Source organism: Brevibacterium iodinum ATCC 49514, from assembly GCF_900169265.1.
GTDB classification, from domain to species: Bacteria; Actinomycetota; Actinomycetes; order Actinomycetales; family Brevibacteriaceae; genus Brevibacterium; species Brevibacterium iodinum.
The window spans coordinates 56688-112964 of the sequence record NZ_FXYX01000002.1; the positions used below are offsets into that span (position 1 = coordinate 56688).

The 56277-nt window shown below is 65.2% G+C and carries 54 protein-coding genes and 1 tRNA gene (2 of these 55 running past the window's edge); 18 read left to right on the plus strand and 37 right to left on the minus strand.

The features are described from left to right. Both BI49514_RS03045 and secA2 read left to right on the plus strand, forming a co-directional pair. Positions 1–1413 carry the 3' portion of a 5'-3' exonuclease H3TH domain-containing protein gene (locus BI49514_RS03045; protein WP_244195102.1) on the plus strand. The gene continues 291 nt to the left of window position 1, outside the view, so only the last 1413 of its 1704 coding nucleotides appear in the window; the start codon falls outside the window, past its left edge; it ends in the stop codon at positions 1411–1413. Positions 1414–1455: 42 nt separating this feature from the next. Continuing rightward, positions 1456–3717, plus strand: a complete 2262-nt coding sequence (gene secA2 / locus BI49514_RS03050; protein ID WP_101544191.1) for an accessory Sec system translocase SecA2 — start codon at positions 1456–1458, stop codon at positions 3715–3717. Between the two features lie 54 nt (positions 3718–3771). Here the strand turns inward: secA2 and BI49514_RS03055 are convergent, their stop codons facing one another. From BI49514_RS03055 to BI49514_RS03075, 5 genes are all read right to left on the minus strand, one after another. After that, positions 3772–6492 (minus strand): DEAD/DEAH box helicase, encoded by a 2721-nt coding sequence (locus tag BI49514_RS03055; protein WP_101544193.1) that lies wholly within the window; start codon positions 6490–6492, stop codon positions 3772–3774. Continuing rightward, the gene (gene tatC, locus BI49514_RS03060; RefSeq protein WP_338063760.1) at positions 6485–7327 is read right to left on the minus strand and encodes a twin-arginine translocase subunit TatC; all 843 of its coding nucleotides are present in this window, start codon (positions 7325–7327) and stop codon (positions 6485–6487) included. The genes BI49514_RS03055 and tatC overlap by 8 nt, the downstream gene beginning before the upstream one ends. After that, on the minus strand, positions 7324–7605 hold the full coding sequence (gene tatA / locus BI49514_RS03065) for a Sec-independent protein translocase subunit TatA (protein WP_101544196.1): 282 nt from the start codon (positions 7603–7605) through the stop codon (positions 7324–7326). Before tatA ends, tatC begins: the two co-directional genes overlap by 4 nt. Positions 7606–7691: 86 nt before the next feature. Then, a complete protein-coding gene (locus BI49514_RS03070; RefSeq protein ID WP_101544197.1) occupies positions 7692–8579 on the minus strand; it encodes a WYL domain-containing transcriptional regulator in 888 nt (295 codons plus the stop codon). After that, entirely contained in the window at positions 8563–9585 is a 1023-nt protein-coding gene (locus tag BI49514_RS03075; RefSeq protein WP_244195103.1) for a helix-turn-helix transcriptional regulator, read from the minus strand. The genes BI49514_RS03070 and BI49514_RS03075 overlap by 17 nt, the downstream gene beginning before the upstream one ends. Before the next feature lie 40 nt (positions 9586–9625). Between BI49514_RS03075 and BI49514_RS03080 the strand changes: the two genes are divergently transcribed. Continuing rightward, on the plus strand, positions 9626–10759 hold the full coding sequence (locus BI49514_RS03080; protein ID WP_101544201.1) for a DUF3866 family protein: 1134 nt from the start codon (positions 9626–9628) through the stop codon (positions 10757–10759). Positions 10760–10905: 146 nt separating this feature from the next. Here the strand turns inward: BI49514_RS03080 and BI49514_RS03085 are convergent, their stop codons facing one another. From BI49514_RS03085 to dop, 7 genes are all read right to left on the minus strand, one after another. Then, positions 10906–11280, minus strand: a complete 375-nt coding sequence (locus BI49514_RS03085; RefSeq protein WP_025778366.1) for an FKBP-type peptidyl-prolyl cis-trans isomerase — start codon at positions 11278–11280, stop codon at positions 10906–10908. A gap of 42 nt (positions 11281–11322) precedes the next feature. Then, positions 11323–12276 (minus strand): FKBP-type peptidyl-prolyl cis-trans isomerase, encoded by a 954-nt coding sequence (locus BI49514_RS03090; protein ID WP_244195104.1) that lies wholly within the window; start codon positions 12274–12276, stop codon positions 11323–11325. A 64-nt stretch (positions 12277–12340) separates the two neighbouring features. Next, positions 12341–13744 carry a Pup--protein ligase gene (gene pafA / locus BI49514_RS03095; protein WP_101544202.1) on the minus strand — a complete coding sequence of 468 codons (1404 nt, stop codon included), beginning with the start codon at positions 13742–13744 and terminating at the stop codon, positions 12341–12343. Next, positions 13745–14434, minus strand: coding sequence for a proteasome subunit alpha (gene prcA, locus BI49514_RS03100; RefSeq protein WP_101544204.1), 690 nt, complete (start codon positions 14432–14434; stop codon positions 13745–13747). It lies immediately after the preceding gene. Positions 14435–14468: 34 nt separating this feature from the next. After that, a complete protein-coding gene (gene prcB / locus BI49514_RS03105; protein WP_101544206.1) occupies positions 14469–15266 on the minus strand; it encodes a proteasome subunit beta in 798 nt (265 codons plus the stop codon). Between the two features lies 1 nt (position 15267). After that, positions 15268–15459, minus strand: a complete 192-nt coding sequence (locus tag BI49514_RS03110; RefSeq protein WP_025778371.1) for a ubiquitin-like protein Pup — start codon at positions 15457–15459, stop codon at positions 15268–15270. A gap of 11 nt (positions 15460–15470) precedes the next feature. Continuing rightward, on the minus strand, positions 15471–17000 hold the full coding sequence (gene dop, locus BI49514_RS03115) for a depupylase/deamidase Dop (RefSeq protein WP_101544207.1): 1530 nt from the start codon (positions 16998–17000) through the stop codon (positions 15471–15473). A 32-nt stretch (positions 17001–17032) separates the two neighbouring features. On the opposite strand from dop, the gene BI49514_RS03120 reads away from it, so the two are divergent. Continuing rightward, positions 17033–17437 carry a DUF3054 domain-containing protein gene (locus BI49514_RS03120; protein ID WP_101544209.1) on the plus strand — a complete coding sequence of 135 codons (405 nt, stop codon included), beginning with the start codon at positions 17033–17035 and terminating at the stop codon, positions 17435–17437. A 102-nt stretch (positions 17438–17539) separates the two neighbouring features. On the opposite strand, the gene arc is transcribed toward BI49514_RS03120, so the two are convergent. From arc to BI49514_RS03135, 3 genes are read right to left on the minus strand one after another with little or no spacing between them, the layout of a single operon-like run. Then, on the minus strand, positions 17540–19192 hold the full coding sequence (gene arc, locus BI49514_RS03125) for a proteasome ATPase (protein WP_101544211.1): 1653 nt from the start codon (positions 19190–19192) through the stop codon (positions 17540–17542). After that, positions 19189–20262, minus strand: coding sequence for a tRNA (adenine-N1)-methyltransferase (locus BI49514_RS03130; protein WP_101544213.1), 1074 nt, complete (start codon positions 20260–20262; stop codon positions 19189–19191). Before BI49514_RS03130 ends, arc begins: the two co-directional genes overlap by 4 nt. Positions 20263–20307: 45 nt before the next feature. Then, complete coding sequence (locus tag BI49514_RS03135; protein ID WP_101544215.1) at positions 20308–21468, minus strand: site-2 protease family protein; 1161 nt, start codon at positions 21466–21468, stop codon at positions 20308–20310. Positions 21469–21595: 127 nt separating this feature from the next. On the opposite strand from BI49514_RS03135, the gene BI49514_RS03140 reads away from it, so the two are divergent. Next, the gene (locus BI49514_RS03140) at positions 21596–22405 is read left to right on the plus strand and encodes a RecB family exonuclease (protein WP_101544217.1); all 810 of its coding nucleotides are present in this window, start codon (positions 21596–21598) and stop codon (positions 22403–22405) included. 3 nt (positions 22406–22408) lie between these two features. Here BI49514_RS03140 and BI49514_RS03145 read toward each other — a convergent pair whose 3' ends face one another. Beyond that, positions 22409–23083: an HAD family hydrolase gene (locus BI49514_RS03145; RefSeq protein WP_101544219.1), complete on the minus strand. Its 675-nt coding sequence runs from the start codon at positions 23081–23083 to the stop codon at positions 22409–22411. 22 nt (positions 23084–23105) lie between these two features. Between BI49514_RS03145 and BI49514_RS03150 the strand changes: the two genes are divergently transcribed. After that, positions 23106–23936, plus strand: coding sequence for a proteasome assembly chaperone family protein (locus BI49514_RS03150; protein WP_101544220.1), 831 nt, complete (start codon positions 23106–23108; stop codon positions 23934–23936). Between the two features lie 56 nt (positions 23937–23992). Here the strand turns inward: BI49514_RS03150 and mshC are convergent, their stop codons facing one another. The 3 genes from mshC to BI49514_RS03165 are packed head-to-tail and all read right to left on the minus strand — an operon-like array spanning position 23993 to position 26695. Further along, complete coding sequence (mshC, locus tag BI49514_RS03155; protein ID WP_101544222.1) at positions 23993–25252, minus strand: cysteine--1-D-myo-inosityl 2-amino-2-deoxy-alpha-D-glucopyranoside ligase; 1260 nt, start codon at positions 25250–25252, stop codon at positions 23993–23995. Between the two features lie 60 nt (positions 25253–25312). Next, positions 25313–26125 (minus strand): SCO1664 family protein, encoded by an 813-nt coding sequence (locus BI49514_RS03160; protein ID WP_101544224.1) that lies wholly within the window; start codon positions 26123–26125, stop codon positions 25313–25315. A gap of 6 nt (positions 26126–26131) precedes the next feature. Further along, positions 26132–26695 carry a DUF3090 family protein gene (locus BI49514_RS03165; protein WP_115614059.1) on the minus strand — a complete coding sequence of 188 codons (564 nt, stop codon included), beginning with the start codon at positions 26693–26695 and terminating at the stop codon, positions 26132–26134. 57 nt (positions 26696–26752) lie between these two features. Between BI49514_RS03165 and BI49514_RS03170 the strand changes: the two genes are divergently transcribed. Beyond that, positions 26753–27013: a hypothetical protein gene (locus BI49514_RS03170; protein ID WP_025778383.1), complete on the plus strand. Its 261-nt coding sequence runs from the start codon at positions 26753–26755 to the stop codon at positions 27011–27013. Positions 27014–27042: 29 nt separating this feature from the next. On the opposite strand, the gene BI49514_RS03175 is transcribed toward BI49514_RS03170, so the two are convergent. Further along, on the minus strand, positions 27043–27957 hold the full coding sequence (locus BI49514_RS03175) for an aldo/keto reductase (protein ID WP_101544226.1): 915 nt from the start codon (positions 27955–27957) through the stop codon (positions 27043–27045). A 69-nt stretch (positions 27958–28026) separates the two neighbouring features. On the opposite strand from BI49514_RS03175, the gene BI49514_RS03180 reads away from it, so the two are divergent. Next, on the plus strand, positions 28027–28863 hold the full coding sequence (locus BI49514_RS03180) for an undecaprenyl-diphosphate phosphatase (protein WP_101544228.1): 837 nt from the start codon (positions 28027–28029) through the stop codon (positions 28861–28863). Between the two features lie 78 nt (positions 28864–28941). On the opposite strand, the gene BI49514_RS03185 is transcribed toward BI49514_RS03180, so the two are convergent. Further along, entirely contained in the window at positions 28942–29655 is a 714-nt protein-coding gene (locus BI49514_RS03185) for a histidine phosphatase family protein (RefSeq protein WP_101544229.1), read from the minus strand. A 58-nt stretch (positions 29656–29713) separates the two neighbouring features. Between BI49514_RS03185 and BI49514_RS03190 the strand changes: the two genes are divergently transcribed. Both BI49514_RS03190 and BI49514_RS03195 read left to right on the plus strand, forming a co-directional pair. Then, positions 29714–29896, plus strand: a complete 183-nt coding sequence (locus BI49514_RS03190; RefSeq protein ID WP_101544231.1) for a DUF5703 family protein — start codon at positions 29714–29716, stop codon at positions 29894–29896. A gap of 4 nt (positions 29897–29900) precedes the next feature. Then, positions 29901–30908, plus strand: a complete 1008-nt coding sequence (locus BI49514_RS03195) for a DMT family transporter (RefSeq protein ID WP_101544233.1) — start codon at positions 29901–29903, stop codon at positions 30906–30908. Here BI49514_RS03195 and BI49514_RS03200 read toward each other — a convergent pair. The 5 genes from BI49514_RS03200 to BI49514_RS03220 form a co-directional block, all read right to left on the minus strand. Further along, positions 30862–32169 carry a M20/M25/M40 family metallo-hydrolase gene (locus tag BI49514_RS03200; RefSeq protein ID WP_244195105.1) on the minus strand — a complete coding sequence of 436 codons (1308 nt, stop codon included), beginning with the start codon at positions 32167–32169 and terminating at the stop codon, positions 30862–30864. The genes BI49514_RS03195 and BI49514_RS03200 overlap by 47 nt on opposite strands. A 146-nt stretch (positions 32170–32315) precedes the next feature. Next, positions 32316–32403: transfer RNA gene (locus BI49514_RS03205), tRNA-Leu, on the minus strand. A gap of 84 nt (positions 32404–32487) precedes the next feature. Beyond that, positions 32488–33324 (minus strand): MaoC family dehydratase, encoded by an 837-nt coding sequence (locus BI49514_RS03210; protein ID WP_244195106.1) that lies wholly within the window; start codon positions 33322–33324, stop codon positions 32488–32490. Between the two features lie 11 nt (positions 33325–33335). Beyond that, positions 33336–34688: a 3-oxoacyl-ACP reductase gene (locus tag BI49514_RS03215; protein ID WP_101544238.1), complete on the minus strand. Its 1353-nt coding sequence runs from the start codon at positions 34686–34688 to the stop codon at positions 33336–33338. Beyond that, entirely contained in the window at positions 34685–35974 is a 1290-nt protein-coding gene (locus tag BI49514_RS03220) for an acetyl-CoA C-acetyltransferase (protein WP_101544239.1), read from the minus strand. Before BI49514_RS03220 ends, BI49514_RS03215 begins: the two co-directional genes overlap by 4 nt. Before the next feature lie 58 nt (positions 35975–36032). On the opposite strand from BI49514_RS03220, the gene BI49514_RS03225 reads away from it, so the two are divergent. Further along, positions 36033–36644: a TetR/AcrR family transcriptional regulator gene (locus BI49514_RS03225; RefSeq protein ID WP_101544241.1), complete on the plus strand. Its 612-nt coding sequence runs from the start codon at positions 36033–36035 to the stop codon at positions 36642–36644. After that, positions 36641–38680, plus strand: coding sequence for an acyl-CoA dehydrogenase family protein (locus BI49514_RS03230; protein WP_101544242.1), 2040 nt, complete (start codon positions 36641–36643; stop codon positions 38678–38680). The genes BI49514_RS03225 and BI49514_RS03230 overlap by 4 nt, the downstream gene beginning before the upstream one ends. Before the next feature lie 129 nt (positions 38681–38809). On the opposite strand, the gene metX is transcribed toward BI49514_RS03230, so the two are convergent. From metX to BI49514_RS03255, 5 genes are all read right to left on the minus strand, one after another. Then, positions 38810–39844 carry a homoserine O-acetyltransferase MetX gene (gene metX, locus BI49514_RS03235; RefSeq protein ID WP_101544244.1) on the minus strand — a complete coding sequence of 345 codons (1035 nt, stop codon included), beginning with the start codon at positions 39842–39844 and terminating at the stop codon, positions 38810–38812. A gap of 1 nt (position 39845) precedes the next feature. Beyond that, positions 39846–41168 (minus strand): O-acetylhomoserine aminocarboxypropyltransferase/cysteine synthase family protein, encoded by a 1323-nt coding sequence (locus BI49514_RS03240; protein WP_101544246.1) that lies wholly within the window; start codon positions 41166–41168, stop codon positions 39846–39848. A gap of 263 nt (positions 41169–41431) precedes the next feature. Further along, entirely contained in the window at positions 41432–44878 is a 3447-nt protein-coding gene (locus BI49514_RS03245) for an error-prone DNA polymerase (protein ID WP_101544247.1), read from the minus strand. Between the two features lie 65 nt (positions 44879–44943). Continuing rightward, on the minus strand, positions 44944–46569 hold the full coding sequence (locus BI49514_RS03250; RefSeq protein ID WP_101544249.1) for a Y-family DNA polymerase: 1626 nt from the start codon (positions 46567–46569) through the stop codon (positions 44944–44946). Continuing rightward, entirely contained in the window at positions 46559–47329 is a 771-nt protein-coding gene (locus BI49514_RS03255) for a DNA recombination/repair protein RecA (RefSeq protein ID WP_244195107.1), read from the minus strand. The genes BI49514_RS03250 and BI49514_RS03255 overlap by 11 nt, the downstream gene beginning before the upstream one ends. Before the next feature lie 428 nt (positions 47330–47757). On the opposite strand from BI49514_RS03255, the gene BI49514_RS03260 reads away from it, so the two are divergent. Genes BI49514_RS03260 through thiD form a run of 3 tightly spaced genes read left to right on the plus strand, consistent with a single transcriptional unit; the run spans position 47758 to position 49781 of the window. Then, complete coding sequence (locus BI49514_RS03260) at positions 47758–48426, plus strand: class I SAM-dependent methyltransferase (RefSeq protein ID WP_101544250.1); 669 nt, start codon at positions 47758–47760, stop codon at positions 48424–48426. 20 nt (positions 48427–48446) lie between these two features. After that, positions 48447–48911 (plus strand): tRNA (cytidine(34)-2'-O)-methyltransferase, encoded by a 465-nt coding sequence (locus BI49514_RS03265; protein ID WP_101544252.1) that lies wholly within the window; start codon positions 48447–48449, stop codon positions 48909–48911. Positions 48912–48956: 45 nt separating this feature from the next. Next, entirely contained in the window at positions 48957–49781 is an 825-nt protein-coding gene (gene thiD, locus BI49514_RS03270) for a bifunctional hydroxymethylpyrimidine kinase/phosphomethylpyrimidine kinase (RefSeq protein WP_101544253.1), read from the plus strand. A gap of 152 nt (positions 49782–49933) precedes the next feature. On the opposite strand, the gene BI49514_RS03275 is transcribed toward thiD, so the two are convergent. Beyond that, positions 49934–50188, minus strand: coding sequence for a type B 50S ribosomal protein L31 (locus tag BI49514_RS03275; RefSeq protein ID WP_101544255.1), 255 nt, complete (start codon positions 50186–50188; stop codon positions 49934–49936). Between the two features lie 177 nt (positions 50189–50365). On the opposite strand from BI49514_RS03275, the gene BI49514_RS03280 reads away from it, so the two are divergent. Continuing rightward, positions 50366–50917, plus strand: coding sequence for a YbaK/EbsC family protein (locus BI49514_RS03280; RefSeq protein WP_101544256.1), 552 nt, complete (start codon positions 50366–50368; stop codon positions 50915–50917). A 45-nt stretch (positions 50918–50962) separates the two neighbouring features. Here BI49514_RS03280 and BI49514_RS03285 read toward each other — a convergent pair whose 3' ends face one another. Genes BI49514_RS03285 through BI49514_RS03300 form a run of 4 tightly spaced genes read right to left on the minus strand, consistent with a single transcriptional unit; the run spans position 50963 to position 54363 of the window. After that, a complete protein-coding gene (locus BI49514_RS03285) occupies positions 50963–51733 on the minus strand; it encodes a phosphatase (protein ID WP_101544258.1) in 771 nt (256 codons plus the stop codon). A 45-nt stretch (positions 51734–51778) separates the two neighbouring features. Further along, a complete protein-coding gene (locus BI49514_RS03290) occupies positions 51779–52708 on the minus strand; it encodes a TrmH family RNA methyltransferase (protein WP_244195108.1) in 930 nt (309 codons plus the stop codon). Between the two features lie 30 nt (positions 52709–52738). Beyond that, positions 52739–53575: a sulfite exporter TauE/SafE family protein gene (locus BI49514_RS03295; RefSeq protein WP_101544259.1), complete on the minus strand. Its 837-nt coding sequence runs from the start codon at positions 53573–53575 to the stop codon at positions 52739–52741. A gap of 2 nt (positions 53576–53577) precedes the next feature. Then, a complete protein-coding gene (locus BI49514_RS03300) occupies positions 53578–54363 on the minus strand; it encodes an ABC transporter ATP-binding protein (RefSeq protein ID WP_101544261.1) in 786 nt (261 codons plus the stop codon). Between the two features lie 44 nt (positions 54364–54407). On the opposite strand from BI49514_RS03300, the gene BI49514_RS03305 reads away from it, so the two are divergent. Next, entirely contained in the window at positions 54408–55142 is a 735-nt protein-coding gene (locus BI49514_RS03305) for a hypothetical protein (RefSeq protein WP_101544262.1), read from the plus strand. Beyond that, on the plus strand, positions 55139–55816 hold the full coding sequence (gene serB / locus BI49514_RS03310) for a phosphoserine phosphatase SerB (RefSeq protein WP_244195109.1): 678 nt from the start codon (positions 55139–55141) through the stop codon (positions 55814–55816). The genes BI49514_RS03305 and serB overlap by 4 nt, the downstream gene beginning before the upstream one ends. A 130-nt stretch (positions 55817–55946) precedes the next feature. Here serB and BI49514_RS03315 read toward each other — a convergent pair whose 3' ends face one another. After that, positions 55947–56277, minus strand: partial view of a SixA phosphatase family protein gene (locus BI49514_RS03315; protein ID WP_101544264.1) — the 3' portion only. Its footprint extends 176 nt past the window's final position; the window shows 331 of its 507 coding nt (coding positions 177–507); its start codon lies beyond the right edge, outside the window; its stop codon occupies positions 55947–55949.

Genomic DNA, 56277 nt, shown 5'->3' on the forward strand with positions numbered 1-56277 from the left:
ATCATGAACCGCGTCCTCACGGCCGCGGGGATTCCCATCGCCGAGGTGGCCGGAACCGAAGCCGATGACGTCATCGCCACGATGGCCGCCCAGTCGAGGACCCCTGTGGTCATCGTCTCCCCCGACCGCGATCTGTTGGCTCTGCTCGACTCGTCCGCCGAAGTCAGCGTACTGCGCCCTCGGAAAGGCGGCGAGTGGGAAGCCCTGGCGCAGACCGACCTGCCGACGGCCTACGGAGTGCCCGACGGCGCCCGCTATCGCGAGCTCGCCGCTCTGCGCGGCGATCCTTCCGACGGGCTTCCCGGCGCACCTGGCATCGGGGAGAAGACCGCCGCGACCCTGCTGGAGAACTTCGGCTCCCTCGAATCGATCGTGAAGGCCGCCAAGGCCGGGGTGAAGACCGGGGGGCTCAGTCCCAGGCGAGCCGCAACGATCATCGAGGTCGAGGAGAGTCTGTACAAGACTCTGGAGGTTATGCGCTGCCTGACCGATGTCGATCACGGCATCGACCTCGACACCGTCCCGCACAGCTTCGACCGCGACGCGGTCGAAGCTGCGGCCGAGGGGCAGAACATCCGCCGCTCCGTCGACAATCTCATTGGTGCTCTCGAATCCGTGTCGGGGACCGCCGGTGCGGCATCTGCACACTCCGCGGCACCTGGGCGCACCGCAACGGCGTCCGCGTCACCCGAGTCTGCCGAGTCAGCTGAGTCGACACCCCGGAGCGGGAACGCCGGTTCGTGGGCTCAGTCTCGGCTCGTCGGCTTCGACCTCGAGACCACCGGAGTCGAACCGGCCACTGCCCGCATCGTCACCGCCGCCTTCGTCGACGCTGCGGATCATGTGCGCACGTGGCTGGCCGATCCGGGCATCGAGATTCCCGAATCGGCGCGGGCGGTCCACGGCATCACCACCGAATTCGCTCAGGCCAACGGAGCGGCCGCCACCCAGGTCATCAGCGAGCTGTGCGCAGAATTCGCCGCGCTGAGAGAAGAGGGCGCCATCATCGTGGGGCACAACGTCGTCTACGACCTCAGTGTGATGGCCACCGAGGTGGCCCGCCACCGCCCGGACATCGATTTCCCCTCGATCATCCCAACGATCGTCGACACCTTCGTCGTCGACAAGCACATCGATCCCTACCGCAAGGGCAAACGGACGCTCATCGAGACGGCGAAGACCTACCGAGTCGAACTCCTCGACGCCCATGATGCTGCCGCCGACGCTCTGGCCGCTCTGGACATTTCCCGAGCATTGGCCGAAAAGTCGACGGAAATCTCCGCGATGAGCAACGATGAGATCATGGCCGCACAGGCCGATTGGAAGCGGTCACAGGCGGCAGGGCTGCAGGCCTGGCTGCGGAAGAAGGGCAACGCCGAAGCCGTCGTCGACGGTTCGTGGCCCATGTCCTGAACGCTAGACTCGACACCGACGTACAAACGACGAAGGACGACAATGGGATTCTTTTCTCGCCTGCTCAACCGACCCGGCTCTCATGCGGAGAAGACGACAGGTTGGTTCGAGCGCGCCGTCGACGATCTGGACGCGGCCGGGCGCGAATTCTCCGAGCTCAGCGATGCCGAACTCACGGAGGCTGCCGGCGAGGTCTTCGCTTCGGGCACCCAGCAGCAGACGCTCATCCGCTACTGCGCTCTGGCGCGCGAAGCCGGTGAGCGGGTTCTGGACGAACGCGCCTATGACACACAGCTTCGCGGACTCATCGGCCTGCTCCAGGGCAGCATCGTGCAGATGGCCACCGGTGAGGGCAAGACCCTCGTCGGTGCGCTGGCCGCAGCCGGCTACGCACTGCAGGGGCGACGCGTGCACGTCGTCAGCGTCAACGACTACCTCGCCGTCCGTGACCGCAACTGGATGAAGCCCCTGTTCGACCTCCTCGGAGTGAAGTCAGCCGCGATCTCCGGTGCGCAGGGCGACGGCGAACGCCGTGAAGCCTATCGCTCCGAGGTCGTCTACGCCTCCGTCACCGAGGTCGGCTTCGATGTCCTCCGTGACCGGTTCCTGACAGAGGATGCCGATCAGCGGGTTCCCGAACGCGATGTCGTCATCGTCGATGAAGCCGACTCCGTGCTCATCGACGAAGCGCGTGTGCCGCTCGTCCTCGCCGGTTCTTCCAGTGTCCAGGACACCGACGCCGCGATCGCAGCGCTCGTGTCCCGGCTCAGCCCGGACACCGACTATGAGGTCAGCGCCGACAGGCATGCCGTCTCACTCACCGACGCCGGGGTCGACCGGGTCGAGGAGGAACTCGACGTCGAACTCTTCGGAGAGGACTCCGAGACTCTGGCCGCCGTCAACTTGGCACTCCACGCCCGGGCGCTGGTCAGACGCGATGTCGACTATCTCGTCGTCGATGGACGGATCAAACTCATCTCCTCGTCGCGAGGCCGCGTCGCCGAACTCCAGCGCTGGCCGGACGGGCTCCAAGCCGCGGTCGAAGCCAAGGAGAGCCTCGACGCCACCGACAGCGGTGAGATCCTCGATCAGATGACGGTCGAAGAGCTCATCCACGGCTATCGGACCGTCTGCGGAATGACCGGCACCGCCCTGGCCGTCGGGGACGATCTGCGCGAATTCTATGGGCTGGAGATCGTGCCCATCGACACGCACCTGCCCGTGATCCGAGTCGACGAACCCGACCGCCTGTTCACCTATCAGGAGTCGAAGGAACGAGCGATCGTCGAAGAGGTCGCCGACCATCATGCCCGCAGCCGTCCCGTTCTCATCGGAACCTCCTCGGTGGCCGAGAGCGAGTCGCTGGCCGAACGGCTGACCGAACGCGGAATCGACGTCGCCGTCCTCAACGCCAAGGACGATTCCCGGGAAGCAGAGATCATCGCGAAAGCCGGTGCACCCGGTGCGGTGACGGTGTCGACACAGATGGCCGGACGCGGAACGGACATCCGACTGGCCGACGACGAGGTCGCTGACGCCGGGGGCCTCCTCGTCATCGGTGCCGGTCGCTATCCGTCATCGCGACTCGATGACCAGCTGCGCGGTCGCGCAGGTCGTCAAGGCGATCCCGGCACGTCCGTGTTCTTCACCAGCCTCGAAGACGAACTGGTCACCAGGGTTCCCGAAATCCAACGCTTCGTCTCCGAAGGTGATGAGACGGGCCTCATCGAATCCAAGCGCGCGCTCGGCCTCGTCGAACACGCTCAGCGCATCGCTGAGGGACAGAACACCGCACTGCATCGTGACACCTGGCGCTTCAATGAGCTCATGGCTAAACAGCGCGAGCTCGTCCTTGAGCGCCGAGCCGAGATCCGCAAAGACGACGAGCCCGTCGAACAGCTGCGCAAGGAGCTCGGCGACCGTGCCGATGAGATCGCGCAGGACCACTCCGAGGAGCTGCTGGACTCGGTGCTGCGAGAGGTCATGCTCTTCCACCTCGACGCGCGTTGGGTCGATCACCTCGCCTTCCTCAACGATTTGCGTGAGGGCATTCACCTGCGCACATTCGCCAGGGAGAAGCCGCACGAGGCGTTCAACACCGAGTCGATTCGCGTCTTCTCATCGTTCTGGTCCGATGTCATCGACGATTCGAAGTCGACGGTCGAGGAAGCGACGATCACCGATGAGGGAATCGACCTCGAGTCGCACGGACTCAAACGCCCGTCGTCGACGTGGACCTATCTCACGACGGAGAACGCGTTCGGCTCCGACATCGAGAACATCGTCAAGAAGGTCCGTCGCTGAGACGATGACGCTGCGACTGCGCTCCCCCTGCGGAGAGCGCAGTCGCGGTGACGGTCAGGAGTCGGCGACGACTCCGCGACGAATGGCTTCGATGGTGCGACGCACACGCACTGCGGTCTCCGCATCGATGACCTCCGCGACCTGACCGAGCAGATCGAGACTCTGCTTGGCCCATCTGACGAAGTCACCGGCGGCGATATCGCTGCCCCGCAGTGATTCCGACAGTGTTTTGCCTTCCGTCCACCGGTACATCGGTCTGATCAGCCCACGGTCCGGTTCGTCAGTCGTGGTCAGAGCATGCTGTTCTTCGAGGTGGAAGAGCCGACGCCAGATCGTCTCCGATTCATCGCAGACAGCCTTGAGGTCGGCGCTCGGAGCCCGATGTGCGGTCAGGGTGTCCCTGCGCGACTGGAAGACGAAGATCGATGCGAAGGCGGCAAGTTCCGGCTCATTGAGTCGGTCCCACAATCCGGCGCGGATCGTCAGTGCCACCAGGAGATCCCGTTCGCCGTAGATCCGACGCAGCATCGTCGAGTGCTCGGGATCGAACCCGAGCCCGCGCAGCACATCCTGGACTCGGTCGAACACCAGAGCGATCGAGGTGGTGCGGCCTTCGATCCGGGCGATGAGCGAATCGTTCTCCCGGATGAGCTTGTCCGCACGGTTGGCCCATCGGGCGTGGAGTTCCCGGTCCGGGCAGTCGTGACAGGGATGTGCCCGCATCTGCGCTTGGAGTTCGGCGACAGTGGTGCTCTCCCCCTGATGCTCTCGGGTTGATTCCCAATGGGCTTCCGCATCGACCCTGCCGTCGGCAACGGCGGCTTCGAGGATGGACAGCAGCTGCCTGCGGTCGCCTGCCTGCCGGTGGTTGAACTTCTTCGGTACTCGGACGCGCCCTTGAGAGGCGACGGGTTCGGTCACCTCGTGGGGTCGCAGATGCCACACCTTGCCCTGCTCTGTGAGGACGGTGGGCAGTCGTGAGACTCCGTCCTTGCTGCTCATCGGAGAGATGATGACTGCGCGTCCGCCGACGCGTTTGGCCGGCATCGTGACGACATCGCCGATCTTGAGAGCGGTGAGGGATTCGACGATGTCGCGCTGCCTGTTCCGCGACTTCGTCCGGGTCTCCTGCTTCTGGGTGTCCGAGATCGCCCGGCGCAGTCCGGCGTATTCGGAGAAGTCACCGCGGTCGCAGTGCATGGACTTCTCGTACGCCTCGATCGTGGCTTCGTTCTTGCGCACCTTCCGCGCCAGGCCGACGACGGCCTTATCGGCCTGGAACTGGGCGAAGGAGGTCTCGAGCACCTTGGCTGCCTCGTCCGAACTCATTCGCGACAGCAGATTCGCCGTCATGTTGTAGGTCGGCCCGAACGCCGAATTCAGTGCGTAGGAGCGGTTCGAGGCCAAGGCTGCCAGCTCGCTGACCTCGATGGTCGGGTGCCAGACCACAACCGAATGGCCGATGCGGTCGATTCCGCGGCGACCGGCTCGTCCGGTCAGCTGGGTGTACTCCCCCGGGGTGATCATCACATGTGCTTCGCCGTTGAACTTCACGAGCTTTTCGAGCACGACGGTGCGCGCAGGCATGTTGATGCCCAGCGCCAGCGTCTCCGTGGCGAAGACGACCTTGATGATTCCCTGCGAGAACAGTTCTTCGACGAGCTGTTTGAACTGCGGGATCATCCCCGCATGGTGCGCGGCAACTCCGAGCAGCAGACCCTCTCGGAAGGTGTGGTACCCGAGGATGCCGAGGTCTTCGTCGGCGAGATCGTCGCGCAGCGACTCGAGAGCGGCATTGACGATCGTCTTCTCCTCCCGAGAGTTCAGATCGGTGCCCGTGCTCAGATACTGTTCGACGGCTTCATCGCAGCCGTTGCGGGAGAAGATGAACATGATTGCCGGAAGCATGGCCGCCTCGGCGAGAGATGCCACCACCTGAGTGCGGCTGGGACGGCGGAACCGGGCACGGGTGGCACGTGCGCGCTTCGACCGCGGTCCCCCGTGTGTGCGAGTGGCGTGGTTGAGTGCCGGATCGATGCGGTCGGAATCGCTGTGCGTGAACAGGTCGTACATCCGGTGGCCGACCAGGACGTGGTTGACCAGCGGCACCGGCCGGTGAGTCGTGGATACGATCGTCGTCGGTCCCCGGACTTCCCGCAGCCAGGCCCCGAACTCCTCCACATTCGACACCGTCGCCGACAGAGACACCATCTGCACACGGTCCGGCAGGTGGATGATGACCTCTTCCCACACCGGTCCGCGGAACCGGTCGGCGAGGTAGTGGACTTCGTCGAGGACGACGAATCCGAGGTCCGAGAGACCGGACACGTCGTTGTAGAGCATATTGCGCAGCACTTCGGTGGTCATCACAATAATCGGCGCATCGCGGCGGATCGACGTGTCGCCGGTGAGCAGCCCGACGTTCTCCGACCCATGGACCTCTGCGAGGTCATTGAACTTCTGATTGCTCAGCGCCTTGATCGGGGTCGTGTAGAAGACCCGTTTGCCCTCGCCGCGGGCCAACTCCACTGCGAACTCCGCGATGAGCGTCTTGCCGGCTCCCGTCGGCGCTGTGACCAGCACGTCCTCGCCGTCCTGCAGATGACTGCAGGCTTCGATCTGGAAGTCATCAAGGGCGAACTCGGTGCGCTCCATGAACTGTCCCAAGGGAGTGCGGGCGAATTCCGCGCGCGCCTTGAAATCGGCATAGGCGGCCGAGGGGCTCAGCGGTTCTTCGGCGGAAGTGTCGGTCGAAAGCGGCGTAGGGTCAGTCATTCTTCTCTTCGTCGGTCAGTTCGTCCTCGTCGACCCACAGGCCCTGCGCGATGAGGCGCTTCTTACGTCGGCGATCATTGAAGACGCAGATCACCCACGCCAGACAGAACAAGGTCATCATGGGGATGACGAGGAAGAACATGGACATTGCGTCCGGAGTCGGGGTGGCGATCGCGGCGAACAGGAAGACGAGCATGACGATGATGCGCCACGACTTCTTAATCCTCTCCGCCGACAGGATTCCGAGCATGTTGAGTCCCACCATGAGCACGGGAAGGACGAATGCGAGTCCGAAGACGACGATGATGATCATCACGAAGCTCAGGTAGTCCTGTGCCGGGATGATGTTCGTGCCGCCCTCGGGGGTGAACGAGGTCAGTGCCTTCACCGCATTGGGCAGAGCGAAGAATGCCATGGTCGACCCGGCCAGGAACAGCGGAATCGCTGCCCCGAGGAATCCGAGTGAGTACAGCTTCTCCTTGCGCTTCAGTCCCGGGACGATGAAGGCCCAGACCTGATAGAGCCAGATGGGGCAGGAGAGGAAGAGACCGATGAAGAAAGAGAGCTTGATCTTCAGGTCGAAGGGAGAGGCGACTCCGGCAAAGTTGATCTCGGCCATCCGTCCCCCGTTGTCACGGATCGTCCGGATCGGCTCTTGGAGGATGTCGAGGACAGGGTCGTAGAGGAACCAGCCTGCCACCGCGCCCAGAGCGATGGCGATGGCGGAGATGATGACGCGATTGCGCAACTCGACGAGGTGCCCGACGACGGGCATCTTCTTCTCAGGATTGCTCTTCCGTGATCGAGATGGCTTCCGCTGGCTGTTCTCTTTCACTTCTCGTGAGACTGCGGGTCCTGCTTCTCTCGCCGCGACTCCTCGGTACCAGTGGTTTCACCGGTGGCCGTGGTGGAATCGGTCGAGGAGTTCTGGTTGAGCGCTCCCGGCTCGGTGGTCTTGCCGGATTCGTCGTCGTCGCGCAGGTCCTTGACTTCGGACTTGAAGATCTTCATCGACTGTCCCAGGCTTCGGGCCAGCTGCGGCAGTTTGGGTGCGCCGAAGATGATCACGATGATGAGGATCACGATCGCGATCTGCACGAAACTTGGTTTCATGGGGAGCTCCTTGGATTGTTGATGCTGTGGATGATTCTACGCGCTGCGGCTGAGCCTTTCATCCACATCCGGGCGCAGTCTTCGTCTCAGCCGAGCCTGCGCAGGGCGGCCGCAACGGCTTCGGTGTCGTCGATCTCGGTGATGACATCGGCATGGCAGAGCAGGAACCGGCTGAGCCAATCCACCGAATGCACGAGCAGGCGGATGCGTACGCTCGTGTCACCGCCGTCGAGGTACTCGCGATTCGTCACGTCGAGTTCATCTGCCAGCCATGCTCCCGCGGCCGAGAGACCGAGGGTGACTTCGTAAGAGCTCGTCGTCGACTCACTGACCGACATCGGCGGATGCGCTGCCGGTTCCCAGGAACGGATGCGACCCAAGGCGAAGCGGCGGGGCGCTCCGGCCGAGTAGCACCAGGCATCGACGTACCAGTCAGCACCGGGTACGAGCCGGGTCGGGGCGATGGTCCGGGTCGTGAGTTCGTCGCGGGAGCCGACGTAGTAGTCGATGCTCATCGCCGTGCCTTCTTCGACAGCCTGCCGCAGTGCGGTCAGCAGCTCTTCGTCGGCATCGATGGGGCTGACATCGACGGCGGTGCGCAGGTTCTCTCCTGCCGCTGCACGCAGTTTGGATGCTGCAGTGGCCACGGCGTCGGAATCGAGTCCGGGCAGGGAAGAGAGCATGTCGAGCGCGAGCACGAGGACGCCGGCTTCCTCGGCGCTGAGCCGCACGGGCACGGAGACCTCTTCGGCGTTGGAGATGAAGATCTGCCCGCCTTCCCAGGACGCGTCGATGAGATCATCGGGCATATGTCCGGGTCGACCTGTGACGAACAGCAGCTGCAGATCATCGATGAGGGTGTCGGAGTCGATGCCGAAATAGGCGGCGGTCTCTTCGAGGTCCGCCCCGGGATGCGCATCGAGGTAGGGCACGAGACTGAGCAGCCGGGTGAGGCGTTCACGCGCTGAGGACACAGGTGCCTCCCAAGCGGTTGAGCGAGTCCCGAATCGTTTCGCGTCGGCGGTCGACGGCACGCACGAGGTCGGGCGGATCGACCACGTCGACGGCGTCCCCGAAGCCGACGATCTCAGCGGCGAGGCCCTCGACATCGGAATATCCGATGATCACGGCGTCTCCGTCGCTGCGGATCTGTCGACGGCGCAGCGGATCGGCCCGGTGGGCACGGATGCGCAGTGTCGCCTCGGCGACGACGGCCATCTCGGAACTCGACTGCAGGGCCAGCTGCGGGGAGAAGTCCTCGGGAATCTCATAGTCGCCGGGTTCACGGCCGCTGAGCTTCGCGATCCCTCCCTCCACACGGGAGAGCCGGAAGGTGCGCCGCGCCTGCCGGTCGAGGTCGAAGCCGAAGAGGTAGACGCGGTCACCGCGGCTGAGCAGAGCATAGGGTTCCAGACGCACTTTCCTCGCGCTCTGGCCGGGTTTGTGGTAGCGGAAGCCGACGGCTTCCCGGGCGTTGATGTGGTGAAGGGCTGTGGCGAAGTTCGCGCTCGCCAGTCGGTGCGCGGCGGTGCCTGGGTCGACGCCTCCCGGTCCGGCGGCGGACTGGCCGAGGTCGATGCCGAGAGCACGCAGCTTCGTCAGCGCCTGAGCCGAGGACTCCCCCAGTTCGGTCTCCGACCAGAACGCGGCGGCCACGGTCACGGCAGCCACCTCGGCGGGGGTCAGATCGACGTCGCCCATCGCATAGTCGGCGGTCGAGATCCGATACCCCGTCTCTCCCACATCACCGTAGGCATCGTGTTCGGCCCGGGTGGCGATGGTGATGCCCATGTGCCGCAGCAGCTCTTTGTCGCGAGAGAATTTGCGGTCGAAGGCGACCTCGTCGAGTCCGGAATAGCCGTCGATGGCGCTCATCAGCGTTTTGCGCGACACCCAGCCGCGGGAAGCGCGCAGAGCGATCAGCAGATTCATCAGACGTTCGGTCTGCTGTCTCTGTCTGCTGGTGCGGGGTGTATTCACGATTCCACCGTAACCTAAGCCGGGCGATAGTCTTGGGACCATGATTCATTGGCGCAAAGGAATCGTCGCAGCGATTCGCTCCACCCGGCCAGGATACACAGAGGTCGAGGTCGAACTGGACGAGGCCGTGCCCGGCACCGATGTGAGATCCATCCGAGCGGTCGCCTATACCGATGCTGTCGGGCATCCGCAGAACCAGGACACCGTCATCGTCAATGTCTCGGCTCTTGCGAAGCGCCTGGGCACCGGAGGCTTCGGTCTCATCGTGGCCCTACCCGATGCGTTGCCTGCCGATCCCCCGGACGGCCCCGGTCATCTGGTCAAGGACCGCTATTCGCCGTTGCAGACGATGGTCCTCGGCGTCGACGATCAGGAGTCGCAGCACCATTCGACCCTCGCCGAGGCGGACAGCCTCGGTGGCATGCCGGTGGTCGTGGCCGATCTGCATTCGGCTCTGCCCGCGGTGCTTGCCGGCATCCGCGCCGTCGACCCGTCGTTGTCGGTGGCCTATGTGCTCAGTGATGGTGCGGCTCTGCCGGCCCCGTTCTCTCAGGCCGTCGCCGGGCTCAAGGACGCCGGCTGGCTTAAGGGCGTGATCAGCACAGGCCAGGCTTGGGGCGGAGATCTCGAAGCGGTGACCATCCACACGGGGCTGCTCGCGGCCAAGCACGTGATGGGTGCCGATATCACCATCGTCGCTCAGGGCCCTGGGAATCTGGGCACCGGCACGAAGTACGGCTATTCGGGGCTGGTCACCGGAGAGCATCTCAATGCCGCGGCGCTGCTCGGCGGGCATCCGATCGGTCTGCTGCGGATGTCGAACGCCGATGCCCGCGGCCGCCATTTCGGCATCTCCCATCATTCGCTGACGCCCTTGAGTGAGATCGCACGACCGGGAATGACCGTACCGGTGCCCGATTTCTCCACCCTCGCCGAGGCGGAAAGAGCCGAGATGGACCCGGATCCCGGTGTCGTCGCCGAGACCGTGGCCGAGCAGCTGCATCGACTCCGGATGCATGATCTCGTCGACATCGATCTGGCGGGGCTGTGGGAAGCTCTGCGCACTTCACCTGTGCGTCTGTCGACGATGGGCAGGAAGCTGCCCGCCGATGCTGCGTCGTTCCTCGCAGCAGCCGCCGCTGGACGCTGCGCCGCCGGGCTCGTCCGCCGCTGACCGCGTCGAACACAGGTCACCGCCTCATCTCCGCAGAATCCCCCTCCGCGTCGGCGAAGAAAGAGAAGACAGATGTGGCCGGGTTCCGAAGAACCCGGCCACAGTCGTCTGGCACGATCAGCGCGTGCTGATCATCCAGCTGATTCTCAGCGCACGTTCTCGAGGTCGCAGACGAAGATCAGCGACTCTCCGGGCTGGATGACTCCGCCCGCGCCCTGATCGCCGTACGCAAGGTGCGGTGGGATCTGCAGGGTGCGGCGTCCGCCGACCTTCATGCCCTGGATGCCCTGGTCCCAGCCGGAGATGACCATGCCGGATCCGAGGCGGAATTCCAGCGGGGTGCCGCGGTTGTACGAGGCGTCGAATTCCTCGCCTGTGGAATGGGCGACTCCGACGTAGTGCACGCTCACGGTGTCGCCGGGTCCCGCCTCGGCGCCGGTGCCGATCACATCATCGGTGATGATGAGCTCGGTCGGGGCGTCTCCGCCGGGGAAATCGACTTCGGGCTTCTGCTTGCTCATGTGTTCCTCCTGGTGTCGGTTCTGTTGGGATATCGGACGTTCTCAGCCCTGGGCCGAGAGGATGTCGACGACGAAGATCAGCGTCGAGTTCCCTGGGATCGAGTCGTTGCCCTGTTTGCCGTAGCCCTTGTCCGGCGGGACGACGAGGACGACCTGGTCGCCGACCTTCTTGCCGACGAGCCCCTCGTTCCAGCCGTCGATGACCTGCGCCTCGCCGACCGGGGCGACGACGAGGGGCTGTCCGTCCTTCTTCCAGTTCGAGTCGAAGGTCTTCGATGTGTCGTCCCAGAGCCAGCCGGAGTACTTCACGGCGACGCTTTGGCCCTTCTTGACCTCGTCGCCTTTGCCTTCGATCGTCGTGTACGACTCGAGCTCGGTCGGCTTCTTGCCCTTCGGCTTCGAGATCGATGGAGCACCGTCATCGGCCCACTTCACGGTCACGGGGTTGTCCGACTGATCGGCTTTCTTCCCCTCGGCGCGAGTCAGCGGCTTCTTCGTGTCCTCGATGTCGATGACGTAGACGAGCGTCTGTGACGCCTCCCCCTGCTGGGCGTTGCCGTTGAGCGACATCATCACGCGGGAACCGACCTTGACGTCGATGAGCGCGTTGTAGAGGCCTTCGGAGATCTGGGACTTGTCCATGGGGAATCCGGCGGCGGAATCCGAATCGTAGCTGGATTCGACGGTCTTGCCGGTCGTCCCGGAGACCAGCGTCATCTGTGCCGTGACCTGCTCGCCGTCCGCGACCTTGTCGCCGGTGCCCTCTTTGAGCACCTTCTTCTCGGTCTTGTCCATGACCAGCGGTGCTTCGAAGCTGACCTTGGGTTTCTTCCCCATCTTGCCGTCGACGGTGATGTCGTCGAGACTGGTCGACTTCGCGTCCTGAGCGGCCACCGACGTCGGGGGCGTGTTCGAGTCCTCTGACTCATCACCCTGCCCGCAGGCCGAGAGCAGCAACAGGCCCGCCGCGATGGCGCTGAGCACTTTGGTGCGCACTGGTTTCCTTTCGTCACGCCGAGGCCGCGCCCGGGTAGGGGCTCGACCGAATCACAGGGCGATCTTACAGGCCCGCGATGAGTGTTTCCGCCTGCGGGTGAGTCGTGGCGAACGGGTCCTTGAGTGCGACTGCTCGACCGGATTCGTCGTTGAGGCGCAGGTGCACCCAGTCGACGGTGTAGTCGCGACGGGCCGCATGGGCTGCGCGGACGAATTCGCCGCGGATCGCCGCCCGTGTGCTCGCTGGCGGTGCGTCCTTCGCTCGTTCGGCCGCCTCGGCGGGGACGAGGCTCTTCGCCATCCCGGCGGCCTCGAGTTTGGGAAACAGGCCCGTCGCGGGCGTGATGTCGTGGAAGGCGATGTCGAGGCGGTGGATGCGCGCATCGGCGATATCCGTGATTCCGCGCTGCAAAGACCGTTCGATGAGGGTGCGTTTCATCACCCAGTCGATCTCCGTGTCCACGGTCGAGAAGTCCTGCGATTCGACGGCGGTGAGCATCCGCGTCCACAGGTCGATGACGTAGCGGGCCAGATCATCATCGCCGAGGCTGTGCTCCCCGGACTCCACGATCCGCTGCGCCCGATCCCGGTAGTCGCCGAGCAGCCCCAGCGGAGTCGTTGTGGTTCCGTCGGTGCGTTCGAGCACGACCCGTCCCGTGAGATCGCGGGCGACGAGCCTGATATCGCGCACTGGGTGGCGCAGCCCGTTCTCCGGGATCCGTGCGCCCTGTTCGATGAGGTCGAGCATGAGCACTGCGGATCCGATCTTCAGCGCCGAGGTGGCCGTCGACATCGAGGAATCACCGACGATGACGTGCAGCCGCCGGTACTTCTCCGCATCGGCGTGCGGTTCGTCGCGGGCGTTGATGATCGGACGCGACCGTGTCGTCGCCGAAGACAGCCCTTCCCACATGACGTCGGACCGCGCCGAGAGGCCGAACATCATCTCCGAGCGGTCGGCTTCCTCGTCGGGGGTGAAGGCCGAACGGCGCGGGATCACGGCTCCGGCTCCGACGAGCAGCTGCCGTGAGACGAGGAAGGGCAGCAGGACCGTGGTCAGCCGGTTGAAGTCGAGGGTGCGGCGGATGAGGAAGTTCTCGTGGGACCCGTACGAATTGCCTGCCGCGTCCGTATTGTTCTTGACCATGTGCACGCGTCCGCCGATGCCGTCAGCCTCGAGCGCGACCTGTGCTTTGTCCAGCAGGTCGATCATCAGGCCCTCGCCGGCTCGGTCCTGGGCAAGCAGGTCGCCTAAGTCATCGCATTCGGCGGTCGCATACTCCGGGTGGGATCCGACGTCGAGGTAGAGGCGCGACCCGTTGGGCAGGAATACGTTCGACGACCGGCCCCATTCGACGACGGGGCGGAAGAGATACCGGGCGATCTCCTCCGGGCCGATGCGTCGCCCCTCGGGGTCGGCAGTGTGGGCGAGTCCGTATTCGGTTTCGAGCCCGTAGATGCGTGCCATTCAGTCCTCCCGCAGTGCGCTCATCGCCGCATCGTCGAGGCGGCGGAACGCCCGCTGCTTCGTCGTCGTGCGGTCGAGGACGGCTGCCTCGAGTGCGTCGGTGGCCAAGATCGCCTGGTTCGCGGCTCCCAATGCCGTCACACCGTGGTTGAATACTTCGCGCAGAGTCATCTGCGAGCTGCGCACCCCGGCCAGGGATGCCGTGATCGCATCGGCCTGACCGCCGATGGCCACATGTTCGGTCTCGTCGATGACGGATCCGTCGTAGCTGAGCCGGTAGAGCTGGTCGGTCTCCGGTGTGAGTCCGAGTTCGGCGACGACGAGTTCGACCTCGAAGGGCTTCGACTCGGTGGTGAAGACGCCGGCCAGCGTCTGTGCGTACGCGTTCGTCAGTCCGCGAGCGGTGACGTCGGTGCGGTCGTAGGAGTATCCGCGCAGGTCGGCATAGCGTACGCCCGCCTGGCGCAGGGTCTCGAATTCATTGTACTTACCGACGGCGGCGAAGCCGATGCGGTCGTAGATCTCAGCGATCTTGTGCAGCGTCGGTGATGGGTTCTCCGCCAGCAGCAGGATGCCTGCGTCGAAGCGCATGACGACGACGGATCGGCCGCGGGCGATGCCCTTGCGTGCGAAGTCGGCCCGGTCCTTCATCAGCTGTTCGGGTGAGACGTAGAACGGTGCCTGACTCATCGACGGTCCTTTCGCGGTAACGGTGCCGCAGTCATCACCGGGCGGTGGCCGTGCGGCGGGCGACGACCTCGGTGGCGGTGTCCAAGACGGTGGCCGGTTCGACCTCGGTGACCCCGTTCTCGAGGTCGACGGTGAAGATCGTCGGAGCGATCTGCCGGACGAAATCCGGTCCGCCCGTCGCCGAATCGTCGTCTGAGGCGTCAAAGAGGGCTTCGACGGCCACCGCAATCGCCTGCTCGTGGTCGAGGTCGGCCCGCCACAGCTTCTTCAGCGCCCCGCGGGCGAATCCGGAACCGGAGCCGATGGAATGGAATCGGTGCTCTTCGTACTTTCCGCCGGTGACGTCGAAGCTGAAGATCTGCCCCTGCGGTCTGGATTCGTCGACTCCGGCGAACAGCGGGACGACGGTGAGTCCCTGCATCGCCAGGCCGAGGTTTCCGCGCAGCATCGCAGCCAAGCGGTTGGCTTTGCCGTTGAGCGAGAGACGGGCGCCTTCGATCTTCTCGTAGTGTTCGAGTTCGAGTTGGAAGAGCCGGATGAGGTCGAGTGCGACCCCGGCGGTGCCGGCGATGCCGATGACGGAGTAGTCGTCGGCGGCTTTGACCTTCTCCATCGAGTGCGAAGCGATGAGGTTGCCGATCGTCGCTCTCCGGTCACCGGCCATGAGGATGCCCGAGGCGGTGCGGAAGCAGATGATCGTCGTGCCTTCCGGCGACTGTTCGGCCAGATCCCGCACACTGGGGTGCGGAAGCGCTTCGGGCGCCGAGGAGCGGGCGAGTTCGACGAACGAGTTGCTCGTCGAACTCAAGAATGCAGGAGGGAATCCTGCCATCTCATTGGCCGCCCTTCTGCACGAAGTTCTTGACGAACTCCTCCGCGTTCGATTCGAGCACACCGTCGATCTCATCGAGGATGGAATCGACGTTCTGAGTGTTGATCTGTCCCTGCACAGCCTCCGGCGGATCGACGGGGGCGTCTCCCCCACCGGACGATTTGTCTCTCTGGACCTGTTCCTGCGAGCTCATCTCACACTCCTTCAGTCGTTCTTCGAACTCAGTCTATCCACTCCGAGTGCCTTCAGCAGGCCCTCGGCGGTCTCGATTCCCTCCACCCGATCGGCAAGCAGCTCACGGGTGCCTTTGAGCGGTTCGTGCATGGGCAGACGCACCACACCGAGGGCTCCCGCGTTCACCACGAGCGAGTCCCAGCTGGCTGCGACCAGATCCTCGCCGAGGCGGCTGACCGCCACGGAGCGCAGGAACGCGCGGGTCCCGTCGGGTGCGTTGACCACGGCGGCTTCGACCTCGGCGTCGGTGGTCAACCGACGGATGCGGCCGGCACGTTCGAGCTTGTGGAACAGCCCCTTCTCCGGGCGCACGTCGTGGTACTGGACGTCGATAAGGGCCAGCTTCGGATGGTCCCAGTCGATTCCCTCACGAGACCGGTAGCTCTCGAGCAGCACCCATTTGGCGACCCAGTCGATGGAATCGGCGAGAGTCTTCGGATCGGTCGAGAGCCCATCGAGGAATCGGCGCCATTCGGCGAGCACCTCGGCGGTTTCGGCGTCCTCGGCATCGGCGTGCTCGAGGCACGCGGAGTAGAAGGCTTCTTGTATCTCCAGCGCCGTTGTCGTCGTGCCGTCGCTCAGCGCCAGCGGAGCGCTGAGGCTGAGGTCGTGGCTGACGTCCCACAGCGCCTGCAGGGCATCGGCGAGTTCGATCTGCGGCGCCAGTCCGGCCTCGACGAGTCCGAGGACGAGGGAGGTCGAACCGAAGCGGACGAACGTCGCAGGCTCCGCCAGGGTGGCGTCGCCGATGATCACGTGCAGCCGGCGGTATTTCGCGGGATCGGCATGTGGTTCGTCCCGGGTGTTGACGATGGGACGGCGCAGGGTGGTCTCGAGCCCCACTTCGGCTTCGAAGAAGTCGGCGCGGGACGAGATCTGGAAGCCTTTGCCCTTGCCTTCGCGGCCGATGCCGACCCGTCCGGATCCGCACAGGATCTGCCGGGTGACGAAGAACGGGACGAGGCCCGCGACGATGTCGTCGAAGTCCGTGGACCGGTCGACGAGGTAGTTCTCATGGGTTCCGTAGGAGGCTCCCTTGGAGTCCGTGTTGTTCTTGTACAGATTGACCGGTTCCGCGCTCTTCTCGAGGGTCCGCACCGATTCGAGGGCGACGAGGTCGCCGGCCCGGTCGAAGGTGACGATATCGCGTGGAGTGAGGACTTCCGGGGACGAGTACTCGGGATGAGCGTGGTCGACGTAGTAGCGGGCGCCGTTCTCCGTGACGACATTCGCCAGGTACTGGGCTTCGACGTCGTCCTGCGGTATATGGGTCAGCTGCGAGGAGTCGGCGTCGGCGATGTTCATGAAGAAGCCGCGGGCGTCGGCCAATGGAGACTCGGTGGCGAAGTCCCAGAAGTTCTGGGACGACTTCAGTCCGCGCGGTCCGGCATACGCGTCGACGACACGCGCCGAGTCCCGCATCGGGTTCGCTCGCGGATTGCCCGGCTGGCTGAGGCCGAACTCCGTCTCGGCTCCCATGACGCGCCTGACTCTGAGCATCTGATTCTCCTCCAAGGTCTAGACTCGGGGACGTGGCAACGAAGAAATCTCATCTCCCCATCGCACTGATCGTCGACCTCATCCTCGTGGTTCTGTTCACGATCGTCGGTCATTACACACATTCTCACAGTTTCGATCCGCAGGGGCTGATGACCACAGCGTGGCCGTTCGTCGCAGCCCTCGTCATCGCCTGGCTGCTCACGGCCGTCTGGGATCGGCCGATCGCTCCGCTGGCCACGGGAACCGGTGTCTGGGCGATCACCGTCCTTCTCGGACTCGTCCTGCGCGGAATCGTTGGTCAAGGCGAAGACCCCGGAAATGTCGCAGTGACTTTCATGATCGTCGCGACGTCGCTCAACCTCATCACTCTCGTCGGTTGGCGTCTCATCGCCACGGCCGTCTCCGGCGGTTCAGGCCGCCCCAAGCGCAGCCGCTGAGCGCCGTCGGCCTCTGCCGTACACTCTGCCGCAGACGAGTCGAGCCCGCCGCTTCCGTCAGCTGACGGAAACGGCGGGCTCGTCGTTCTTACCGGACCCGGCTCAGACGAGGTCGGAGTTGGGCCGCACCTCGGCGATGTCGGTCTCGTACGACACCGTCGGGGCTCCCCTGGTCGTGTCGAGGTGCATCATCCGCAGATGAGTGACCCGTTCGCCCTTGCGCCCGGAGATCCGTGCCCATTCGTCGGGGTTCGTCGTGTTCGGCAGGTCTTCGTGTTCGCTGAACTCTTCGGCGATCGCATCCTCGAAGTGACCGGGGCGCAGACCGCGCTCGCCGGTGTCGAGCAGCGATTTGATCGCCGCCTTCTTCGCACGGTCGACGATGTTGTGAATCATCGCACCGGAGGCGAAGGCTGAGAAGTGGAGTACTTCCTTCGCCCCGTCGGCGTAGCTGACCTCGACGAATTCGTTCTCCGGAGTCTTTGCGAACATTCTTTCGACACAGCTGTCGATGAGTGCCGAGACCGCCTCGGCGGGGGTGTCGTGGCCGGCGAGCACGCTCGAGTGCAGGGGCAGCTCCGCGGTGAGGTACTTCTCGAAGATGTCTCGGGCCGCTTCGGCGTCGGGGCGTTCGATGCGGATCTTCACATCGAGTCGGCCCGGGCGCAGGATCGCGGGATCGATGAGGTCTTCACGGTTCGACGCACCGATGACGATGACGTTGTCGAGCTGTTCGACACCGTCGATCTCGGTGAGCAGCTGCGGCACGATCGTCGTCTCCACGTCCGACGACTTGCCGGTGCCGCGGGTGCGGAAGAGTGATTCCATCTCGTCGAAGAACACCACGACGGGGAATCCTGCCGACGCCTTCTCGCGTGCCCGGGCGAAGATCAGGCGCAGCTGACGTTCGGTCTCGCCGACGTACTTGTCGAGCAGCTCCGGACCTTTGATGTTGAGGAAATAGGTCTTGCTCGTACGCACCTTTCCGGTGCGGTCGGCCAGGGAGTTCGCCACGGCCTTCGCGATGAGCGTCTTTCCGCAGCCGGGAGGGCCATAGAGCAGGATGCCCTTGGGCGGTTTGAGCCCGTGTTCGGTGTAGAGCTCGGGATGTTCGAAGGGCAGTTCGACGGCATCCTTGATCTGTTCGATCTGGTCGGCCAGTCCGCCGATGTCCTGGTAGGTGATGTCGGGGACCTCTTCGAGCAGCAGCGAGGAGACCTCGGGCTTCTCGACGACCTGCAGCGCGTAATGGGTCTGGGTGTCGACGACGACGGCATCGCCGACGCGCAGTCCTGCGTCGACGAGGCCGGCGGCGAGGGTGAAGACCTGCTCATCGTCGCCGGGAGCTCCGACGAGGATGCGCTGAGAGTCGACGAACTCACGGACGTTGACGACCGATCCCACGGGTGGGAACTCGCCGGTGCCGATGATGACGAGGCCTTCGGACAAGAGCACATCGGCACCGGCGCGCAACGTCTCGGGCTCGATTTCGGGGGCGACGGCCACGCGCATGCGTCGTCCGCCGACGATGACATCGGCGGTCACTGCGTTCTCGCCGAGCGCGATGAGTGTGCCCCAGTTGTTCGGCGGCTCGGTCAGGCGACGAGCCTCTTCCTTGATCCGGTTCAGCTCATCACGGGCCGTGCGCAGAGTCTTCGACAGTGCTTCATTGCGTTTGCCCGCTGTGTAGAGCTGCTGGCGCAGGGACGCGGTGTCCTCGCGCAGCTTCTTCACCTCGGTCGTGGTCTCTGTCATCGATCCTCCTTCGGCCCTGTGCTGTTGCTGGTCGGGCTGTCTGTGACATCTGTGGGCTGCGCATCTGCGGAGCCGTCGGGCTCGGTGCGCAGGCGTCTGCCGGCGTCTCGCATCACCCGGCGCAGCTTCTTGCCGTGCGCAGTGCGGGTGCCGATCGCCGCCTCGGTGACCTCGGGCTCCGTCCACGCCGCCACATCCTCGGCGGCAGCGGTGGCTCCCTGAGGACGTTTCTTCTTCTCCAGCGGGCTGATGCCGTCGGCCATTCGGCGGGCCAAGATGAGGAACCCGGTGTGGGCGATCATCCGGTGGTCGGGCCGGACGGCGAGTCCGTCGACGTGCCAGCCGCGGACCATGGCCTCCATGGACTCGGGTTCGGCGAACTTGCCGGAAGCGCGCAGGGCTTCGACGAAGCGGGAGAGCTGCGGAACCGTGGCGACGTACGCGATGACGATTCCCCCGGGTGTCAGGGCTTCGCTGACGGCCTCGAGTGTGTTCCAGGGGGTGAGCATGTCGAGGACGACGCGGTCGACGCTGCCGGGCCCGAAGGTCTGCGGCAGGGTATCGGCAAGGTCGCCCACGGTGACCGACCAGTTCTCCGGTTCGCCGTCGAAGAAGTCGGCGATGTTTCCGGCCGCGATCGTGGCGAATTCCTCACGCAGTTCGAACGAGTGCACGGATCCCGTCGCGCCCACGGCGCGCAGCAGCGCCATCGACAGGGCTCCGGATCCGACGCCGGCCTCGACGACAGTCGCGCCGGGGAAGATATCGCCGAGGGTTACGATGAGTCCCGAATCCTTCGGGTAGACGACTGCGGCGCCGCGGGGCATGGAGAGCACGAAGTCCTCGTAGCGCGGGCGGAAGACCTGGAAGTCGACTCCCCCGGTGTTTGCGACGATGATTCCCTCTGTGCGCCCGATGATGTCGTCGTGGCTGATGAGCCCCTTGTTCGTGTGGAAGTGCTCACCCGGGGCGAGCACGAAGGTGTGCATCCGCCCCTTTGGGTCGGTGAGCTGGACCTTCTCTCCGCGGCTCAGAACGCGCGGGGGCCGGGAATGCAGTGGCTGAGTCATGATGAGTCCACTCTACGCTGGTGAGGATTGCCTCACACAACCGGCTCAGGCGGCAAGGAGTTCGTCGAAGAATTCCTGCAGGTCGATGACTCCGACCAGGGTGTTGCCGTCCATGACCAAGCTGAACTGCGCCTTGGGGCGGTGGGTGAGCGATTCGAGCAGGTGCGGGGCCGTGATGTCCTTCGGCACTCCGATCCACCCGGCCAGAGGGCGGGCGACCTCGCCGGTGGGAACCGCTTCGAGGGTTTCGGCGAGACGACCGGCTGCGGCGTGTCGGTCGACGAGACCGTACGGCAGCCCCTTCTGATCGAGGACGACGATGAGGGTGCGTTCCTTCGCGTTTCCCAGCGTGTTCGCATAGTCGAGGGTGTCGGCGAGGTCGGCGTCCCAGGTGGAGGCGATCGCGGGCTGGATGACCTGGGAGAGGTCGTAGGTCTCCATCTTCCGGGCCCGTTTGGCGTGGGTGGCCGCATCTCCGGCGGAGAACCACAGCATGATCGCGATGAGCGACATCCAGGCCACGGTCAGCGGATCGGGTCGTTCTCCGGCCAGCAGAGGGGTGATGACCGACCAGCCGATGAAGCCGACGGCGATGATCCGGCCGACCCAGCTGGCCACGATCGTGCCGAGGAACTGCGAACCCGTGATGCGCCACATGATCGCCTGCAGCGCCCAGCCGCCGTCGAGTGGAATGCCAGGCAGCAGGTTGATCGCACCGAGAGCGACATTGGCGAAGGTGACGGCGATGAGCAGCAGCCACGGCACCGAGGTGGGGCTGGCGGCGCTGAGACACCACCACCCCAGCAGGGCGAGAACGATGTTGACGATGGGGCCGACGATGGAGATGACGAAGCTCGTCATCGCCGCTTTGTCGCGCGGGTTGTCCATCTGCGGTTCGAAGCGGGTGAATCCGCCCCAGATGTTCAGCTCGATCGCGGCGACCTTCTGCCCGTAGAACTGGCCGGCGACTCCGTGCGCGAGTTCGTGGAGGAACACGGAGGCGAAGAGGAGGACAGCGTAGGCGAAGGCGACGAACCAGGCCCCGATGCCCAGATCCGGTCGGACCTGGTTGAGCCACGGGGTGAAGAGGATGGTGATCACGATGGCGGCGAGGAACCACGACCATGCCAGAATCACCGGAGCGCCGAGCACAGTGCCCAAGCGCAGACCCGATGACGCACCGGGGTGGTGGTTTTTCGCGGCCATTGAAGGGGTTCCTCCGGTCGATGTCGTGGTCAGCGGACCACTGAGGGTCGGTTACTCAGCCTAACAGCGACGACGCACTCATCGCTGGTCGCCACGTCGTGTCCGTGCAGGTCGTTACAGTGGAGTTATGGCCGAGCTCACCAGTCTGTCGCCCTCCCGGGCCAATGACTTCATCCAATGTCCTCTGAAGTTCCGCTTCCGCAGCATCGACAAGCTGCCGGAGCCGCCTTCTCAGGCGGCGTTCCGCGGCACTGTGGTCCATTCGGTGCTCGAGAAGCTGTTCACCGCGCCGGCGGCCGAGCGCACGGCGGAGCTCGCACAGACGATGCTCATTCCGGCGTGGGAGGAGCTCGTCGAGAAGGACCCCGATGTGCTCGGGATCTTCGAGGGCGAATCGGAGAAGGAGACGTTCTTCACATCGGCACGTCGGCTCATCGATTCCTACTTCGTACTCGAGTATCCCGAGCATCTCGAACCGGAGGAGACGGAGAAGTTCGTCCGCACCACATTGGACAACGGTCTCGAGCTGCGCGGGTTCATCGACCGCGTCGACGTCGCCCCGGGTGGGGAGCGGCGCCTCGTCGACTACAAGACGGGCAAGCAGCCGAAACCTCAGTACGGACGAGAAGCCAAGTTCCAGATGGGCTTCTACGCTCTCGTCGTCTACCGGCTCTCGGGCGAGCTCGTCCACACCCTGCAGCTGATGTACCTGGGTTCGCGCAGCGTGCTGAAGTCTCATCCGACGATGGCGGAGGTCGAACAGACCCAGTTCGAGATCGATGCCATCTGGAAGGACATCATCGCCTCGGCCGAGTCGGACCGCTGGCGGCCGAAGAAGTCACCGCTGTGCAATTGGTGCACGTTCAAGCCGCTGTGCCCGGCCTGGGGCAACGCCGCTCCCCCGACTCCGGAGATCACGAAGATCGTGGGGGCGTAGAGCTCAGGCGCTCTGCTGCGCACGGAGGCGTCGCAGATCGGCGACGCTGCGGCCTTCGAGACTGTTCCACAGGATCCGCCCCGGACGAGGTTCGAGGTCGATGAGATGCGGGATTCCGATCGCAATGGTGCCGGCCGCCTCGGCGCTGGCCAGACCCGGCTTCGAGTCCTCCAGTGCCACACAGTCGGCCGGGTCGAGGTCGAGCAGCGCAGCACCCCGCAGATAGGGCTCCGGATCCGGTTTGCCGGCGGTCACCTCATCGCCGGCGACCAGACCGGCGAAGCTGTCGGGCGGACAATTGGCGATGACCGCCTCGGCCAGCGGCCGGTACGACATCGTGACCATGACGTTCGGGATGCCTTCGGTCTTGAGTTCGGCCAGCAGCTCCAGCGCACCGGGGCGGAAGGGCACGGATTCTCGGATCTGTCCGATGACGTTGTCCATCAGGGTCTCGACGATCTCCTCGGCGGGAACGTCGAGGCCGGCCTCACGCATCATTCGAGCGGAGACGATGAGCTCGTTGCCGACGAATTCGAGCCCCTGCTCTTCCGACCAGGACAGCCCATGGGCGTTCATGAGCTCGGTCTCGGCGCGGATCCAATACGGCTCGGTGTCGACGAGGGTTCCGTCCATGTCCCACAGGACGGCGGCAGGGTCGGCTGATGCATGGTTCGTCATACGCCCAGCGTAGTCTGGAACCATGAGTATTCTTCCATCCGGGTCCGGGGCACTCGTCTTCATCGCCTTCGAAGGTCAGGATGCCGATGCTTCCGAAGCGGCGAGCTCACTGGTCAAAGATCTCATCGAGGTCTGGCACCTGGACGACTCCGAGATCCTCGACACCGATGGGTTCTACGAATTCCGCTTCTCCGAACCCGAGATCATCCGCGACGAGGACGGGACGGCGTCGATCGCCTGGCCGGGTGTCGCGGTCCATCGAGGTCTCCTCGGCGAGCAGCCGATCACGGTCATCCACGGTCACGAACCGGGATTGAAATGGCGGGAGTTCCTGTCCATCGTCCTCACTCACGTCGGTGACGACGATACCGTCATTCTCCTCGGCGGTCTCCATGCCGAGGTACCGCACACACGTCCGCTGCCGGTGGTGGCCAATACGGAGGACGCAGAGCTTGCGTCCGAGCTCGGCATCGACGCCAACGGCTATGAGGGTCCAATCGGCATTCTCGGTCTCCTCGGCGTCGCCTGCCGGTGGCGCGGGGTCCGCGCCATCAACCTGTGGGTGGGAGTGCCGGACTATCTGGCCGAGTCGCCGTCGCCGAAAGCCGAACTCGCGTTGGCGAAGGCGGTAGAACGCTATGCCGGCATCGAAATCGATATCCACGTGCTCGAAGAGGAGAGCCGGGCATGGGAGCTTGGCGCCGATGAACTCGTCTCCTTCAACCCGCGGCTGGCAGAACTCGTCCAAGCACTGGAGAAGCAGAACGATTCGACGGAGCTTCCCGAAGCCAGCGGAGATGCTATCGCGGCCGAGTTCGAACGCTATCTGCGCAAACGCGGCCGCGATAAGTGAATCACCGACTCCCGGTGGTCAGGCGGTGAACGCCGGTCGACATCGGACGAGCGATGTCAGTCGAGCAGGCGGATGCCGAGGAGGGCGTCGACGGCGTCGGCGACTCGGTCGCCGGTGATGGCTGCTGTCTCCGAAGGTTCGGAGTCCGCATAGTGTTCGGCCCATTCGTCGAGGATCCCCAGAGCCCGCGGGCTGTCGAGGTCATCGGTGAGTGCTTCGCGCAGCAGCCCGATGATGTGCTCACGCAGACCCTGGCGACATTCTGATTCGCATTTGGCCGCATGCTTCCATGCCTGCAGGCGTGCTTCGGCTATGGACAGCTGCTCCTCGGTGAAGCTCCAGTCGCTGCGGTAGTGGTTGGACAGGATCACGGTGCGGATGGCCATGGGATCGACTCCGCGCTCGCGCAGCTTCGAGACGAGGACGAGGTTGCCCTTGGACTTGCTCATCTTCTCGCCGTCGAGGCCCACCATTCCGGTGTGCATATAGGTCTTCGCCATCGGTGTGTCCCGCCAGGCAGCAGCATGGGCGGCGCTCATCTCATGGTGCGGGAAGATGAGGTCGCTGCCGCCTCCCTGCACGTCGACGGGGAAGCCGAGATACCGATCGGCGATGACAGTGCATTCGACATGCCAGCCCGGTCGTCCCCGGCCCAGTGTGCCTCCGTCCCAGGACGGTTCGCCTTCGCGTTCGGCCCGCCACAGCAGCGGATCGATGGGGTTCTCCTTGCCCGGAGTCTCGGGGTCACCGCCGCGTTCGGCCGAGAGCGCTGCCATGGTCTCGGCGTCGTCATGGCTGACTGTGCCGAACGGCGGGGTGATCTGCGTCGACACACGGTAGTAGACGTCACCGCTGTCGAGAGTGTAGGCGGCCCCCTTGTCCACGAGATCGCGGACGCCGGCGGCGATCTCGTCGACGGATTCGACGACGCCGATGAAACTCGCCGGCGGGATCACCCGCAGGGCTTCCATATCCTCTCGGAAGAGATCGATCTGCGACGAGGCGAGTTCGCGCCAGTCGACTCCTGTGGCATCGGCCCTCTCCAGCAGCGGATCGTCGACGTCAGTGGTGTTCTGTGCGTACTCGACTTCGAGTCCCGCATCGCGCCAGATCCGGTTGAGCAGGTCGAAGGCCACATAGGTGGAGGCGTGCCCGAGGTGCGTGGCATCGTAGGGGGTGATGCCGCAGACATAGAGTCGAGCGGTCTGCTTGGATCCGCGCAGCCTGCGCGGGCTGCGTGTGCTCGTATCAAAAACCGTAGGCACCTTGCCGGTGCTGGTCAGACGGGGCAGTTGAGGTTCGGGCCATGACTTCACGGCACCCAGCCTAACCGAGAGGCAGGCGTTCGGCACTTCCGAGGCGAAGTGATGCCGGTTTCATATCGGCGGCCAGGGAATGACGGTGCGATCGTCCGGTGCGTCGGGGAAGAATTCGGCGGCGAGAAGCCGGTCGCCCCGGTCCTTCAGAGCCTCGATCTCGTCGGCCGACAGGCAGTCGCTCAGCTGCGTCCGCAGCCTCTCGTCCATGGCGGCGACTTCCTGAAGCGCATCGATCTCTTCGGCGCAGAACGAGGTGCGAGAGAAACCCCACAGAACGGTGCGCAGCTTCTCCTCATTGTGGAAGGTCAGTCCGTTGTCGATGCCGAAGACGCCGATGTCGGCCGCGGCAGTGGTCGGCAGACAGCTGCCGGTGATGACATGACCTGCTTTGCGGTCGGCGTTGTTGGCGAGCAGGTCGAAGAAGGCAATGGAACGCAGGCTCTCGTCGAGGGAGTGCGAGAGCACGAGGTCACGTCCGTCCTCGGTGCGCAGAGCGAAGATCGGAGTGTGATCGACAGGGATCGCGTTGACCGTCGACAGCGTCACCGCTTCGTCATCGTCGGAGGCTTCGACATAGGCCTGCAGGGATCCGCGGCCGGCGGTCAGATCATCGCGCAGCACCGTCGGCGGAACGACCCCCAGGTCGAGTGCGGCGGAGAGTCGATACGCCGCCACCTCGCGCAGAGCCAGTGTCTGTGCAGGGAAATCGTGCAGGGGCCGTTCGCCCGAGATGGGCTTGTAGACGGCCTTGATCGCCCGGCCTTCGTGTTCGAGCACGAGCAGTCGGGTGTCGTTGCTGGCACGAGGGATCGATCCCATCTCCGTCCACTCCCCCGCAGCCAGCGCGTCGAGGAGAATCCCGTGGTCCATCATTGATCAGGCGCGCGGGATCCCGTTGGCACGGGGGCACAGATGGCCGTCGGGTTCGAGCGGGAGGGAGCAGAACGGGCAGTCTCCGCGTCCGGCGCTGACGACCTGTTCTCCGCGGCGGGCGAATTCTCGGGCGGCGGCTGCGTCGAGGACGATGCGCAGGACTTCGCGTTCGACCTCGTCGTCATCGGGGTCGGCAGAAGTACCGGCCTGGGCGTCCGCCTCGGTGAGTTCGAAGCATTCGATGACGAGTTCGTGCTTGACGGTGTCCCACCCCAGGCTCATCGTGCCGACGCGGAACTCCGGTTCGATGGGGACGTTGAGACCGGCGTTGTCGATGAGATCGTCGAGAGCCGTCTGCGGCACCCGCGCGGCCGGATCCTTGATCATCACCATGTCGAGCAGTTCGGTGATCCGGTCGGAGAGGATTTCGACCTGCTCCTTCTCGACGACCACGGTCGTCAGCGCGTTGCCGGACTTCGCCTGGAGGAGGAACGTCCTCTCACCGGGGAGTCCGATTGTGCCGACGACGAAACGATCGGGTGTGGGGTGGTCGTACAGAGCTGCCATGTCTTCAGCCTAGTTCAAAGACTTACATGTCGGTCCGGCCTGGGATACATTTGAGTCATGAGCACTGATCCTCGTGAGGCCCTGGACGCATTCCTCGAAGCAGTGAGAGAGCACTACGCTGCATCCGCGCACCGCAACGGTGACCAAGACCCCCGAGTCGAAGCCGCTTATATGGCTTTGGCCGATGCCTTCGAAATCTACGAAGACGCGATCTACACCGCGTTCGACGAAGTCACCCCATTCGAGCTCTTCGATGATGTCGAGGATGCCAAGGACGATGACGAGTTCCTCCTCGACGATGACGACGAGGACGACTGAGGGCCTGACAGAGGGTCGGACCTGCCGCTCTAGTCCGACGGACCCCAGGAGATCTGGTCGAGCACCTCGGCGATCTCATCCGCCAGTTCGACCTCGCTGGCGGTGACCTCGGCCAACTGTGCCGAAGTGCGCGGCGAGACCAGAGTGCTCGCGATGCCGTGCTGCCGGTTGAAGGCCAGGGCGATGTCCAATGTCGACACGCCCAGAGCGGTCGCAGCACGACGGACGCCGGCAAGCACCCGATTCGACCGCTCGTCGAGGTAGGCACCGGCGTATTCGCTCAGCTCGCCCGCCAACCGCGAATCCTGGGGAGTCGCGTTCCGGTACTTGTCAGTGAGCACTCCGCGACCCAGTCCTGCTCCGGCAATGAATGAGACTCCCGCATAGTCGGCGGCCGGAACGAGCTCTGCCTCGGCCTCGCGGTTGAGCAGCGAGTATTCTGCGACAGCACACGCGACCGGAATCCCGGCCCCGCGCATCTCCGCCAGCTGCCAACCGGTGTGGTGGGACACGCCCACGTAGCGGATCTTCCCGAGAGTGAGCAGGGTCTCGACCGCCGATGCGGTCTCGGCACGGTCGACCTCGGCATCGAAGACGTCGAGGACGAGCACGTCGAGGTGGTCGCGACCGACTGTGCGCAGCAGGGAATCGACTTGGCTGAGGATTCTGGAGCGCCCGAGTCCGGCCTCGATGTGGCCGGGTTCACTGATAGACACGCCCACCCGGGCCAGCAGCAGAATCTCTTCGGGAAGTCTCAGCCGTCCGAGCACCTCGGCGGAGATCGTAGCCGAGCTGGGCAGCTCGATGAGGTTGCCACCTGCGTCTTTGTACCCATCGACAAGGCGCTGGGCGACCTGGTCATCGACCCGGTGCCCCCACTCGAAGGTCCCGAGACCCACATCGCTGACGTCCAGACCGGTAGTGCCGAGGCGTTGGTGCTTCATGCTTCTTGAGGTTACCCGATGCTGCGACTACCGTGGTTTCGTTCCCACCTCATATTCTCAAGGAGTCGTATGTACGACTGGCTGGTCGCTGCCGTGCTCGGAATCGTGCAGGCACTCACCGAGTTCCTCCCGATCTCCTCCTCGGCGCATGTGCGCATCGTCGGCGAACTCATGCTGCCCGGTTCGGATCCGGGCGCGTTCTTCACCGCCATCATCCAGATCGGCACCGAGGCGGCCGTCGTCGTCTACTTCTGGCGCGATATCGTCACAATCATCTCTAAATGGTGCAAGGCACTCGTCGGCAAGCATGATCGCAAGGACCCCGAGGTGCGCCTCGGCTGGCTCATCATCGTCGGCTCGATCCCCATCGTCATCATCGGCCTGCTCTTCCAGGACTACATCGAGGGTGCTCTGCGCAGCCTGTGGATCACCGCGACGATGCTCATCGTCTTCGGTCTCATCATCGGCATCGCCGACTGGGCCGGGAAACGCGAACGCACCCTCGAGGACATGAACTGGGGTCAGGGCATTCTGTTCGGCTTCGCCCAGGCGCTCGCCGTCATTCCCGGCGTGTCACGCTCGGGCGGCACGATCATGGCCGGCCGTTTCATGGGCTTCGATCGCCCAGCGGCGGCTCGCTACTCGTTCCTGCTCGCCATTCCCGCCGTCGTCGGTTCCGGTCTCTACGGTGTGGCGCAGACTCTCGGTCGCAGTGAAGCCATGGTTCTCGACTGGGGACCGACGATCCTCGCCACAGTGATTTCGTTCGCTCTCGGTCTCGTCGTCATCCACTGGTTCCTCAAGTACGTGGAGACGAAGTCCTTCGCCATCTTCGTCTGGTACCGCGTGGCCCTGGGCATCGTCCTCTACATCCTGCTCGGCACCGGAGTCCTCGCAGCAGTCTGAGCCCGCGCATTTCATGTCGGGCTGTCGTCCGACACTCCAGCATCATCTGATCCCGGCATTCGCTCCTGAGTGCCGGGATCAGCGCATTCCGCCGCCGCCGACGGCGGCCGATTGGGCGAGTCCGGCAGCGGTCACCGACATCGCCGCGAGCACCGGCCTGTCACCGGAGAAGTCGATGACCGTGAACGACCCGGGAGCGACGCTCAGCCGTTGGAAATCATCCAGCGGCATCCCCAGGGCGTCGGCGATGATCGCCTTGATGATGTCTCCATGGGAGACGATCATCGCCCACCGAGGCGGCGCCGATTTCTCGGTACCGTCCGTGGGTTCTGCATCGGCCCGGGATTCGGCATCGGCACGTTCGTCCTCACGCAGCTGGGCCACGAGATCGCGGACGCGAGCTGTGGAACGCTCGGCCGCCTCGGTGATGGATTCCCCTCCGGGGAACCTGGCCTGCGATGCCGACTTCACTACGGTCGCCCACAGAGGCTCCTCGCCCAGTTCCTTGAGTGGCCGGCCCGTCCATTCGCCGTAGTCGAGCTCGATGACGGCCTCGTCGACGTCGATGCGATCGAAGTCAGCTGTTTCGGCCGCGATCGATGCGGTCTGTTCGCAGCGCTGCAGGGGCGAATGCACAAGGTGGGTGAAGTGCCGCTGCGGCAGAAGTTCGAGATTGGCCCGCAGCGCCCGGATTCCCTCATCGGTGAGGGACACGCCTGGGGCACGTCCGGCCAGGATTCCGGAGACGTTGGCGCTGGAGAGGCCGTGCCGCAGCAGAACGATGACGGGCATACCCTCAAGATTAGCCCAGATCGTCTAGGGTGAGGCTATGAAACGTCAGCGTCCACGTATGACATACGAGTTCCGGAAGGTCTCGTTCTCTCGTGATGTGCCGCGGTCGGCCAGTCTGCAGGAACTCAACGACCAGGCGGAATACGGCCAATGGGAGCTCGCCCGCACCCGCATCTCCGTCGGCGGAGTCCGCACCGTGTGGCTGCGCCGGAAGATCATGCCATTGACGATGAGCAGCTGATGGTGTGAGGTCGCCTTCCCTGGTTCCTGTTCTCACTGCCGGCCTCGTCACGATCACTGCGGGAGCGGCCATGTCCCTCCAGGGACGAGCGAACGGTCTGCTCGGGCAGATGCTCGGCCACGCCGTCTTCGCCGCGCTCGTCTCGTTCTTCGTCGGTCTCCTCTGCGTCGGCATCGCCTTGGCTCTCTCGGCCGAATCCCGTGCTGCCGGCCGACGTCTCATCGCGCTGCTGCGGGACCGTGCGCTCCCCTGGTGGATGCTCCTCGGCGGCTTGAGCGGCTGTCTCGTCGTCATCGCACAGGCCACGACCATTCCGTGGATCGGCGTTGCCATGTTCACGATGGCGTTCGTCTCCGGCCAGGTCACCGGCGGGCTCAGCGTCGATGCCACCGAGCTGCCGCCTGGCGGCCGTCAGCGTCTGGGCATCCTGCGCATCCTCGGCGTGGTCATCGTCCTCGCTTCCCTGGCCTTCGCCGCCGGTGACCGTCTGCAGTCGGGGATTCCGCTGTGGACTCCCCTGCTCCCGCTCGTCTCCGGAGCACTGACGAGTGTCCAGCAGGCGTTCAACGGCCATATCCGGGCTGCCACCGATTCGGCGGTGGTCGCGACGACGGTGAACTTCACGGTCGGGTTCGCGGCACTCGTCATCGGCACATTCGTCCTGCTCGTGGCCGGACATCCCTGGCGCGGATTCCCGACCGCGCCGGATCAGTGGTGGACCCTGCTCGGTGGGGCCTTCGGGGTGGTCTTCATCGCCCTGACGACGGTCACCGTGGCCAGGCTGGGCGTGCTTCTGCTCAGCCTGTTCGCGCTCTTCGGCAACCTCGTCGGGGCATTGGCCCTCGATGTGCTGCTGCCGATTCCCGGCTCCGATGTCACGCTGACCACGGTGCTCAGCGCCATCGGAGTGCTCATCGGCATCGTCGTGACGATTCTGCCGGTGCCGGCCGGGCCCTCGTCAGCGGTCAGGCCTTCATCAGGAAGTCGCCGAGGACCCGCGTCCCGAACTTGAGCGCCGAAATCGGCACCCTCTCGTCGACGCCGTGGAACATTGCGGGGAAGTCGAGGTCGCCGGTCAGCTGGAGCGGGGCGAAGCCGTAGCCGGTGATGCCGAGCTCGGCCATCGACTTGTTGTCCGTGCCTCCCGACAGCGTGTAGGGCAGGACGTTCGCGCTCGGGTCGTCGGCGAGCAGGCTCTTCTGCATCTGCGCGACCAACGGCGTGTCGAACGGTGACTCGAGCGCCTCGCCTTCATCCTCGGCGGTGATGTCGATTCCCTCCCCCGCGAGTTCCTTGATCTTGAGCATGACGTCCTCGTGCTGTCCCGGCAGAGTGCGGCAGTCGACGCAGGCGGTCGCGGTGCCGGGAATGACGTTGTGTTTGTATCCGGCTTCGAGGAACGACGGGTTGGAGGTGTTCTGCAGGGTCGGTGCCACGAACTTCTCGACCGAACCCAGTTCGGCAAGCAGCTGCGGAATCGTCTCTGCGGTGAACTCGATTCCCGTGAGCTCCGAGACGCCTTCGAGCAGTTTCCGTGTGGCCAGGGGGATCTCCTGCGGCCACGGGTGGTTGCCGATCCTGGTGATCGCGGCTGCGAGCCGCGTGACGGGATTGTCGTCGTTGCGCTGAGATCCGTGTCCGGCGGTGCCGTGGGCGACGAGGTTGAGCCAGGCTAATCCCTTCTCGGCGGTCTGGATGAGATAGACACGCTGGCCGCGGACGTCGACGGAGTAGCCGCCCACCTCCGAAATCGCCTCGGTGGCCCCGGAGAACAGCTCGGGACGGTTGCGCACCATATGGCGCGCCCCGTAGTTTCCTCCGGCCTCCTCGTCGGCGAAGAACGCGATCACGAAGTCCCGACGCGGGGTGAGTCCCTGGCGGAGCATGGCGCGGACGGACGCGACGATCATCGCGTCCATGTTCTTCATGTCCACCGCTCCGCGGCCCCACAGCAGGCCGTCTTTGACAACTCCTTCGAAGGGGTCGACGCTCCAGTCCTCCGCGGCCGCCGGAACGACGTCGGTGTGGCCGTGGACGACGAGAGCCGGAGCCTCCGGATCGGAGCCCTTCACACGGGCGACGAGATTGGCCCGACCCGGTGAGGATTCGACGATTTCGGACTTCAGGTCCACCTCGGCAAGCCAGGACGCGATGAGTTCGGCGGCCGGCAGCTCCGGGTTGGCTTTGTTCGCGCCCCAATTCTGAGTGTCGATGCGGATGAGCTGACGGCACAGTTCGGTGACTTCGTCCTCTGCGGCGCTGAAATCAAACACGGGACTCTCCTCCATGGTGGTTCGATCACGCGGCGGTGCTGTGATCGGCCTGACAGTCACCACCGTATCCCACCCGCGAGCCTGTCTCCGACTGCCGAATACGAAGATGGCCTCCGGATCGAAATCCGGAGGCCATCTCCTCGTTGTGCGCGAAGGGGGACTTGAACCCCCACGCCCGATAAGTTGGGCACTAGCACCTCAAGCTAGCGCGTCTACCAATTCCGCCACTCGCGCTGGCAACAGAGATAACTCTACATGCGCGAAACGGTGTCGCAAAATCGAAATCGGCTTTTGTGACGCACTGCACTTATCACGCCATCATTCGAGGTGTGCCACCCGCGAGAGGACGTGCGGTTTGCCGTTCTTCAGGTCGAAGACGGCCGACTGCGCAGCCTCGTGACGACGCCCTTCGGTCAGCGCATAGCCGACCGTGCCGGGCAGCAGGATCGGCTTCGCGAAGGACACATCCCAGCGGTAGGACTCGAGCCGCGGATCCATCGCCGAGAACGCCCGGGAGGCGCTGTACATCCCATGGGCGATCTGCCGCGGAAATCCGAATCCCTTCGCGGCGAGACCGTTGAGGTGGATCGGGTTGTAGTCACCGGAGACCTTCGCATAGCGCTGACCGATGATCGGATCCAGACGCCACAGGGCACTGGGCTGGGGCGCCGTGAACTCGAGGTGCGGCACCTGTGCCTTCGGCTTGGCTCCGGAGAGCTTCCGCCCCTTGGCCAGGTACGTCGACACCTCGTCCATTACGGGACGCCCATCGACCTTCGCCTCGAGGCGAACCTCGATCGTTGTGCCCTTCGTGTGCTCGAAGGGACCGGCAAGCTCGAGGTGGAAGTCCACAACCTCGCCGAGGCGGGCCCGCGAATGCATATCGACGCGGTTGTGGATGTGGACCATCCCCATCATCGGCAGCGGCACTTCGGGGTCGGCCAGCAGCTGCATGCTCAGCGGGAAACCGAGGATGTGCAGGTAGCCGGGGTGGACGATATCGTCCAGACCGTGGCCGACGACGTGGGCGAATCCCGCATAGGCGACCGGTTCGAGCGGAATGCTGCGATCGATCGCATGATCCGGCAGCTCCGGACCGGTGCGCGGGCCCACCGGCAGGGTCTTGAACAGTGCACGGGCATAGATGGGAAGCATCGAATCCGCCATCATGCACCCACCATGTTCTGACCGCATACGCGCAGCGTCTGTCCGTTGATGCCGCGGGCACCGCTGGATGCGAGGAAGCCGATGGCTTCGGCCACATCGACCGGCTGCCCGCCCTGCTGCAGGCTCGAGAGCCGGCGCGCGACCTGGCGTGTGAGGGTCGGCATCTTCGCGGTCATATCCGTTTCGATGAAGCCGGGTGCCACCGCATTGATCGCTCCCCCGCGGGCGGCGAAGTCCTCCGCCGAGGCGGCCGTGAGCCCGATGACGCCGGCCTTCGAGGTCGCGTAGTTCGTCTGCCCGCGGTTGCCGGCGATACCCGACGTCGAAGCCAGCGAGACGACCTGAGCGCCGTCAGCGAAGAGTCCCTTGTCCGCGAGATGGGCGTTCACCACGGCCTGAGCGGCGATATTGACGGCGATGACCGAGTCCCATTTCGCGGCATCCATGTTCGCGAGCAGCTTGTCCCGAGTGATTCCGGCATTGTGGACGAGGATGTCCACCGGTCCGCCGAGGGCGTCGGCGATCTTCTCGGCCGCATCGGCTGCGGTGATATCGAGGTGCAGCGTCTTGCCGCCGATCCGGTTCATCACCTGCGCCAGCGCCTGACCGGCCTGCGGCATATCCACACCGATGACGTAGGCGCCGTCGCGAGCGAGGTTTTCGGCGATCGCGGCTCCGATTCCGCGTGCGGCACCGGTGACCACGGCGGTGCGACCGGCCAAGGGGCCGACCTCACCGGTCGACATGAACTCTTTGAGGCTGAGTCGCTGACCAGCATCCGAAGACACGGTGAGGAACTGACCGGAGACGTAGGCGGACTTGCCCGAGAGCAGGAACCACAGTGCTGAAGCGACCGAGGGAGCGGTGAGGTCGACGCCGTCGAGGAGGATCCCGTTGGCGGTGGCGCCGGCGCGCATCTCGTGGGCGACCGACCGGGTGAAGCCGGTGATGCCCTGGGCGGTGGCGGCCTGCTCCGGTGTCTGGTTGTGCGCATCCGGTGCCGTCGAGATTGTGATCACTCGACCGCAGGCAGCCAATGAGCGCAGAGCGGCACCGACTTCGAGGACGACCGGCGACAGGTCGGCCGGGGACTGGGCATCGTCGAGGACGGCGATGACGGCGCGCACCTTCTCACCGGTCTGGGCGTTGCGGCGGACCTCAAGGCCGTTCTCCAGCAGCAGGTCCGCGATGCTCTGGGCACCGGAACCGGTGCCGAGGACGAGGACCGGCTTGTTCTCATACGAGGCCGGTGTTCTGCCGAAGCGGTTGAGTTCGACCGGCTGCGGCAGGCCGAGGGTCTTCGCAACCTGCTTCAGCGGTCCGTTGACGAGGGAGAGATAGGTGTCTTTCATGCTGCCTCCACAATCGCAGTGAGTCCCTGGCCGCCTGCAGCGCAGATCGAGACGAGGGACCTCTTCTTACCGGTGGTTTTCAGGTACTTGGCGGTGGTGGCGATGATGCGCCCGCCGGTAGCCGCGAACGGGTGACCTGCGGCCAGGCTCGAGCCCAGCGGGTTGAGCTTGTCGCGGTCGATGCTGCCCAGTGCCGCATCCAGTCCGGCCTTGTCCTTGCAGAACTCTTCGGATTCCCAGGCGGCCATGTGCGAGAGCACAGTGGAGGCGAAGGCTTCGTGGATCTCGAAGACATCGAAGTCGTCGAAGGTCAGCCCGTTGCGGGCCAGCAGACGCGGGACCGCATAGGCCGGGGCCATGAGCAGCCCTTCGGCACCGTCGACGAAGTCCACGGCAGCGGCTTCGGCATCGACGAGGCGCGCCAGCGGGGTGAATCCGTGTTCGGCGGCCCAGTCCTCGCTGCCCAGCAGCACCGAGGAGGCACCATCGGTCAGCGGAGTCGAATTGCCGGCGGTCATGGTCGCCTCGGCGGCGAGCTTCCTGCCGAAGACCGGGCTGAGCTTCGCCAGGGATTCCACGGTCGAGTCGGCACGCATGTTCGTATCGCGGCTGACCCCGAGGTACGGGGTGGTGAGGTCGTCGAAGAATCCGGATTCCCAGGCCGAGGCGAGGTTCTTGTGGGAGGCCACCGCGAGCTCGTCCTGAGCCTGCCGGGTGATGCCCCAGGCCGCGGTGGTGATCGCCTGATGCTCGCCCATGCTCAGGCCCGTGCGGGGTTCGCCCGTGCTCGGAGCCTGAGGCGCGAGGTAGGCCGGACGGATCTGCGAGGCGATCTTCGCCTTCTGCATCATCGTCTTCGCGCGGGTGAGTTCGAGGAGGATCTCGCGCATCGAATCGTTGACGACGATCGGAGCGTCTGAGGTCGAATCCACGCCCGAGGCGATTCCGGACTCGATCTGTCCGGCATTGATCTTGTTGTTGAGGCTGACCACGGCTTCGAGTCCGGTGGCGCAGGCCTGACCGAGATCGAAGGCGGGGGTCGTCGGAGCCAGCGCGGAGCCGAGCACGGCCTCGCGGGTGAGGTTGAAGTCCTTCGAATGCTTGAGGACTGCACCTCCGGCGACTTCACCGATGTTCTCTCCGGCCAGGCCGAAGCGGGCGACGAGCCCGTCGATGGCCGAGGTGAGCATATCGAGGTTCGTGGCCTTCGAGTACTGCTTGTTCGAGCGGGCGAAGGGAATTCGGTTGCCGCCGAGGATGACGGCGGGGTTGTTGGGAGCGGACATGTGCACCTCCGAGTGGTTGATTTAGCCGATACCGACAGTACCTGATACTGTCGGTTACATGAAATCGATCACAGACGGCCGCTCGACGAGATGGCAGAAGCATCGCGATGAGCGTCGTCGCGAACTTCTGCGTTCCGTGCGGCTCATCGTCGACGAGTACGGCGACGATATATCGATGGAGCAGATCTCGGACGCGACCGGGACGTCGAAGTCGGTGCTCTACCGATACTTCACCGACCGGGCAGGTCTGCAGGCGGCCATGGGCGAATGGGCGATGGGCGTCATCGTCCGGTCTCTCGATGAGGCCGCGGCCGCCTCGGCGAAGGGCGAGGGCTCAGCCGCGGCGCAGGAGTCCCTGGCCGCGATGATCCGCGCATTCGTCACGCTCGCCGGGAATTCCCCGAACGTGTATCGCTTCTGCGACACCGCAGTCAACCGGTTCGCGCCCGAGGAGACCGGCGGTTTCTTCAATTCCGTTGCCGGGCAGCTGGCCGAACGCCTCGGTCTGAGCGGGGAGCAGGCTCGGCTGTGGTCGGCCGGAGCGATCGGTTTCGTCAGCGCCGCCACCGAGACGTGGCTGTCCCGACCGGACCGGCCCGAGGAATTCGCCACCACCATCACCCATTGGCTCTGGGCAACCCTGCCCGAACAACGAGGAGTAGAACAATGAAGCTGTCTCTTGACCCGAAAGCCATCAACGACGTCCTCGACGGACATTGGGCAGAAGCTCGCCGACTCGGAAGGACCCTGGCCGAAGCGTCGTCGACCCATGACGATCCGGCCGATGATCTCGACACCGCACGGGCGAAGACCCTCGACGGGGTCATGATGATGGCCGAGACCGGACTGCCGATGACCGGGCTGTCACCGGAGATGGGCGGAAAGAACGAACACGCCACGAACGTCGCCGGGTTCGAAGAGACCGTCACGGCCAACCCGAGCCTGCAGATCAAGGCCGGCGTCCAGTTCGGACTCTTCGGCGGAGCGATCCTCCATCTCGGGGATAAGGAACAGCATCAGAAGTGGCTGCTCGACGCGCAGTCCGGCCGTCTGCTGGGTTCGTTCGCGATGACGGAGATCGGGCACGGATCCGATGTGGCGAACGTGGCGACCACCGCCACCTACGATGAGGCGACCGAAGAGTTCGTCGTCGAGACCCCCTTCCGGGCCGCAACGAAGGAGTACATCGGCAACGCCGCCCGCGACGCCCGGGCCGCCGTCGTCTTCGCTCAGCTCATCACCAAGGGCATCAAGCACGGGGTGCATGCCTTCTTCGTGCCCGTCCGCGACGAGGCCGGTGAGCCGATGCCGGGAGTCTCGATCGAAGACGACGGCTACAAGGGCGGGCTCAAGGGAGTCGACAATGGTCGCCTCGCCTTCGACTCCGTGCGGATCCCGCGCACGAACCTCCTCAATCGCTATGGAGACGTCACCGCCGACGGCACGTACTCCTCCCCCATCGAGTCGCCGGGACGCCGCTTCTTCACGATGCTCGGCACCCTGGTCCAGGGCAGGGTCTCGCTCGACGGCGCCTCCGTGGTCGCATCGAAGATCGCCCTCGACATCGCCGTGCGCTACGGACTCGAACGCAAGCAGTTTACGGCCGGCGATGACTTCGCCGAGACGACTCTGCTCGACTACGGCCAGCATCAGCGTCGCCTCATGCCTGCCCTCGCCGCCGTCTACGCCTCGGCGTTCGCGCACGAGAAGCTGCTGTCCTCCTTCGAAGAGGTCTTCGCCGGAGCCGATGACTCCGAGGAGAACCGGGCTCTGCTCGAGACCCGGGCGGCTGCGTTCAAGGCCGACTCGACCTGGATGGCGCTCGACGTCATCCAGGAATGCCGTGAGGCTTGCGGCGGTGCCGGATTCATGGCGGAGAACCGCCTCGTGGGGCTGCGCGCCGACCTCGACGTCTACGTCACCTTCGAAGGCGACAACACGGTGCTGCTGCAGCTCGTGGCCAAGCGCCTCCTCGGCGACTACGCCAAGGAATTCGCGAACCTCGACGTCGGCGGAGCCGCTCGCTTCATCGGCACCCAGGCCGCCGAACATACGCTCTACCGCACCGGTCTGGCCAATGCCGGACGGGCGATCTCGGATGCGCTGACCCCGAACCTCGGCGACAAGCGGATCAGGTCGGGACGCCTGCAGCTGACCTTGCTCGAAACGCGCCTGGAGGTCATGGTCGCCGGAGTCGCCCAGGCGCTGCGGCCTGCAACGAAGATGCCGGCCGCGCAGGCAGCCGATCTGTTCAACGTCCACCAGCATGAGCTCATCGAGATGGCACGAGCCTATGTCGAGCTCGAGAAGTGGAAGGCACTGGACGAGAAGATGAAGGAGCAGACCGACGCCGATCAGGCCAAGGCCTTCCGTCGTCTGCGTGACACCTACGGTCTCGGACTGATCGAGAAGCACATGGCCTGGCACCTCATGTACGGTCGCCTGCCGATGTCGCGTGCACGCCAGATCAATGAGACGCTGGACCGTCTGTGCAAGAAGCTCGCGGCCAATGCCCTCGACCTCGTCGAAGCATTCGGCTATTCGGATGTCCACCGTCGGGCCACGATCGCCTCAGGTGTTGAAGCCGAGCGTCAGGCAGAGGCCGCCGACTACTACCGTCGGGCGCGGGCTCGTCAGGACTTCCCGGTCGACGAGAAGCAGCTGCGCAAGGCCGCGGAGAAGAAGGCGAAGGCCGCCGCACGGTGACCGCGGGCCCGTGATCCGGGCACACCAGAAGACCCCCGCAGCGAACGGTCTGCGGGGGTCTTCTGGTGCTTGGGGAGATTCGGGTCGCTGTCTGGCGCATGCGCTCGTCGCCAGCCAGCCCCGTCGGTCTCAGTCGGCGAGGAAGTCGGCGAGCACCGCGGAGATCTTCTCTGTCTCGGTGAGGAACCCGTCGTGACCGACCGGAGAGTCGATGATGTGGTGTCGCACTCTCCCTGGCAGCGCCTCGGCGAGGACGCCCACCTGTTCCGGCGGGAACAGCCGATCCGAGGACACGGAGACCACGAGGTTGTCGGTACAGGCGTCGGCCAGTGCGACCGTGAGGTCAGAGGAGCGACCTCGGCGCACATCATGGTCGCGCAGGGCACGTGTGAGCACGATATAGCTGTGCGGATCGAACCGGGCTGTGAGCTTCTTGGCCTGATGGTCCAGGTACGAGGTCACCTCGTAGTAGTCCTCCGAACGCAGCCGACGGGAGAAGCGTTCGTTCAGGTCGGCATCGTTGCGATACGTCAGGTGCGCGATCTGCCGAGCCAGGCCGAGACCATGACCGGGGAAGCTGCCGACGGCCGAATAGTCACCGGAATAGTAGTCGGCGTCGAGTTCGATCGCACGTTCCTGCATCATCGCCCAGGCGATCTGGTCGGCTTCGCAGAAGGCCGGTGCGGCGATGACCGCGCACTTGCGGACCTTCCTGGAATCCAACAGAGCGAACTCGAGCGCTCGCGCACCTCCCATGGATCCGCCGATGACGGCGACCCAGGAGTCGATGCCGAGGATCTGGGCGAGATTGTGCTCCAGACGTGCCATGTCGCGGATCGAGACCCGAGGGAATCGGGAGCCGTAGGCCAGGCCGTCATCATAGGACGACTGCGGCCCGGTCGTTCCCGAGCAGCCTCCGAGGGAGTTCGCACACACCACGAAGTACTTGTCGGTGTCAATGGCTTCCCCGGGGCCGACGACACCCGCCCACCATTCGGTGACGCGGGAATCGCCGGTCAGAGCATGCTCGATGAGGATCGCATTGGACCGGTCGGCGTTGAGAGTGCCGAAGGTCTCATAGGCGATCTCGACCGTGCCGAAGGTGTGTCCCGAGTCCGTACCGAAGCCGAGGATCCGTTCGACGGAAGTGCTCTGGGTGGTCATCTCAGGCCGCGGTCTGCGCCTTCGCCGCTGCTGCCGCGAAGCCCTTGTCGAGGTCGCCGATGATGTCGTCGACGCCTTCGATGCCCACTGACAGGCGGACCAGTGCCGGGTTCACTCCGGCGGCCTTCTGGGCTTCCTCGTCCAGCTGTGCGTGCGTGGTCGAGGCCGGGTGGATGACGAGCGAGCGGACGTCGCCGATGTTCGCCACCAGCGAGTGCAGTTCGAGGGCGTCGACGAAGGCCACAGCGGCGTCGTATCCGCCGGCGATGTCGAAGGCGAGCACCGAACCCACGCCGTTCGGCAGGTACTTCTTGGCCAGGCCGTTCCAGGGGCTCGACTCGAGTCCGGCGTAGGCGACGCGGTCGACCTGGTCGTGGGCTTCGAGGTAGGCGGCGACCTTGTTCGCGTTCTCCACGTGGCGTTCGATGCGCAGGCTCAGGGTCTCGATGCCCTGGGCCAGCAGGAACGCGTTCGTCGGGCTGAGCGAGGGTCCGAGGTCGCGCAGACCCTGCACGCGTGCCTTGAGTCCGAAGGACACGTTCACCCCGAAAGCTCCGCCGGCGCCGAGGTCGCGAGCGAAGACGAGTCCGTTGTAGGAAGCGTCGGGTTCGTTGAAGCCGGGGAACTTCTCCGGCTGTGCGCCGTAGTCGAAGTTGCCGCTGTCGACGAGGACACCGGCAACGGAGTTGCCGTGGCCGCCGAGGTACTTCGTGGCGGAATGGAGGACGACGTCGGCGCCGTGTTCGATCGGACGCACGAGGTAGGGGCTGGCCAGGGTGTTGTCGACGATGAGCGGCACACCGGCTTCATGGGCGATTCCCGCGATCGCTTCGATGTCGAGGATGTCTGAGCGCGGGTTCGACACGACCTCGCCGAAGAGGATCTTGGTGTTGTCCTGGATCGCGTTCTTCCATGCCTCGTGGTCGTCGACGTCGACGAAGGTGGTGTCGATGCCGAGCTTGCGCAGGGTGACGTCGAGGAGGTTGACGGTTCCGCCGTAGAGGCTGGAGCTCGCGACGATGTGGTCGCCGGCTCCAGCGACGTTCGTGATCGCGAGGAAGGCCGCGGACTGGCCCGAGGCGGTGAGGACGGCGTAGACGCCGCCTTCGAGATCGGCGATCCGGTTCTCGACGACCTCGTTCGTCGGGTTCGTCAGGCGGCTGTAGACGGGGCCGACATCGGTCAGCGCAAAGCGCGCTGCGGCATGATTCGCGTCGTTGAACACGAATGAGGTGGTCTGGTGGATGGGCAGGGCGCGCGAACCGGTGGTCGGATCGGGGACCTGTCCGGCATGGATCTGGCGGGTTTCGAATGCCTGGGTCATGGTGACTCTCCTGTGTGAGTGCGGTGGCGGTGTCGCTGGTTGAGGCGATGCGATGTGTCTACTGTCATCGACTTCGCCGGCTGGCGCCCGCCTGTGTGTCATGTTTGCGTCATCGTGTGTCATGTTTCGTCACACCGTGCCGTGCAGCTGTCATCTGGCGTGCCTGCGCCGTGCTGTCATCCCGTCGCGTACGGGCGATGCCCTTGTCGCACGTGGCCAGTTGTCACACGTGTGCGGTTGCCACACGTGTGCAGTGCCGACGTTCACCGGAAGTTCCGCGCCTTCGTCGGCAGCTGCACCTCGAGGGGGACGAGTTTGTGGGCGTAGAGGCTGACCACATCTCCCCCGCGCTGGATGAGTCCGGTGACGACGAGGGCGTTGCGGGAGGTCGCGACCGTGCGGAAGCGTTTCATCAGCCCGGCCGTGGCTACGACGTTGAGCATCCCGAATTCGTCTTCGAGGTTGATGAAGGTGATCCCCGAGGCGGTGGCCGGGCGCTGCCGATGGGTGACGATCGCGGCCACCGTCATCCGGGTTCCGTCTGCGGCGGCGGCCGCATCCGCGGTCGATGAGTATCCGCGGGCGCGAAGCGTCTCACGCATCATCTCCGTGGGGTAGCCGTCGACGGTGATCCCGGTGGAGAACAGCTCGGCCAAGGTCGTATCGAAGGCATCCATGACCGGCAGGCTCGGAGCCGAGTCCACGCTCGCCGTTCCCGGCAGCAGCCCCGGATGGGCACCGGCGACTCCCCCGGCCAGCCACAGGGCCTGCCGTCGGTCCAGGTCGAATCCGGACAGGGCCCCGGCCGTGGCCAGCGATTCCAGGGCCTGCTTGCCGATGCCGGTGCGTTCGGCCAGGTCCGCCACCGAGGTGAACAGTGCATTCTCGCGTTCGGTCACGATCACCTCGGCGAAGGAGCCGACATGCGCGACCGTGTCCAGTCCCAAGCGGATCCCCAGCTCCCCCGCTGAGGCGGTCGTGTCCTTGTCCTCCCCCGCCGAGGCGGTGTCCCCATCCCCTGCCTCTGCGACCCGTTCGAGGTCCGTGGCCGCCTGGGACCGGCGGATGTCGACGGGCAGGAGCGGCACTCCGTGCCGGCGGGCGTCGGCGATGAGCGACTGCGGGGAGTAGAAGCCCATCGGCTGGCTGCGCAGCAGTCCGGCGGTGAAGGCGGCGTGGTGATGGTACTTGAACCAGGCGGACTGATAGACGAGGTTCGCGAAGCTGATGGCATGCGATTCGGGGAACCCGTAGTTCGCGAAGGCGGCGATGGTGGCAAAGATCGCCTCGGCGGTCTCCGCGTCGACTCCGCGCGCACGCGCTCCGGTGCGGAACTTCTCGGCGAGTTCGGCCATCCGCTTCTCCGACCGGCGGGAGCCCATGGCCTGCCGCAGCCGGTCGGCATCGGCCCCGGTGAACCCACCGACGTCGATGGCCATCTGCATGAGCTGCTCTTGGAACAGAGGGACCCCGCAGGTCTTGGCCAAGGACTTCTCGAGCAGCGGGTGGAGGTATTCGACCTCATCCAGACCCTGCCGTCTGCGGATATAGGGGTGGACGGAGCCGCCTTGGATCGGCCCCGGTCGGATGAGGGCGACCTGGACGGCTAGGTCGTAGAACGTTCTCGGACGCAGCCGAGGCAGGGTGGCCAGCTGGGCGCGGGATTCGACTTGGAAGACCCCGATCGCGTCGGCGCGGCAGAGCATCTCGTAGACGGCTTCGTCGTCGTCATCGATCTCCGCCCGGTCGATGAGGACTCCGGTGTGACGGTGGACGAGTCCGACCATCTCGTGCAGGGCGGTGAGCATGCCCAGACCGAGCAGGTCGAACTTGACCAGGTCCATGGCCGCGCAGTCGTCCTTGTCCCACTGGACGACGGTGCGGTGGCCCATCGTCGCCTTCTCGATCGGCACGACTTCGCCGATGGCACGGTCGGCCAGGATCATCCCGCCGGAGTGGATGCCCAGATGGCGCGGTGAGCCGAGCAGATCCTCGGCGACCTTGAGCACCGGCGCGGGCACCGGTGAGTCCTCGACATCGGGCAGGCTCGACCACCGGTTGCTCGACTTCGAGAACGCATCCTGCTGGCCGGGGGCATAGCCGAGGCTGAAGGCGGCGTCCCGAATGGCCGATTTCGCACGGTAGGTGATGACATTGGCGACCTGGGCGGCCCGGTCGCGGCCGAAATGGTCGTAGACGTACTGGATGACCTCTTCGCGGCGGCCGGATTCGATGTCGATGTCGATGTCCGGGTACCCCTTGCGGTCCGGGGACAGGAACCGGTCGAAGAGCAGTCCGTGTTTGACGGCGTCGACGGCGGTGATGCCGAGGACGTAGCAGACCGCGGAATTCGCCGCCGATCCCCGCCCTTGGCAGAAGATGCCCATATTGCGGCAGAATTCGGTGATGTCGAAGACGATGAGGAAGTAGCCGCAGAAGCCCAGTTGGGCGATCATGTCCATCTCCCGGTCCAGCTGCTCCCAGGCCCGCGGGTGCTCTGCTCGGGATCCGTAGCGGGTGCGGCCGCGTTCGGCGATGAGGCTGCGCAGATACGTCTCTCCCTCGGTCTCATCGGGCATCGGCGCCTTCGGCAGGTCGGGGCGGGCCGAGGAGAGGACGAAGGAGCAGTCCTGGCCGATCCGCACCGCATTGTCCACAGCTTGCCGAGGGAAGCGTGCGAGCATCTCCTCACCGGTGTGGATGCGTGCGCTCGCCGTCGCCGGCAGCCATCCGGCCAGTTCGTCCAGGGGCTTCCGCGACCGCACCGAGGCGCGGACCTGAGCCGACTTCCACTCGGCCCGGGTGGCGAAGTGGACGGCATTGCTGGCGATGATCGGCAAGCCCGTCCGCTGGGCCAGATCGCCGAGGTGGCGCAGCCTCTCGTCGTCATCCGGGGTTCCGTCCCGGCTGAGTTCGACGGCGACCCGGTCGGGTCCGAAGAGTGCGGTGAGTTCGCGCAGAGCGCTGAGCCCGCCGTCATCGTCGCCCAAGGCTCGTCGCAGCGGTCCTTTGCGACAGCCGGTGAGGATCATCCAGTCTCCGTCCTCGGCCGCGAGTTCTTCGAGGTCGAAGAGCGGACGGTTCTTCTCACCGCGCAGGTTTGCCTCGGTGATGACCTGAGAGAGCTGGTGGTAGCCCTCGACGCTGCGGGCGAGGACGAGCAGGTGGGTGGCATCGGGGTCGGTCTGTCCGGGGATCTTCTCGGCCAGCCCGATGGACAGTTCGGAGCCGAACACGGTGTCCAGTCCCGCCTCGTCGGCGGCATGGGCGAAGCGGACGGCACCGTAGAGTCCGTTGTGGTCGGTCAGCGCCAGGGAGCTCAGCCCGGCGGCGGCGCCGGCGGCGACGAGCTCTTCGGGGTCGGAGGCTCCGTCGAGGAAGCTGAACTGGGAGTGCACATGCAGCTCCGCCCAGTCGACCTGCTTCCGCAGCAGTCCCGGTCCGCGGTTCGGCCCCTGAGCGCTGCCGGCGCCAGCCGACTCCTGATAGCGGCTGCGTCCGTCCGAACCGCCGGGGCCGACCGAGACTTGGTAGCGGTCGGGGCGGGAGAACGCAGGGGCATCGGAGCCGTCGGCATGCTTGTCGACAGGCTGTTCTCCTGCCGAGTTCTCGCCAGCAGGCTGTTTGTCCGCCGGGGAAGACCGGATGTCCTTGCCCTCGAGGCGGCGGGCCAGCTTCGACCACGGTGTGCGCGGGTTCGAGAATCCCATCGGGATCTCCTCCTCTCAGGTGGGGTCGTTCTCTCAGTTGGAGTCGTTGGTCGGCAGGTTGCCGGTCAGCGGTAACGGCCGGTGAGGTACCACTGACCGTGCTCTTTGCTCAGCAGAAGGGCACGTCCGGCATCGGTGACCACCTGCAGCCGGGTACGGTAGACGGCTCGGTTCGGGTCCCACCATCCGGATTCGATGGGCCAGGAACCGGAGTAGTCGGTGATGGTCTCGGTCTGCCCGGTGGGGAATCTGATCGTCGCCGGGGCCGCACCCAGCCCCGAGGGGCGTGCTTCCACCGGTGAGCCGTCCGCGGCGAGCACGTCGACGGCGGAGTGTTCGACGGTCGTCGGACGGGGTGCGTGCAGAGCACCGGGCCAGGGAGCGTCAGGGCTGCGTTCGGGGACGGCCGCCTGCTGCCACGGGGTCCACAGGTTCGTCTCTGCCGGGTCCCACCCGCCTTGGATGCCCGGAACCAGGACGGCATCGGGACCGAACAGTCCCTGCAGACGCTCGAGCGTATGGGTGATCTGCCCGGTGTTCTCGTCGAACAGGCTGCGTGTGGCACCGATCGGGGTGGTCAGTTCGGCCGCGATGAGGCGCAGCGCGATGATGCCGTCGTCGGAGAAGTCCTCGGCGTCGGGTGCCGGCTCGTCGACGATGTCGAGTTCCTGCGGGTCAGGCTGCGCCGTGCGGGGGTTCTGTCCCGGAGGCGAACCCCGGCCCACTCCCGCCAGCCAGCCTTCGGCCTGCCACCGCAGGCGGTCGGCGATCGCATTCTCCTGCATGTCCTCGATCCGCCAGGTCCGGGACGAGGACTGGCCGCCCGCGGCATCGAGTTCGATCGTGATCTGGGTGCAGACCAGCCCCTGTCTGCGCACCTTGGCCAGCAGGTCGGCACCGAGCTGGCGGGCGAGGAAGCCGAGGGTATCGCTGCGGGTCGTCGGGGCATCGAGGTCGAGTTCGACGTCGAGCTGTTCGCCGCGGACATGATCGGCGAGCGGGGCTCCTGCCCGCCCGGAGGCCAGGTCGTGCAGATGCCGACCGAAGGCGCCGAAGCGTGCGTTCACATCTTTGGTCGCGAGGCGGGCGAGGTCACCGAGGGTGTGCAGCCCCAGCTGCAGGAAGACCTCGATCAGCGCGGTCGCCTCGGCGCCGGCGTATTCCAGGGTGGTGATCGGCTGGGCGGAGAGGAAGTCCACGGTCTGTCCGGGTTCGACGCGGCGCGCCTGTCCGGCGGCGAGGACCGCGGCGAAGACGGTGTCGGCGATCCCGGGGAAGAACTCCCATCCGGTGTCATCGACAAGCGCCGAGACCAGTGTCTCGACCGCATCGGCTTCGTCGGCGTAGCCGTGTCTGAGCGAGTCGAGAGGGATCGCCAATGTTCCCGGGCTGAGCAGGGTGAACCGTGCGACGAGGTTGTCGAGGGCACCGACCCCGGCACTGAAATGTCGGTTGTCGGCCTCTTCGTCCCAGACCGCGATGTGGGCTTCCGGACAGCGGTATCCCACAGCGCGTTTGTTGTTCCCGGCGGTGATTCCGGCGGCACGGGCCGGAGCATCGGCGGCGATGACCTTGCCGGCGTGGAGGACCGCGACAGGGCGGCCCGGTGCGATGTCGTGTTCGACCGCGGCGGCCACCGCCGGCCAGTCGGGAACGGTGAGCACGAGGGTGCGGCCGGACTCATCCGACATGGCTGATCACCTGCCGCAGCTGTGTGATCGTCGACCACCGAGGATCGTCGTCCGTGTCCGTGGCCGGATCTGTGCCCAGATCCGTTGTCGGAGCCTTGGACGCTCCGCCGTCTGCCACCACTTCCAGCGTCCCCGCGGGGACTCTGGCGGGAGTCCCTGACGGTCCCGGCAGCAGGAACCGGTGGGTTCCCGTCTGTGAACGAGCACGGACGAGGCAGGACTGCAGACGGCCGTGACCGTGTTCGGCACCCGACCAGCGAGTGTCGGTGATCTCGATCTGCTCCGTACTGCCGGAAAGAGGTCGGAGGCTGATGAGGCTCATTCGTCGTTCACGGATCTTCGCCAGGAGTCGGGCCCGTTCCGACGCGCTCGGGGCGAAGCCGGGGTCGACGAGGATGATGTCGAAGGATTCGATGAGGATCGACGCCACTCGCAGCCAGTCCTCACCAGGGGTCGCGAGGTTGACGAAATGGTCGAGATCGACACCGAGGTCGGCGATCGAGGACACGGACGGTTCGCCGAGCCCGATGCCGGCACACCACTTCTGTTCCCGGGTCGCCGCAGCGATCGTCGCCAGGCCGCAGCTCAGCGACAGCTCACCGGTGACGGTGACGAGTTCCCCACGCGGCAGCCCGCCGCGACGGAACAGCGGAGAGAGCACAGGATCCACCGGATGGGGTGGGATCTTGTCGAACAGTGCCGCAGCGGTGGAGATCCCCGTCTCCCGACTGAGCTGTTCGATGACCGGTGCTGCTGACATGACATCCATTATCGAACTGATGTTCTAAATTGGCAAGATTCAGACAACAGCTTTGCCTTCCCGGGCGTGTCGCCATTCGGCTTCGAGCCTTCATGCGGTAGCAAAACGAGGTCAAAGCCGCAGCACTCACCGCCGACTCCCGGGTCGGCCGCCTCCGCCGCATTCGGCTCATCGTCTCTCATGGCGCTCCCCTCCCGCGGCCGCTTCGGCCCTCCGGTCCGGCGATCCCCATGACCACCGACCGTGCCTCCACTCTAGGATTCGGCACTGACGCCAGAATTCGAGCAAGACAGTCTTCAGCGCTCGATCATTGCCGAGATTCGATTGAGTTTCGTTTCTTCAGGTGACCGAACCGAACCAGGTGTGTCCCGAAAGTCGCCGAACTGCCTTACACCGGTGGTGTCAGCGCCGACGGGTAGGGTGACGTCATGACTGACGAAGCCCGCATCCGCGAAGCGGCCACGCGTGACTCCTATGATGCGATCGCCCGGACCTACACGGACTGGGTCGCCGATGAGCTCACCGCCAAACCGCATGACCGCGCCGTTCTCGGGGCCTTCTCCGAGCTCGTCCTCGGCACGGGCTCAGCGGAGGTCCTCGACATGGGCTGCGGGCCCGGTCGCATCACGACGTTCCTCGCCGCTCTCGGACTCGAACCGCGCGGACTCGACCTCTCCCCTGCCATGATCGAACTCGCTCAGAGCCTCTATCCGATGCATCAGTTCGACGTCGGGTCGATGGCCGCCCTGCCCTATGCCGATGAGTCCTTCTCCGGTCTCGTCGCCTGGTACTCGACGATCCACGTCCCGGACGATGAGCTTGTCCTCGCCTTCGCCGAGGCGGCCCGTGTCCTTCGTCCGGGCAGCTGGTTCCAGCTGGCGTTCCAGCTCGGGGGCCGGGTCGATCATTTCTCCGATCTCGCCGGCTTCGGCGTCGATCTCGACTTCCACCGCCGCTCGATCGACGACGTGCTCACCGCGCTCGAACCGCACGGCTTCATTCCTGCCACCCGCATCGAACGCGAACCCGACCGGACAGGTCGTTTCCCGGAAGCGACCAGGCAGGGGTACCTCCTCGTTCGTAAGGCCAGCCTCTGAGGTGAGAAGATGAGGGTGATATGAACATCGACATCGTCTTCCACGCTCCCGAGATCCCCGGCAACACCGGAAACGCCATCCGGCTCGCCGCGGTCACCGGAGCCCATCTGCATCTCGTCGAGCCCCTCGGCTTCGACCTCTCCGACGCGAAGCTGCGCCGAGCCGGTCTCGACTATCACGACCTCGCCCATGTCACCGTCCATCCTTCGATCGACGAACTCTGGGGCCGCCTCGGTGAACGTCGGGTGATCGCGTTCAGCACGCATACGGACAATTCCTTCGCCGAGGTGGACTACCAAGACGGTGATGTCCTCCTCTTCGGGCGCGAGTCGACGGGACTGCCCGACGAAGTCGTCAACGACGAGCATGTGGATATGACAGTGCGGATCCCGATGCTGCCGGCACGCCGTTCGCTCAACCTGGCGAATTCGGCATCCATCGCCATCTACGAAGCCTGGCGTCAGCACGGCTACGCGGGCGCCTGAACCCGCGTAGACTTCTTCGCGAACGCTTTACCTGAAAGGACCACTATGACCGCAAAGGTGCTCACTGTCGCCGGATCCGATGTCTCCGGAGGAGCCGGACTCGAAGCCGATCTGAAGATGTTCGACGAATACGGGGCCTTCGGCACTGCCGTCGTCACCTGCATCGTCACTTTCGATCCCAATGACGGGTTCGCCCACGTCCTCGAGTTCATCGAGCCCGAGGTCGTCACCCGTCAGCTCGAATCGACGCTGGCCGTGCACGAGTTCACCGCCATCAAGTCCGGAATGCTCGGCTCCGTCGACTCGGCGCTGGTCCTCGCAGAAGAGCTGAAGACCAATGATCTGCCGTACGTCTTCGATCCTGTGCTCGTGTGCAAGGGCGCAGGCACCATGGTCGATCTCAAGGATCTCTTCGTCGAGAACCTCGTGCCTCTGGCCACCGTCGTCACCCCGAACCTCGAAGAGGCCGCGACCCTGGCCGGGGTCGATTCCATCGACTCCCTCGAGGGCATGATCGAGGCCGCGAAGATCATCCACGGCCACGGCGCGAAGAACGTCGTCGTCAAGGGCGGAGCACGGCTGGCCGGGGACGATGCCATCGACATCCTCTTCGACGGAGAGACCGTGACGACTCTGCGCTCGCGCAAGGTCAACAACAAGCTCGTCAACGGCGCAGGCTGTTCCTTCGCGTCCTCGATTGCGGCAGGAATCGCCACCGGTCTCGACATCAAGGACGCCGTCGTCTCCGCGAAGGAGAAGGTCGCTCACGGAATCGCGAACTGCCTCGACAATGCCACCGGCGTCGCCTCGCTCTACCATCCGGCGTCACGAGTGAGCCCCTCCTCCGAGGTCTCAGTCACCGTCGACTGATCATCGGTGTTTCGGCTGCGTCCCCGCGGGGACGCAGCTAGTCACAGTCGGGACGTCGCATCAGAGTCAGTCGGCTTGCAGACGGCAAATCGCCCCGCACACCTTTCCGGTGTGCGGGGCGATTCGTATGAAGCTGTTGGGAACGCCCGAGATCAGCGCTTGCCGAAGCCCTTGTAGCGGTCCTTGAACTTCTCCACGCGGCCGGCGGAGTCGAGGATGCGCTGCTTGCCCGTGTAGAACGGGTGCGAAGCGGACGAGATCTCGACGTCGATCACGGGGTAGGTGTTGCCGTCTTCCCACTCGATGGTCTTCTCGCTCTTAGCGGTGGAGCGGGTGAGGAACTTGGTGCCGGAAGCCAGATCGTTGAACACGATAGGCGCGTATTCCGGGTGGATGTCCTTCTTCATTTTCTTACCTCTGCTGAATTCTTTCAGGCGCCTGATATGAGTTGAACTCATCTGCCAGTGCCCGAATTCGTCTGCTGGACACGCTCCGAACCGTAGGAACCGGACCCGGAGCGACAGTCCATTCTATCTGATGGGCCCGGACAAAGCGATTCGACACGGATCTCCTAAACTGTGGCCATGACCACGAAGGAACGCCTCTCCACTCAGTTCACCCTCCAACCCGCCGCCACCGCTCCCGAACTCATGGCCGAATCGACTGCCGCCGCCTTGTCCACGGTCTCCGGCGATGTCGACGTCTTCGACATCGATCCGCAGATCGCCGATACCGCTGCTCTCCTCGATGCCGCGGATCTGCCTCCGGCCACCTCGGCGAACTGCGTTCTCGTCGCCGGCTCGCGGGGTGGTGAGGAGCGGATCGCCGCCTGCATGGTGCTTGCGAACACCCGCGCCGATGTCAACAAGCGGGTCAAGAAGCTCCTCGATGTCCGCAAGGCCTCGTTCCTGCCGCTCGAACGCGCCGTGAACGAATCCGGAATGGAGTACGGCGGCATCGGTCCGATCGGCCTGCCGGAGAATTATCGGGTGCTCATCGACTCCCGCGTCGCCGAGGCCGACGAACTCATCATCGGTTCCGGTATCCGCGGCTCCAAGCTGCTGCTCGCCGGATCCACTCTCGCATCCTTGCCCGGCTCCGAAGTGATCGAGGATCTCGCGAACGAGATCGACTGAACGTGGCGCTCGGGCATGCATCGCCCGCCGGTCGAGCGCTGCTCGTCAGTTCAGTCCGGAACAGTCGATGACGAAGTCGATGAGCGGGGCGTAGAGGTTCGGCACGACATCGTCGTCGAGCGGGATTGTCGCTTCGATCTGCCCTTGCGCCTCGGCAACGAAGAGTGCCGGATCATTGCAGTCGGCATAACCGATCGTTCGCAGCCCTCTGCTCGAGGCGGCACCGGCCCACCCGTGGTCGGCGACGACGAGGTCGGGGGCAGATCCGCCGCGGGCGGCGATATCATCAAGCAGCGCACGCATGGGTTCGGCCAGGTGCGTGTGCGGACTGCCGCCGTGCAGGTGCCAGGTCCACACGTTGCTGATCTGTCGCACGTCCCCACCGATCTCCGGAACCGGGATGAAGTGATCACGGGTGTCGAGGACGGCGCCGGCGTCTTTCGCCGCGGCGGCAATTGCCATATGCACAGGCAGAAGCCCTGCGGGGTGGCCGGTGGCGAAGAGGATCTGTCCGCCGGCGCGCGCGACCTCGCCGACCGCCTCGGCGAGCTTCTCCAGAGCGTCGATGCAGGCGTCGGTGGAGATCGTGTCCACGCCTTCGACGAAGTCGGGATCGGGCCGCAGGCCACAGCGCGCAACCATGAGCGCGAACACTGAGTCATAGTCCCATGTGCGGGTGAGCTCGACACCGAAGTCGAACTGGCGTTCCTGGTCGAGGAACCGGTGGATATGAGAGAGATTGTTCTCTCTTGGAGTGGCGACCTCCCCGGTGATCCGTCCGGCTTCAAGGGCATGGGCTAGGGTGCTGCGGTCCACTGGGGTCCTCTCTGTATCTTGCGGGGAAAAGGGCACTGGAACAACTCACTCTTCCTGCAGTGCGAAGCAGGTCACCGCCGAGGCGGCCGCGACGTTGAGGGAGTCCACTCCCCCGCTCATGGGGATCATCACGGTCGAGTCACAGGCGGCGATCGTCGATCTCTTCAGACCGTCGCCTTCGGTGCCGAAGACGACGGCAGTACGTTCCGGTGCGGCGGCGGCGAACTGGCGCAGGCTCACCGATTCATCATCGAGTGCCAGTGCCGCGACATGGAAACCGGCTTCCTGGAGCTCTGCGACCCCGCCTGGCCAGGATTCGATGCGAGTCCAGGGCACCTGGAAGACCGTGCCCATCGACACGCGGATCGACCGGCGATAGAGCGGATCGGCACAGCGTGGGGTCACGAGCACGGCGTCGGCGCCGAATGCGGCCGCAGAGCGGAAGATGGCGCCGACGTTCGTGTGGTCGACGATGTCTTCGATGACAACGAGTCGTCTGGCATCGGCGATCAAGGAGCCGACCGGAGCCGGAGCGGGTCGGCCCATGGCGGCCAGAGCTCCTCGGTGGAGATGGAATCCGGTCAGGGACTCCACGGCGGCATCCGTGCCGATGAAGATCGGCACATCGCTCTCAGCGATGATGTCGGCCAAGTCGAACAGCCATTTCGGGCTGGTGAGGAACGACCGTGGTGAGAGGCCGGCAGCATGAGCGCGGCGGATGATCTTCGAGGATTCGGCGATGAACAGCCCCTCGGCGGGTTCGCGCACGCTGCGCAGTGCGACATCGGTCAGCTGCGTGTAGTCACGCATGCCCTCGAGACGCCCGTGCAGGGCAGCGCTGGAATCATCGCCCTGGCTGCCAGAGGTCAAGTCCGCTTCATCGAAGAAGCGCAGACGCTCGACAGCGATCCCGAGCTCAGCAGACCTATCGATGACCTGCTGTCGGGTCAAGGGTGCCTTGGCTGGAGTGTTCACAGCGCGCTCCCGTTCACAGCGGAATTCCGTTCACAGTGTGAGGATCCTCCAGATCGCGACGAGTCCGAGCGCCACGATGACCGCGCGCAGCAGCACGGGTGAGAACTTCCGCCCGATACGGGCACCGAAGTACCCGCCGATGAGTGAGCCGATGGCGATGCAGACAACGGCGATCCAGTTGATCCGATCGTGGCCGACGATAATGTACGTGCTCGCCGAGACCGTATTGACGACGAGGACGAGGACGTTCTTCAGCCCGTTGAGTCGCTGCAGATCATCGGGCAGCAGCAGACCGAGCAGAGCGATGAGGATGATGCCCTGGGCGGCGGCGAAGTAGCCGCCGTAGATCGCGGTGAGGAAGACGACGATGAGCACGGCGATGTACCGGCCCGCGGACAGGCGGTCCCCCGCCTCGGCGACCCGATGCTCGACGCCGGCAGCCTCGGCCCGGCGCAGGGACCGGTTCTTCAGGTAGCGGGAGAGGTACGGCTGGCCGACCACCATGATCAACGCCACGACGAGGAGGACCGGCACGATCGTCTCGAAAGCGTCCTCGGGCAGGTGCAGCAGCAGATACGCCCCGGTCAGCGACCCGAGCAGAGAGGCGGGAACGTATCCGAGAATCCGCTTCCACTGCCCTCGCAGCTCTTCACGGTATCCGAACGAGGAGGCGATATTGCCGGGGATGAGACCGACGGCGTTGCTCATCGTCGACACCACCGGCGGCACTCCGAAGGCGACGAGCGCCGGGAAGGTGATGAGCGTTCCGGAGCCGACGACGGCGTTGATGCCTCCTGCCGCGATTCCGGCGACGATGACAAGGCCGATCTGCCACGGTTCGAGGCTCAGGTTCGCCAGGAACTCCATGCTCAGAGGGCGGAACGTGCGTGGTAGCGCTGACCGTCCCGGGTGAGCTTGACGTCGATGCCGAAGGTCGCCGCGAGGTTCGCCGCCGTCAGGGTCTCCTCGATCGGACCTGCGGCCAGATCGGTGCCCTCGGACAGCAGCAGCACATGTGTGATGCCTTCCGGGATCTCCTCGACATGGTGGGTGACCATGATCGTGGCCGGCGCCCACTTCGACGAGAGGATCTCCGAGAGTGCGCCGAGCAGCTCCTCACGCCCGCCGAAGTCGAGTCCGGACGCCGGCTCGTCGAGCAGCAGCAGCTCCGGGTCCGTCATGAGCGCACGCGCGATCTGCACACGCTTGCGCTCGCCCTCGGACAGCGTGCCGAAGGTACGATCGGCCAAGTGAGTGATGTGGAACGCGGCCAGCAGATCGCGGGCACGCTCGATATCGTCCTGTTCGTACTCCTCCACCCAGCGTCCGGTGACGCCGTAGGCGGCGGTGAGGACGGTGTCGAGGACCGCTTCGGAGCTCGGAATGCGGTTGGCCAGAATCGTCGAGGCATACCCGATGCGCGGGCGCAGCTCGAACACATCGACGCGGCCGAGCTGCTCCTCGAGGATGTTGACCGTACCCGTGGTCGGATGCATGCGACCGGCCGCGATTTCGAGCAGGGTCGTCTTGCCGGCACCATTGGGTCCGAGCACTGCCCAATGCTCGCCTTCGGCGACGGTCAGCGAGAAATCGTCGAGGAGGAAATTCGTCCCCCGGCGCACGGACACAGAATCCAGATTCAGGACTTCACTCATATCTTCAGACTCTATCGCAGACGAGCCGTCTATCCTGGTTCGACATGGACCTCACGACCGACTCACTGCTGCTGACCCTGGCCCTCAACCACCGTCTGCGCTCGACCCTGCCCCCTGACGAGTTGACCTCTGCCTTCCTCGACGATGATCGTGATGTTCCTCTCATCGTCTCCGATGAGGTCTTCGACTCGGTCGTTCCCACCGGTCTGCTGCTCTTCGCAGCCACAGCGGCCGCTGCCGGAATCACTCATGCGCGCTTGGCACTGCACCACCCGTCCCTGCCGCATACGACTCCCCCGGTCGATCGCACCGCCCGGACGATGGTCGGACGCCACACCGCCCCCGTGGTCCTCCATCGCGGCGACGAGCAGGCGGCGATCGCCCTCATCGGCGCCGAGGCGAACGTGGAGATCATCGCCTGTGCGCCCACCGTCTTCCGCCCCGTCACGGTCGGGTCCGCCCCCGAGGCGCTGCGGCGCCTGCGCCTGCTGGTGATGGAGGGCCTGCGCCTCGTCGAGACCATCGACGTTCCCGAGGACTGGCGGCAGGGGCCGTGGCGTGACTGGCAGGAGGAGCTGTCGACGATGCATCCGATCTCCCGGCTCATCCCCACCGAGGCGGATTCCCGTGCGATCTACGCCGCCCTCGACATCCACCACCGGATGCGCACCGTGCTCGCCCCTGCGACGGTCGCCCCACCCGAGTTCGGTGCGCTGCTGTCCCAGCTGCACCCCGCCGCCGCGGACTACATCATGGCAGTGGCTACGATGAAGGGGTGAATGAGACGCCTCAGGCCACCGCCACCCAGATCCCCGTCCAACTGCTCGTCATGGACGTCGACTCGACGTTCATCAACGAAGAGGTCATCGACCTCATCGCCGCCCATGCCGGGGTCGGAGACAAGGTCGCCGACATCACCGAACGCGCCATGGCCGGTGAGCTCGACTTCGCCCAATCCCTCGCCGAACGGGTCGCCCTGCTGAGCGGGCTGCCGGAGACCGTGCTCGATGAGGTGCGAGAGCAGATCACCCTCACCGAGGGGGCCGCCGACCTGGTAGCGGCAGTGCACTCCTCCGGCGGCCACGTGGCTCTGGTGTCGGGCGGCTTCACCGCCATCATCGCTCCCGTCGCCGCACAGCTGGGCATCACCGACGTCTTCGCCAACGGACTCGACATCGATGACGGGCTGCTGACCGGGCGCACGAACGGCCGTGTCATCGACCCGAGCGCCAAGGCCGAGATCTTCGAGGATCTGCTCGCAGCCGGCGGATACGACCGTGCCGCCTCGGTGGCGATCGGCGACGGCGCCAATGACATCGGCATGGTCGAAGCCGCCGGTCTCGGAGTCGCCTTCTGTGCGAAACCGGCCCTCGCCGCCGCGGCGGACGCGTCCGTGGAGACACGGGACCTGCGAGCCGTGATCGAGCTTGTCGCTGCGCGTGCGGACGTGTGAGCGATACCTCCGAGGGTGTGGCACCGGCGCCATTGACCACTGACTGACCGAAGACGCCTGCGGCGCTGACGATTGCTTCGTCAGCGCCACAGGCGTCTTGTCGACAGATCGCGTCGGTCAGGCGGTGCGTTCAGACTCCGTGGAAGACCCGGATCTGTGGGGCCGGGTAGTGGCCCGGCTCCACGTCCCAGCTCTCGAGGTCGAAGACCGCGATCGACGAGGGACGGAAGGTATCGGGAACCCCGCCTTCCGGATTGAGGTGGCCGACCACCTCGGCGACGGTCGGCTGATGGCCCACGATATACGCGCACTGCGCATCCGCGGGGATCGAGTTGATCGCATCCAGCCAGTCGTCGACGGACCCGGAGTACAGCGAAGGATCCTCGCGCAGGGTCAGGTCACCCGGTTCGTCGAGAGTTCCTCCCTGAGCGCGGTTGACGGCTTCGACGACGGCCTGTCCG

Bases quoted from the DNA above. Each gene is read 5' to 3' on its own strand.
- secA2 (WP_101544191.1), top strand. From the start codon at position 1,456: ATGGGATTCTTTTCTCGCCTGCTCAACCGACCCGGCTCTCATGCGGAG.
- BI49514_RS03055 (WP_101544193.1), bottom strand. From the start codon at position 6,492: ATGACTGACCCTACGCCGCTTTCGACCGACACTTCCGCCGAAGAACCG.
- tatA (WP_101544196.1), bottom strand. From the start codon at position 7,605: ATGAAACCAAGTTTCGTGCAGATCGCGATCGTGATCCTCATCATCGTG.
- BI49514_RS03080 (WP_101544201.1), top strand. From the start codon at position 9,626: ATGATTCATTGGCGCAAAGGAATCGTCGCAGCGATTCGCTCCACCCGG.
- BI49514_RS03085 (WP_025778366.1), bottom strand. From the start codon at position 11,280: ATGAGCAAGCAGAAGCCCGAAGTCGATTTCCCCGGCGGAGACGCCCCG.
- pafA (WP_101544202.1), bottom strand. From the start codon at position 13,744: ATGGCACGCATCTACGGGCTCGAAACCGAATACGGACTCGCCCACACT.
- prcA (WP_101544204.1), bottom strand. From the start codon at position 14,434: ATGAGTCAGGCACCGTTCTACGTCTCACCCGAACAGCTGATGAAGGAC.
- prcB (WP_101544206.1), bottom strand. From the start codon at position 15,266: ATGGCAGGATTCCCTCCTGCATTCTTGAGTTCGACGAGCAACTCGTTC.
- BI49514_RS03110 (WP_025778371.1), bottom strand. From the start codon at position 15,459: ATGAGCTCGCAGGAACAGGTCCAGAGAGACAAATCGTCCGGTGGGGGA.
- dop (WP_101544207.1), bottom strand. From the start codon at position 17,000: ATGCTCAGAGTCAGGCGCGTCATGGGAGCCGAGACGGAGTTCGGCCTC.
- arc (WP_101544211.1), bottom strand. From the start codon at position 19,192: ATGACAGAGACCACGACCGAGGTGAAGAAGCTGCGCGAGGACACCGCG.
- BI49514_RS03130 (WP_101544213.1), bottom strand. From the start codon at position 20,262: ATGACTCAGCCACTGCATTCCCGGCCCCCGCGCGTTCTGAGCCGCGGA.
- BI49514_RS03135 (WP_101544215.1), bottom strand. From the start codon at position 21,468: ATGGCCGCGAAAAACCACCACCCCGGTGCGTCATCGGGTCTGCGCTTG.
- BI49514_RS03140 (WP_101544217.1), top strand. From the start codon at position 21,596: ATGGCCGAGCTCACCAGTCTGTCGCCCTCCCGGGCCAATGACTTCATC.
- BI49514_RS03145 (WP_101544219.1), bottom strand. From the start codon at position 23,083: ATGACGAACCATGCATCAGCCGACCCTGCCGCCGTCCTGTGGGACATG.
- BI49514_RS03150 (WP_101544220.1), top strand. From the start codon at position 23,106: ATGAGTATTCTTCCATCCGGGTCCGGGGCACTCGTCTTCATCGCCTTC.
- BI49514_RS03160 (WP_101544224.1), bottom strand. From the start codon at position 26,125: ATGGACCACGGGATTCTCCTCGACGCGCTGGCTGCGGGGGAGTGGACG.
- BI49514_RS03165 (WP_115614059.1), bottom strand. From the start codon at position 26,695: ATGGCAGCTCTGTACGACCACCCCACACCCGATCGTTTCGTCGTCGGC.
- BI49514_RS03170 (WP_025778383.1), top strand. From the start codon at position 26,753: ATGAGCACTGATCCTCGTGAGGCCCTGGACGCATTCCTCGAAGCAGTG.
- BI49514_RS03175 (WP_101544226.1), bottom strand. From the start codon at position 27,957: ATGAAGCACCAACGCCTCGGCACTACCGGTCTGGACGTCAGCGATGTG.
- BI49514_RS03180 (WP_101544228.1), top strand. From the start codon at position 28,027: ATGTACGACTGGCTGGTCGCTGCCGTGCTCGGAATCGTGCAGGCACTC.
- BI49514_RS03185 (WP_101544229.1), bottom strand. From the start codon at position 29,655: ATGCCCGTCATCGTTCTGCTGCGGCACGGCCTCTCCAGCGCCAACGTC.
- BI49514_RS03190 (WP_101544231.1), top strand. From the start codon at position 29,714: ATGACATACGAGTTCCGGAAGGTCTCGTTCTCTCGTGATGTGCCGCGG.
- BI49514_RS03210 (WP_244195106.1), bottom strand. From the start codon at position 33,324: ATGCTTCCCATCTATGCCCGTGCACTGTTCAAGACCCTGCCGGTGGGC.
- BI49514_RS03215 (WP_101544238.1), bottom strand. From the start codon at position 34,688: ATGAAAGACACCTATCTCTCCCTCGTCAACGGACCGCTGAAGCAGGTT.
- BI49514_RS03220 (WP_101544239.1), bottom strand. From the start codon at position 35,974: ATGTCCGCTCCCAACAACCCCGCCGTCATCCTCGGCGGCAACCGAATT.
- BI49514_RS03225 (WP_101544241.1), top strand. From the start codon at position 36,033: ATGAAATCGATCACAGACGGCCGCTCGACGAGATGGCAGAAGCATCGC.
- BI49514_RS03230 (WP_101544242.1), top strand. From the start codon at position 36,641: ATGAAGCTGTCTCTTGACCCGAAAGCCATCAACGACGTCCTCGACGGA.
- metX (WP_101544244.1), bottom strand. From the start codon at position 39,844: ATGACCACCCAGAGCACTTCCGTCGAACGGATCCTCGGCTTCGGTACG.
- BI49514_RS03240 (WP_101544246.1), bottom strand. From the start codon at position 41,168: ATGACCCAGGCATTCGAAACCCGCCAGATCCATGCCGGACAGGTCCCC.
- BI49514_RS03245 (WP_101544247.1), bottom strand. From the start codon at position 44,878: ATGGGATTCTCGAACCCGCGCACACCGTGGTCGAAGCTGGCCCGCCGC.
- BI49514_RS03250 (WP_101544249.1), bottom strand. From the start codon at position 46,569: ATGTCGGATGAGTCCGGCCGCACCCTCGTGCTCACCGTTCCCGACTGG.
- BI49514_RS03255 (WP_244195107.1), bottom strand. From the start codon at position 47,329: ATGTCAGCAGCACCGGTCATCGAACAGCTCAGTCGGGAGACGGGGATC.
- BI49514_RS03260 (WP_101544250.1), top strand. From the start codon at position 47,758: ATGACTGACGAAGCCCGCATCCGCGAAGCGGCCACGCGTGACTCCTAT.
- BI49514_RS03265 (WP_101544252.1), top strand. From the start codon at position 48,447: ATGAACATCGACATCGTCTTCCACGCTCCCGAGATCCCCGGCAACACC.
- thiD (WP_101544253.1), top strand. From the start codon at position 48,957: ATGACCGCAAAGGTGCTCACTGTCGCCGGATCCGATGTCTCCGGAGGA.
- BI49514_RS03275 (WP_101544255.1), bottom strand. From the start codon at position 50,188: ATGAAGAAGGACATCCACCCGGAATACGCGCCTATCGTGTTCAACGAT.
- BI49514_RS03280 (WP_101544256.1), top strand. From the start codon at position 50,366: ATGACCACGAAGGAACGCCTCTCCACTCAGTTCACCCTCCAACCCGCC.
- BI49514_RS03295 (WP_101544259.1), bottom strand. From the start codon at position 53,575: ATGGAGTTCCTGGCGAACCTGAGCCTCGAACCGTGGCAGATCGGCCTT.
- BI49514_RS03300 (WP_101544261.1), bottom strand. From the start codon at position 54,363: ATGAGTGAAGTCCTGAATCTGGATTCTGTGTCCGTGCGCCGGGGGACG.
- BI49514_RS03305 (WP_101544262.1), top strand. From the start codon at position 54,408: ATGGACCTCACGACCGACTCACTGCTGCTGACCCTGGCCCTCAACCAC.